Source organism: Megasphaera hutchinsoni, assembly GCF_001553405.1.
In the GTDB taxonomy this organism is placed as follows: domain Bacteria; phylum Bacillota; class Negativicutes; order Veillonellales; family Megasphaeraceae; genus Megasphaera; species Megasphaera hutchinsoni.
Map to the genome: position 1 here is coordinate 1 of NZ_KQ960926.1, position 57,671 is coordinate 57,671.

General features: G+C 38.6%; 48 protein-coding genes, 2 tRNA genes and 1 riboswitch (1 of these 51 running past the window's edge). Of the genes, 10 read left to right on the forward strand and 40 right to left on the reverse strand.

The window, feature by feature from the left end:
* Window positions 1–59: 59 nt before the first annotated feature.
* From HMPREF3182_RS00600 to speE, 3 genes are all read right to left on the reverse strand, one after another.
* A tRNA-Gln gene (locus HMPREF3182_RS00600) sits at window positions 60–134 on the reverse strand.
* A gap of 1 nt (window position 135) precedes the next feature.
* Window positions 136–211, reverse strand: a tRNA-His gene (locus HMPREF3182_RS00605).
* Between the two features lie 134 nt (window positions 212–345).
* Window positions 346–1,194, reverse strand: coding sequence for a polyamine aminopropyltransferase (gene speE, locus HMPREF3182_RS00610; protein ID WP_062484909.1), 849 nt, complete (start codon window positions 1,192–1,194; stop codon window positions 346–348).
* A 256-nt stretch (window positions 1,195–1,450) separates the two neighbouring features.
* On the opposite strand from speE, the gene HMPREF3182_RS00615 reads away from it, so the two are divergent.
* The 4 genes from HMPREF3182_RS00615 (at window position 1,451) to HMPREF3182_RS00630 (ending at window position 8,335) form a co-directional block, all read left to right on the forward strand.
* Window positions 1,451–5,758, forward strand: a complete 4,308-nt coding sequence (locus HMPREF3182_RS00615) for a 2-hydroxyacyl-CoA dehydratase (RefSeq protein WP_062484911.1) — start codon at window positions 1,451–1,453, stop codon at window positions 5,756–5,758.
* A gap of 249 nt (window positions 5,759–6,007) precedes the next feature.
* Window positions 6,008–6,769 (forward strand): hypothetical protein, encoded by a 762-nt coding sequence (locus HMPREF3182_RS00620; RefSeq protein ID WP_062484913.1) that lies wholly within the window; start codon window positions 6,008–6,010, stop codon window positions 6,767–6,769.
* On the forward strand, window positions 6,769–7,497 hold the full coding sequence (locus HMPREF3182_RS00625; protein WP_007391991.1) for an OmpA family protein: 729 nt from the start codon (window positions 6,769–6,771) through the stop codon (window positions 7,495–7,497). Before HMPREF3182_RS00620 ends, HMPREF3182_RS00625 begins: the two co-directional genes overlap by 1 nt.
* The gene (locus HMPREF3182_RS00630; protein WP_062484915.1) at window positions 7,487–8,335 is read left to right on the forward strand and encodes a hypothetical protein; all 849 of its coding nucleotides are present in this window, start codon (window positions 7,487–7,489) and stop codon (window positions 8,333–8,335) included. Before HMPREF3182_RS00625 ends, HMPREF3182_RS00630 begins: the two co-directional genes overlap by 11 nt.
* Window positions 8,336–8,348: 13 nt before the next feature.
* On the opposite strand, the gene HMPREF3182_RS00635 is transcribed toward HMPREF3182_RS00630, so the two are convergent.
* The 12 genes from HMPREF3182_RS00635 to HMPREF3182_RS00690 all read right to left on the reverse strand — a co-directional run bounded on the left by HMPREF3182_RS00635 (window position 8,349) and on the right by HMPREF3182_RS00690 (window position 18,650).
* On the reverse strand, window positions 8,349–9,515 hold the full coding sequence (locus HMPREF3182_RS00635; protein WP_062484917.1) for a type II secretion system protein GspD: 1,167 nt from the start codon (window positions 9,513–9,515) through the stop codon (window positions 8,349–8,351).
* Window positions 9,516–9,524: 9 nt separating this feature from the next.
* A complete protein-coding gene (locus HMPREF3182_RS00640; protein ID WP_007391977.1) occupies window positions 9,525–10,079 on the reverse strand; it encodes a pepsin/retropepsin-like aspartic protease family protein in 555 nt (184 codons plus the stop codon).
* 126 nt (window positions 10,080–10,205) lie between these two features.
* Entirely contained in the window at window positions 10,206–10,973 is a 768-nt protein-coding gene (locus tag HMPREF3182_RS00645) for an amino acid ABC transporter ATP-binding protein (RefSeq protein ID WP_007391995.1), read from the reverse strand.
* Between the two features lie 8 nt (window positions 10,974–10,981).
* A complete protein-coding gene (locus HMPREF3182_RS00650; protein ID WP_007392005.1) occupies window positions 10,982–11,632 on the reverse strand; it encodes an amino acid ABC transporter permease in 651 nt (216 codons plus the stop codon).
* A gap of 24 nt (window positions 11,633–11,656) precedes the next feature.
* On the reverse strand, window positions 11,657–12,454 hold the full coding sequence (locus tag HMPREF3182_RS00655) for an amino acid ABC transporter substrate-binding protein (RefSeq protein WP_007391978.1): 798 nt from the start codon (window positions 12,452–12,454) through the stop codon (window positions 11,657–11,659).
* Between the two features lie 140 nt (window positions 12,455–12,594).
* The gene (locus HMPREF3182_RS00660) at window positions 12,595–13,092 is read right to left on the reverse strand and encodes a hypothetical protein (RefSeq protein ID WP_062484919.1); all 498 of its coding nucleotides are present in this window, start codon (window positions 13,090–13,092) and stop codon (window positions 12,595–12,597) included.
* A 38-nt stretch (window positions 13,093–13,130) separates the two neighbouring features.
* Entirely contained in the window at window positions 13,131–13,421 is a 291-nt protein-coding gene (locus HMPREF3182_RS00665) for a hypothetical protein (RefSeq protein WP_180977868.1), read from the reverse strand.
* Window positions 13,422–13,437: 16 nt separating this feature from the next.
* Window positions 13,438–14,346 carry a hypothetical protein gene (locus HMPREF3182_RS00670; protein ID WP_007392008.1) on the reverse strand — a complete coding sequence of 303 codons (909 nt, stop codon included), beginning with the start codon at window positions 14,344–14,346 and terminating at the stop codon, window positions 13,438–13,440.
* An 8-nt stretch (window positions 14,347–14,354) separates the two neighbouring features.
* Window positions 14,355–15,299: a phosphodiester glycosidase family protein gene (locus HMPREF3182_RS00675; RefSeq protein ID WP_007391982.1), complete on the reverse strand. Its 945-nt coding sequence runs from the start codon at window positions 15,297–15,299 to the stop codon at window positions 14,355–14,357.
* A 106-nt stretch (window positions 15,300–15,405) separates the two neighbouring features.
* Entirely contained in the window at window positions 15,406–16,365 is a 960-nt protein-coding gene (locus HMPREF3182_RS00680; protein WP_007391985.1) for a C-terminal binding protein, read from the reverse strand.
* 139 nt (window positions 16,366–16,504) lie between these two features.
* The gene (eno, locus tag HMPREF3182_RS00685; protein ID WP_062484923.1) at window positions 16,505–17,800 is read right to left on the reverse strand and encodes a phosphopyruvate hydratase; all 1,296 of its coding nucleotides are present in this window, start codon (window positions 17,798–17,800) and stop codon (window positions 16,505–16,507) included.
* 73 nt (window positions 17,801–17,873) lie between these two features.
* Window positions 17,874–18,650 (reverse strand): CpXC domain-containing protein, encoded by a 777-nt coding sequence (locus tag HMPREF3182_RS00690; protein WP_062484924.1) that lies wholly within the window; start codon window positions 18,648–18,650, stop codon window positions 17,874–17,876.
* A gap of 209 nt (window positions 18,651–18,859) precedes the next feature.
* Here HMPREF3182_RS00690 and HMPREF3182_RS00695 point away from each other — a divergent pair, with 209 nt between their 5' ends.
* From HMPREF3182_RS00695 to trxA, 4 genes are all read left to right on the forward strand, one after another.
* On the forward strand, window positions 18,860–20,197 hold the full coding sequence (locus HMPREF3182_RS00695; protein ID WP_007391996.1) for an MFS transporter: 1,338 nt from the start codon (window positions 18,860–18,862) through the stop codon (window positions 20,195–20,197).
* 64 nt (window positions 20,198–20,261) lie between these two features.
* Window positions 20,262–20,690, forward strand: coding sequence for a hypothetical protein (locus tag HMPREF3182_RS00700; protein WP_007391988.1), 429 nt, complete (start codon window positions 20,262–20,264; stop codon window positions 20,688–20,690).
* A 75-nt stretch (window positions 20,691–20,765) separates the two neighbouring features.
* Window positions 20,766–20,869: riboswitch (SAM riboswitch) on the forward strand.
* Between the two features lie 68 nt (window positions 20,870–20,937).
* Window positions 20,938–21,744 carry a MetQ/NlpA family ABC transporter substrate-binding protein gene (locus tag HMPREF3182_RS00705; protein ID WP_036257200.1) on the forward strand — a complete coding sequence of 269 codons (807 nt, stop codon included), beginning with the start codon at window positions 20,938–20,940 and terminating at the stop codon, window positions 21,742–21,744.
* 120 nt (window positions 21,745–21,864) lie between these two features.
* Window positions 21,865–22,170, forward strand: a complete 306-nt coding sequence (trxA, locus tag HMPREF3182_RS00710; RefSeq protein WP_007391979.1) for a thioredoxin — start codon at window positions 21,865–21,867, stop codon at window positions 22,168–22,170.
* A 98-nt stretch (window positions 22,171–22,268) separates the two neighbouring features.
* On the opposite strand, the gene HMPREF3182_RS00715 is transcribed toward trxA, so the two are convergent.
* A complete protein-coding gene (locus tag HMPREF3182_RS00715) occupies window positions 22,269–22,682 on the reverse strand; it encodes a flavodoxin (protein WP_007392000.1) in 414 nt (137 codons plus the stop codon).
* Window positions 22,683–22,696: 14 nt separating this feature from the next.
* Complete coding sequence (locus tag HMPREF3182_RS00720; protein WP_007391981.1) at window positions 22,697–23,254, reverse strand: DUF3793 family protein; 558 nt, start codon at window positions 23,252–23,254, stop codon at window positions 22,697–22,699.
* A 320-nt stretch (window positions 23,255–23,574) separates the two neighbouring features.
* On the opposite strand from HMPREF3182_RS00720, the gene HMPREF3182_RS00725 reads away from it, so the two are divergent.
* Complete coding sequence (locus tag HMPREF3182_RS00725; RefSeq protein WP_062484926.1) at window positions 23,575–23,961, forward strand: NusG domain II-containing protein; 387 nt, start codon at window positions 23,575–23,577, stop codon at window positions 23,959–23,961.
* Between the two features lie 12 nt (window positions 23,962–23,973).
* On the forward strand, window positions 23,974–24,498 hold the full coding sequence (locus HMPREF3182_RS00730; RefSeq protein WP_007392001.1) for a Gx transporter family protein: 525 nt from the start codon (window positions 23,974–23,976) through the stop codon (window positions 24,496–24,498).
* Window positions 24,499–24,613: 115 nt separating this feature from the next.
* On the opposite strand, the gene HMPREF3182_RS00735 is transcribed toward HMPREF3182_RS00730, so the two are convergent.
* The 23 genes from HMPREF3182_RS00735 to HMPREF3182_RS00845 form a co-directional block, all read right to left on the reverse strand.
* On the reverse strand, window positions 24,614–29,344 hold the full coding sequence (locus HMPREF3182_RS00735; RefSeq protein ID WP_062484928.1) for a TonB-dependent receptor plug domain-containing protein: 4,731 nt from the start codon (window positions 29,342–29,344) through the stop codon (window positions 24,614–24,616).
* Between the two features lie 200 nt (window positions 29,345–29,544).
* On the reverse strand, window positions 29,545–30,114 hold the full coding sequence (locus tag HMPREF3182_RS00740) for a D-sedoheptulose-7-phosphate isomerase (protein WP_062484929.1): 570 nt from the start codon (window positions 30,112–30,114) through the stop codon (window positions 29,545–29,547).
* Window positions 30,115–30,129: 15 nt separating this feature from the next.
* Window positions 30,130–30,684, reverse strand: coding sequence for a beta-class carbonic anhydrase (locus HMPREF3182_RS00745; protein ID WP_062484931.1), 555 nt, complete (start codon window positions 30,682–30,684; stop codon window positions 30,130–30,132).
* A gap of 9 nt (window positions 30,685–30,693) precedes the next feature.
* Window positions 30,694–32,040: an FAD-dependent oxidoreductase gene (locus HMPREF3182_RS00750; RefSeq protein WP_062484933.1), complete on the reverse strand. Its 1,347-nt coding sequence runs from the start codon at window positions 32,038–32,040 to the stop codon at window positions 30,694–30,696.
* 172 nt (window positions 32,041–32,212) lie between these two features.
* Window positions 32,213–33,244 (reverse strand): phosphate acetyltransferase, encoded by a 1,032-nt coding sequence (pta, locus tag HMPREF3182_RS00755; RefSeq protein ID WP_007392810.1) that lies wholly within the window; start codon window positions 33,242–33,244, stop codon window positions 32,213–32,215.
* A gap of 208 nt (window positions 33,245–33,452) precedes the next feature.
* Window positions 33,453–33,992 carry a 2-oxoacid:acceptor oxidoreductase family protein gene (locus tag HMPREF3182_RS00760; RefSeq protein ID WP_007392812.1) on the reverse strand — a complete coding sequence of 180 codons (540 nt, stop codon included), beginning with the start codon at window positions 33,990–33,992 and terminating at the stop codon, window positions 33,453–33,455.
* 1 nt (window position 33,993) lies between these two features.
* A complete protein-coding gene (locus tag HMPREF3182_RS00765; protein ID WP_007392813.1) occupies window positions 33,994–34,737 on the reverse strand; it encodes a thiamine pyrophosphate-dependent enzyme in 744 nt (247 codons plus the stop codon).
* 1 nt (window position 34,738) lies between these two features.
* Window positions 34,739–35,806, reverse strand: a complete 1,068-nt coding sequence (locus HMPREF3182_RS00770; RefSeq protein ID WP_007392809.1) for a 3-methyl-2-oxobutanoate dehydrogenase subunit VorB — start codon at window positions 35,804–35,806, stop codon at window positions 34,739–34,741.
* Between the two features lie 14 nt (window positions 35,807–35,820).
* Window positions 35,821–36,030 (reverse strand): indolepyruvate ferredoxin oxidoreductase subunit alpha, encoded by a 210-nt coding sequence (locus tag HMPREF3182_RS00775; protein WP_062484935.1) that lies wholly within the window; start codon window positions 36,028–36,030, stop codon window positions 35,821–35,823.
* A 30-nt stretch (window positions 36,031–36,060) separates the two neighbouring features.
* Entirely contained in the window at window positions 36,061–36,738 is a 678-nt protein-coding gene (locus HMPREF3182_RS00780; protein ID WP_062484937.1) for a nucleotide-binding protein, read from the reverse strand.
* 408 nt (window positions 36,739–37,146) lie between these two features.
* Entirely contained in the window at window positions 37,147–38,334 is a 1,188-nt protein-coding gene (gene tuf, locus HMPREF3182_RS00785) for an elongation factor Tu (protein WP_062484939.1), read from the reverse strand.
* A gap of 37 nt (window positions 38,335–38,371) precedes the next feature.
* Entirely contained in the window at window positions 38,372–40,444 is a 2,073-nt protein-coding gene (fusA, locus tag HMPREF3182_RS00790) for an elongation factor G (protein ID WP_007392634.1), read from the reverse strand.
* 32 nt (window positions 40,445–40,476) lie between these two features.
* On the reverse strand, window positions 40,477–40,947 hold the full coding sequence (gene rpsG / locus HMPREF3182_RS00795; protein WP_007392627.1) for a 30S ribosomal protein S7: 471 nt from the start codon (window positions 40,945–40,947) through the stop codon (window positions 40,477–40,479).
* 45 nt (window positions 40,948–40,992) lie between these two features.
* Window positions 40,993–41,364: a 30S ribosomal protein S12 gene (rpsL, locus tag HMPREF3182_RS00800; protein WP_007392632.1), complete on the reverse strand. Its 372-nt coding sequence runs from the start codon at window positions 41,362–41,364 to the stop codon at window positions 40,993–40,995.
* 69 nt (window positions 41,365–41,433) lie between these two features.
* The gene (locus tag HMPREF3182_RS00805; RefSeq protein WP_007392635.1) at window positions 41,434–41,688 is read right to left on the reverse strand and encodes a ribosomal L7Ae/L30e/S12e/Gadd45 family protein; all 255 of its coding nucleotides are present in this window, start codon (window positions 41,686–41,688) and stop codon (window positions 41,434–41,436) included.
* Between the two features lie 225 nt (window positions 41,689–41,913).
* Window positions 41,914–46,149, reverse strand: a complete 4,236-nt coding sequence (gene rpoC, locus HMPREF3182_RS00810; protein WP_062484941.1) for a DNA-directed RNA polymerase subunit beta' — start codon at window positions 46,147–46,149, stop codon at window positions 41,914–41,916.
* Between the two features lie 24 nt (window positions 46,150–46,173).
* The gene (rpoB, locus tag HMPREF3182_RS00815) at window positions 46,174–49,857 is read right to left on the reverse strand and encodes a DNA-directed RNA polymerase subunit beta (protein ID WP_007392628.1); all 3,684 of its coding nucleotides are present in this window, start codon (window positions 49,855–49,857) and stop codon (window positions 46,174–46,176) included.
* A 208-nt stretch (window positions 49,858–50,065) separates the two neighbouring features.
* Entirely contained in the window at window positions 50,066–51,322 is a 1,257-nt protein-coding gene (gene tyrS, locus HMPREF3182_RS00820) for a tyrosine--tRNA ligase (RefSeq protein ID WP_062484943.1), read from the reverse strand.
* Between the two features lie 82 nt (window positions 51,323–51,404).
* Window positions 51,405–53,312 (reverse strand): fructose-1,6-bisphosphatase, encoded by a 1,908-nt coding sequence (locus tag HMPREF3182_RS00825; RefSeq protein ID WP_062484945.1) that lies wholly within the window; start codon window positions 53,310–53,312, stop codon window positions 51,405–51,407.
* Between the two features lie 153 nt (window positions 53,313–53,465).
* Window positions 53,466–54,704, reverse strand: coding sequence for an FprA family A-type flavoprotein (locus tag HMPREF3182_RS00830; protein ID WP_007392631.1), 1,239 nt, complete (start codon window positions 54,702–54,704; stop codon window positions 53,466–53,468).
* Window positions 54,705–54,801: 97 nt separating this feature from the next.
* Window positions 54,802–56,073 (reverse strand): OmpH/Skp family outer membrane protein, encoded by a 1,272-nt coding sequence (locus HMPREF3182_RS00835; protein WP_235808614.1) that lies wholly within the window; start codon window positions 56,071–56,073, stop codon window positions 54,802–54,804.
* A 22-nt stretch (window positions 56,074–56,095) separates the two neighbouring features.
* Window positions 56,096–56,749, reverse strand: a complete 654-nt coding sequence (locus HMPREF3182_RS00840; protein WP_050791359.1) for a hypothetical protein — start codon at window positions 56,747–56,749, stop codon at window positions 56,096–56,098.
* On the reverse strand, window positions 56,746–57,671 hold the 3' portion of the coding sequence (locus tag HMPREF3182_RS00845; protein WP_062484949.1) for a DUF2157 domain-containing protein. Its footprint extends 670 nt past the window's final position; only the last 926 of its 1,596 coding nucleotides appear in the window; its start codon lies off the right edge, out of view; it ends in the stop codon at window positions 56,746–56,748. The genes HMPREF3182_RS00840 and HMPREF3182_RS00845 overlap by 4 nt, the downstream gene beginning before the upstream one ends.

Sequence of the window (57,671 nt, forward strand, 5' to 3'; positions counted from 1 at the left end):
ACTCGGGACACCCTGATTAAAAGTCAGGTGCTCTACCAACTGAGCTAATGAATCATAATTGGCAGGGGTAGCTGGATTTGAACCAGCGCATGACGGAGTCAAAGTCCGTTGCCTTACCACTTGGCTATACCCCTATGGGGCGAGTATAGGGAATCGAACCCTAGAATAACGGAGCCACAATCCGTCGTGTTAACCACTTCACCATACCCGCCATATAATCCACATCACCATCACCCCTACATGGGGTGTCGGTAACGTAGATTATTCTATCATTATTCAAATGTAGTGTCAATACCCAATCAAAATATATTTCTCTAAATATACTATGAACTTTATATTATGTAGTTAGCGGTCTTTTTCTCCATACAATATATCTTTAACAAAATTAGGCAATACAAATGCACTACGCTGAATACCTTCATTATAATATTTAGTCGGGAATGTGCGTTTACGATTAGCCGTCCATATTAAGGGATCATACTTTTTAGTTCCCATCGTGAAACAATGCATACCCGTTGGATAAATAGGAATAAACGCCGTATACAGCCGTGCTATCGGAAAAATATCTTGTACATTCACAAAAATATCATGTACCACTTTTCTATGCATAAACGGAGATTCTGTTTGTTGTACAAATAAGCCATCTTCTTTTAATGCATTATATGTATCTTGATAAAATTCATGTGTAAATAACCCTTCACCAGGGCCAACAGGATCAGAGCAATCCACAATAATAACATCATATGCATTTTTAGCTTCTCTCATAAAAGCAATCCCATCTCCCACACGAACGGTTAATTTAGGATGTTGTTCCCGTATTGCCTTCGATATTTGTGGAAAATACTGTTTAGATAATTCAATCACTTGACCATCAATATCTACCATCGTAACCGATTCTACTGCTTCATGTCTTACGGCTTCTCGAGCAGAACCACCATCGCCGCCGCCAATAATCAACACATGTTTAGGCGATGGATGTAAGAAAAGAGGTATATGGACAATACTTTCATGATACATAAATTCTTCTTTATCAGATGTTTGAAACACACCATCTAATACCAAAAGTCGACCAAACTCTGGCGTATCAGCTATAACAATATCTTGAAATTCTGATTTCCCTTCATATATGATACTTGTCGCTTCCGCGGTTAAATCCAAATGTGGCGACTGATGTTCTGTAACAGATTGTTTCATATGAGCCTCCTCAAATTAAGTATTTTAATTATTATAGCATACTACCACCTATATTTCCTACCTATAAAAGGAATTATATCATTGTCTATACTTTCGTTATAATAAATCAACATGTAATATTCCTCTTTTCGTTTTAGCAAGATGTGGTACAATATAAAGTAGACTATTTTAGTTGAAACAGTCTCTCATTCGTTATGGTATATCCATAACAAATATGTTGAAGAAAGTTCGGTGTAATACCGATAAGGTGATTCTCATGGAAAAATTATTACATATAGGCATTGATATTGGTTCTACAACTGTAAAAATTTCCGTATTAAATGAAAACAAACAATGTCTCCATGCTTGTTATGTCAGACATTATACAGATATTCGTCAAAAAGTATGGGCATTATTACAAAATGCCTTTGAAATATTTGGTGATCGACAAGTAACCTTAGCGATCACTGGTTCTGGTGGTATGGCCTTAGCAGATTACTTACACATTCTCTTCGTTCAAGAAGTTATTGCAGGTACAAAGGCCGTACGCACGTATCATCCGCAAGCAGATGTTATCATTGAATTAGGTGGTGAAGATGCTAAAATCACATACCTCACTGGCGGAAGTGAACATCGTATGAATGGAGCTTGTGCTGGTGGTACAGGTGCTTTTATTGATCAAATGGGTTCACTCCTACATACAGATGCATCTGGTCTCAATGAATTAGCCAAACACGCTGATACATTATATCCCATAGCAGCTCGTTGTGGCGTATTTGCCAAAACCGATGTCCAAGCACTATTAAACGAAGGTGCCAGCAAAGAAAACATCGCTGCCTCCGTCTTTCAATCGATCATCTTTCAAACGATTACCGGCTTAGCATGTGGCAGACCGATTAAAGGAACCGTCTGCTTTTTAGGCGGTCCCCTCACCTACTTATCACAATTACGAAAACAATTTGCTAAAACACTCCACTTAACAGATGATGAAATTATCGCTCCAGAAAACGCACAAGTATATGTTGCCATAGGTGCAGCGTTAGGTAGTTTTCAAGAAAAACCCGTTTCTTTTATGGACTTAATCCATCGCTTAAAAGATGTGGACGAAGCCACCTTAGCACAATCTGACCGCATGGATCCCCTCTTTCAAAACGAAGAAGAACTCCATGCCTTTCAACATCGTCATAATACTCATACGATTCCACAACGCGATTTAACAACCTATACAGGTCCTTGTTTTTTAGGGTTAGATGCTGGCTCAACAACCATTAAAGCTGCCTTATTAAGTGAGAAAAACGAATTACTGTATTCCCATTACCAAACCAACGAAGGTAGTCCATTGGCAGCAGCACAACAAATTATAACGGATATTTACCGAAAACTTCCACCACAAGCATTTATTGCCAAAACAGGCATTACTGGATATGGTGAAGCCTTGCTAAAAGAGGCCTTGCATATAGATCTAGGCGAAGTTGAAACAATCGCCCATTATCAAGCTGCTGCTCATTTTTGCCCAGATGTAGATTTTATTTTAGACATTGGTGGACAAGATATGAAATGCACCCGTCTAAAAGATGGACATATCGAAGACATTCTATTGAATGAAGCATGTTCATCTGGTTGCGGATCATTTTTAGATACCTTTGCTAAATCATTACAATTTTCAATTGAAGATTTTGCTAAGGCTGCATTATTAGCCAAAAATCCAATTGATCTAGGTTCCCGTTGTACCGTATTTATGAACTCTAAAGTAAAACAAGCCCAAAAAGAAGGGGCAACATTAGCCGATATTTCTGCCGGCTTATCCTACTCCGTTATAAAAAACGCCTTATATAAAGTTATTAAAGTAAAAGATCCGGAAAAATTAGGTAAACATATTGTAGTACAAGGTGGTACCTTTTATAACGATGCCGTATTACGAGCACTCGAAAAACTATTAGGTCGTCAAGTCATTCGCCCCGTCATATCTGGCTTAATGGGTGCATTTGGCATGGCTTTAATTAGTCATGATTCCTATCTGCAAGATAATCAACCTAGCCAATTATTAGATCAACAAGGTATCGCTTCCTTGCAAGTATCTACCTCTATACGCCACTGTGGCTTATGTACTAACAATTGCCTCTTAACCGTCAATTCATTTAATGACGGTCGGTCCTTCATCACAGGCAATCGCTGTGAACGTGGTGCATCGAATTCCGTCGGTAAAAAAAAGAAAAAACTGCCTAACTTGTATAGAACAAAATATGATCTATTATTCCATTACAAACCCTTAAAAAATGCACCTAAGGGAACTGTCGGAATTCCTCGCGTATTAAACATGTATGAAGACTATCCATTTTGGTTTACTTTCTTTACTCAGCTAGGTTATCAAGTAGTTCTTTCCGACCGCTCTTCCAAAAGATTGTTCGAAAAAGCAATGGATACCATTCCTTCTGACTCAGCTTGTTATCCTGCAAAAATGGTGCATGGTCATATTGCCAACTTATTAGAGAAAAAAGTAGATCGAATATTCTATCCATGTATTCAAAATGGGCCTACCGAAGGAAGCCGCGATAACTCCTTTAATTGTCCAATGGTAATGAGTTACCCCGAAGTAATACGTAATAATATGGGAGAACAACTAGCTGATAGCAACACTCCCATTTTAAGTCCATTCTTACCCATTCACGACAAAAAACGTATTATTCCACGGTTGCAAGAAGAACTGCGTGTATGGGGGTTATCGAAACAAGAAATTAAAAAAGCCGCTTTAGCCGCATGGAACGAAGAAGAATCATATAAACAAAAATATTATGCATTAACCAAGAAAACGTTAAAACGATTAACCCAAGACGGAGATCGTGCGATTGTCCTTTGTGGTCGTCCTTACCACGTAGATCCTGAAATCAATCATGGTATTGCCGATCTCATTTCCAGCTTAGGACTTGCTGTACTAACCGAAGATGGCATCGCTCCTTTAGGACATCTCCCCGAACATCTTCGAGTCGTTGATCAATGGTCTTACCACTCGCGCTTGTATCGAGCCGCTCAATATATTGTCACTCAACCTAATTTAGAATGCGTAGAACTAAGCTCTTTTGGTTGTGGTTTAGATGCTATCGTTGCCGATCAAGTACAAGAAATATTGACTAAAGGGCATAAAATTCATACGTTATTAAAAATTGACGAAGGTTCTAATTTAGGAGCAATTCGTATTCGCCTCCGTTCCCTTTTATTTGTCATGAACCATCGTGCAGCCTTATCTCCTACCCCAGTCGAAGAATACACCTATAAAAAGGCTATTTTTACCAAAGAAAACAAAAAAACAAATGTTATCTTAGCTCCTTCCATGACACCAATTCATTTTCCCATGTTCCAATCCGCCTTTGTGCATGAAGGATTTCATTTGGAACTGTTACCGCATCAAGGAGCCGAAGCTATCGATAATGGATTAGCCTATATTCATAACGATGCTTGCTATCCTGCCATTATGTCGTTAGGTCAAATTATTACCGCTTTAAAATCAGGAAAATACGATATCAATCATACGGCTGTTATGGTTTCTCAAACAGGCGGATGTTGTCGGGCCACCAATTATATCGGTATGATTCGCAAAGCCTTAGCTGATGCCAATTTAGGACAAGTTCCTATTCTTTCGCTAAATGCAAAAGGACTAAATGCCCATCCCGGCTTTAGTCCAGGCTTCGGTTTCTGGCATCGCTTAGCCATGGCAGTTATATACGGAGATGCACTACAACAAATACTATATCGAATCCGTCCTTATGAAAAAATAAAAGGTACGGCCGAAGGATTATTTAAAAAATGGCAAGCAAAATGCACTCATGACTTACTTCGTGCAGATATCAAAACATACAAAAAGAATATCCGTAATATGATTGCCGAATTTGATGCCGTTGAAATAGATGAAACAGTAAAACCGCGAATAGGTCTAGTAGGCGAAATTTACGTGAAATTTCACCCTATTGCCAATAATCACATCGTCCGCATGATTGAAGAAGAAGGAGGCGAAATTATCGTTTCTGGCTTAGCAGATTTTATTTTATATGGATTGTTGGATAATCAATTCCGCTATAAATACCTATCAGGAACTTGGCTCTCCTATTTTCTCAGTAAAAGTGCAGTAAAACTGATTGAATGGTACCGCAAACCATATCGTAACGCCGTAGAAAAGAGTCGCCATTTTGATCCCATTACGTCTATTTACGATATTGCCAAAGAAGCAAAAAAATATCTCTCCCTAGGACATGAAGCTGGAGAAGGCTGGTTCCTCACCGGCGATATGATTGATCTTATGCACCGCGGTGCCAAAAATATAGTCTGCCTGCAACCTTGGGCTTGCCTGCCCAACCATGTAACGGGAAAAGGCATGATCAAAACCTTAAAAGCCTCCTTCCCCGATACCAACATTGTTGCAATTGATTATGATCCTGGTTCCAGTGCAGTAAATCAAACAAACCGTTTAAAATTAATGCTAACAACCACATTTGATAATATTAGAAAAGAAGCGTCACCCCAACAAAAACCCATGCGTCCCTTCTTACCGGGCGTGCACTTAAACAGTTCCATTCCGGGAGAAAAACAATAACCCTATACCACTACCGAAAAAGCTTATATGAAAATAGTTTTTCAAAACAAAGCATGCAGGTTGTAGAGTATCACTCTACAACCTGCATGCTTTGTTTATAACTAACACAATTAAATCTCATTTTTTTTACAAATTAATAGTGTTCTTCACAATATATATAGGAGGAATCATAATAATGAATATTGTTAAAGACTACTTTTTAAATTATTTTGTCCCTACACAACACCTAAATGAATATTCCGCCATATTATGGCCAATATTGGCATTCATTCACAAACCAATAACTTAACTGCCCTTTTCAGAGATTCACAAAATGAAATTTTATCTACAGAAAAAGATACTGTACAAAATATTACTCGGACAATTCAAGAGTTACAAAGCACCTCTACAAAATCTACCGCAACGATGATTGCACAACTCTCCGATCATATGAGCGGCTATATGGAAGCACTCAAAAATCAAAGTAACGATTTGGCCGAATACACACAAAACTTAAAAAATGTATCCGCCGAAATAAATTCACAACCTGCAATTATCCATCGCGGTCAGGAAGGAATTGTAAAAGCATTCGATATTTTAAGCGCCAATTTAACGCAAAAAAATATGACCTATAATGATCAACTGTTAGAATCACAAAAACGCTACCATGAAATGATGGAAACCAGTCTGAGTGAAATAATGACTGCAATCGGCGAAATTATTACAGTTGCCAAAGAAAAATATATGACCGATATACAAACTATTTATAAAAATATTGATAGTTTATCTTCCTCAAAAGAAACCGCTACAACTTCTACAGTCACAACAAATTCGGAAAACCCGTTACCATCCGCTACTGCCACTATAAATTCCCCCGTCGACACCGCCTGCAATCCGGACTTACCCAATACTGCGGCTCTTACTTCCGATACACCGCACGCCGCCGCTCTTTCCGGGACCCAAGCAGAAGATGAATCGGAAATCATGGAACACATCTTCAATGACTTATATGAAAAAGGTGGCGACAACTAATGTTCAATAAACAAAAAGACGATGAAACTTCTGTTTGGATTTCCAATACCGATTTAATGTCCGGCTTATTAGTACTATTTTTATTTATTTCTATTATTATGACACAAAATTTATCCGCTGCTAATCAACGATTTAAAAATGTCACCCAAAAATCCATTCAATTTAAACAAGAGTTAAAAAATAATATTGATAAAAATTTTTCCTCCCAAGAAATACACCAATATCATCTTGACCAAGCAGACGGATCCGCCTCTTTTGATCAGGCCGGTTGTCGCTTTGCCGCCGGCTCTTCCGAACTGACCCCGGAATTTAAAGAAACATTGAGACATTTTTTACCCAAATATTTAAAAGCTATCAATACCGTATATCAAAAAAATCATAACAGTATTAAAGAAATCCGTATTGAAGGACATACGTCCTCAGAATGGACATACACAAATGCTACCGATGCGGCCTTATCCGATGACGAAAAATACATAAAAAATATGGAATTATCGCAAAGTCGCACAAGAGAAATTATTAATTATGCTTTATCGCTTCCTGAATTAAAACCCTATCACGGATTAATAAAAGACAAACTAACTGCAAACGGCTTGTCCTCCAGTAAATTAAAAAAAATAAATGGTGTCGAAGATAAAAATGCCTCTCGACGAATAGCGTTCAGAGTAATCGCCAATGATGAAGCTACTGTAAAAAAATTAAATATGGAGATAAACAATGACTACTAATCTAAACAATAAAATCCATGACCTTTATACCATCGCCGGAATAAATCATCCTACCGCTCCGCCGAAATCTGAATTTTCTTTTACTCTTCCTGACTATATTTTCCCCCCTACATCTGAAATTTATATAGGTAACATTCCGCTTACGGATATTCCTTCCGTCATGTATGAAAATATAGAACAAATGAACCAAGAATTACTTTATACAAACTATAATCAGCTCATATTGGTACATAAAAAAATACAATATACCCAAAACGGAAAAATTCCTTATCCCTTTTATCATACATGTGCTTGCGCTGCATTAAAAAAAGCATTAGATACCGACATAAATAATAAATTTGCCATAAGTACTCGTTATGACGGCTCTTTTCTGGTTGTTTTAAGGGAAAACGGGAAAGAAACACAGGAAATTCGTCCCCATGTTTTATGTCATTACTACTATAAAATACTGGATTCAAAACTTAACTTAACAAAAAAGGGCTACAATGAACATAATTTTGACATTTTCCGTTTTTACAAAGAAGAATGCCATCACGCATTCTTTTCTCCCAAACGTTTTTCACAACTTTCTACCATGGCTTCCAGTGGAAACCTAACTTCCAAATATCCAATAGCATGGGCACAGACATCTTTAAAACTAAAAGAACTGAGAAATTGGACCTATGAACGTTGCAATTTTCACGCAACGACACAAGAAGAAAAAACCTTTATTGAAGTACATCACAAAAATAAAAATTGTCTGGATATTCGTCCAGACAATTTAGAAGTATTATGTTATATTTGCCACAACCAGGAACATCCGCATCGTCCCAAAAGAAAACACCAATTTACTAAATAAGACCTCTATTCATTTATATGCCTTTGTCTTTATCCCCTCCTTCTATAGACGGAAACAGCTCTGTAGCCACCGTATTTTGTTCCTCATCCTGTATCGGACGGGCTTGTAACATAATTACCACTTCCGTTTCTTTAGACGTCTTATAGCGACTTTGGAATAATTTCCCCACTAAGGGAATATCTCCCAGTAACGGTACTTTGCGAAAATGTTCCATCTCTTCTTTGCCGATTAAACCGCCGATAACCAATGTTTTATCCGGTTTCATTCGTACAACCGTCTTGGCTCTACGCGTTGAAATTCGATACGCTTTCATTTCAGGCACTAATACGGGAGTACTTACCTCAGCTTCAATAGCTGCCGTCACACTTCCATCCGCATGAATAATGGGCGTGTAATTTAATTTTACCCCGGCTTCTTCATACGATACAGACGTTGTTTTTTCACCTTGTTTTGTATGTTCTTTTGCTACCGGAACTCTATCTCCAATTAAAATATGTGCCGCTTGTCCATTCATTGCCATAATATGAGGATTAGCTAAAATTTCTGCATCTCCCTTTTCTTCTAATGCTTGAATATGCCCAACCCATGAAAATAAACTTCCTCCTTCATTACTCCATGTCGACCAATCCCATTCAATACCTTGTTTTTTTAATGCTTTACGATCTATTGACATAATGCGAACAGATACATCGACTTGTAATGGTTTCTTGTCTAATTGGGCAACTAATTTATTTATCAATTGAGCTTCTCGTTTGGTCGCACCTACAACTAATGTATTCGATAGCGAATGATGCTTAATTTTAGCAGCTGGTATCATCGCTTGAACCGCCTCTGCTACATATTCAGGCGTGGTATATTGTAACTGCCATGTATAATATTTTATTTCTCTTTCATGATTGCGACCTGCGGTGATATAACGAACCGTGCCACTTTTATCATAAAATAAATTTTGACTTTCCGTAATAACATCTACTACTTCCTCTGGTGTAACATGTTCTATATGTAATGTCATATTTCCTTGCACTGAATCATCAATTAATACGTTCATATTTCCTGCCTTAATCACGCCCTCTAAAATAGAACGAATCGGTGCATCACTCACATTAATAGTCATCGCAGATACATATGTACAACTTAGACAGCATAACGTCAAAAATATACTACTAACCTTTTTTTTCATATACTCACCTCATCCTTTTATTTCCCATACTTGTCCTTTATCCCCTATACCCACACAATTTTCATGTATATATAATACCGTATATGAACCAATAACATCTCCTACTTGACATGCCTGAACCTTATTTTGATATTGTAATAATACAATTGGCATGTTTTTTTGTTTCATGAATCCTCGAATCGTTGGTAAGGCTATTGCTTGTACATCTCTTTCTGTGCCTTCCCCCTCTGTTGGTTCCATATCAGAATTATTTTCTATAGCCGTTAAGGATGCTGTAGTAGCTAATAAATCTGGTATATCCTTGTACCGAACTGCCTTTTCCGTACTATACACTAATTGAATATTCGACTCTGCGGATGCCATATCTTGATCTTCGTTTTGATCAATATCTCGCATTTCTTCCTCTACATTAGATGCAACAGATACAGTCTTATTTTCCCATAAAGAATTTCCATCCCAAAATAAATAAATACTGAGCAATGCGAAAAAAATCAAGCCATAAGGGAACAAACGCTTTCCATATTGATGCCACAAGTTTAAAAAATACTCTTTCCCTTTCTCCATGGATAACCACCTCATTCTATGGCTCTAGTATAACAAAAAATATATATTTTTCAATTAAATTATACTTAAAAAACAAGGTTAATGGCATTGAATTTTTAATAACCATTAACCTTGTTTTTATTTTTCTTATATTCGCAACATGGATTGCAAAAACATTTTCGTTCGTTCTTGTTTTGGTTGCTCAAATATTTCCGTTGGTGTGCCTTCTTCTTGTATACATCCATCCGCCATAAAAATCACATGATCTGCTACTTCTTTTGCAAATGCCATTTCATGTGTCACAATTATCATCGTCATTTCATCTTCTGTCAATTGTTGAATTGTACGAAGCACTTCCCCCGTTAATTCTGGATCTAAAGCAGATGTAGGTTCATCAAAAAGCATGATATCCGGTTCCATTGCTAACGCTCGAGCAATAGCTACGCGCTGTTGTTGCCCGCCCGATAACCGTGACGGGTACAAATCCTTTTTCTGCCATAACCCTACCTTGCGTAAAAGTTCTTCTGCTAAAGGCAATACTTCTTCTTTTTTCATTCCTTTCACAATACGCGGAGCTTCCAATAAATTATCCAATACGGTCATATGAGGAAACAAATTAAATTGCTGAAAACACATACCCATACGGCGGCAAATATTCCGTGCCTCATTAGTATCCGCATATATAGCCTGAGTGCTTCCTTCAGGTGTATGTACTAAGATATCTCCTTGCACGACAATATCCCCCGTATCAATCTGTTCCAATTGACATAAGCATCGCAAAAGTGTACTTTTACCGCTTCCTGACGGGCCTATGATAGAAACAACGTCTCCCTCATTCACATGTACGGTAACATCTTTCAATACATCTATATCTTTAAATTTTTTTCTAATATGGTTCATCTCAATAAAACTCATACTAACTCCTATTCATCATACATAGCATATCGTTTTTCCAAATAATTAAAAATCGTTGTTAAAATAAATGTAAACACTAAATAAAAAATAGCAGCTACCAAGAATGCCGTCGTATCAAAATCTCGTTGTACAATGGATCTCGTAATACGCAAGATATCATTCATCGCTAAAATATACACTAACGACGTGTCTTTCAATAAATTAATCGTTTCATTCGCGACTGGTGGCAATACACATTTAACTACCTGTGGCAATATAATGTGTCGCATCGTCTGACCATAAGTCATTCCCAATACCTTTGCCCCTTCATATTGACCTCGATCAATAGATTGAATTCCACCTCGAAAAATCTCAGCAAAATACGCAGCATAATTGAATACAAAGGCAATAATAGCCGCGCCAAAAGGTGGTAAACGCAAGCCTTCCACTAAAAAAGGTAACCCATAATAAATAAATAATATTTGTAACATAAGCGGCGTCCCACGCATGATATAAATATATATACTAATAACCTTACGAAACGCCATAAGTTGTGATGTACGTATTACCGAAAAAAGGATTCCTAACGGTAAACTCAAGATAATCGTAATAAAAAAGATTTTTAATGTTACCTGTATGCCTTCTGCAATAGCAGGCACAATAGCACTGATATACTCCATGAATTTCCTTCTCTTTCTATCCTATTATTTTACTTTTAACGTAATATCTTCTCCCAGCCATTTTTGCGATAACGCAGCCATAGTACCGTCGTCGCTTAATTCTTTTAATACTTGATTGATTTTATTACATAACGCAGTATCTTCCTTTCTCATCCCAATGCCAAAGGTTTCTTCACCTAACGATGTATCAACCACACGAAATTGTCCCGCTTTTTTTTCCATATAATAACGCCCTACTACACTATCCACTAATACCCCATCAATTCTTCCCAACTGTAAATCCATAAACGCATTTACGAAATCACCATATTTTTTTACTTCTCCTAATGATTGTTGAAACGCTGTATGCCGATTTAAAGCATCAATGGAACTACTTCCTTCTTGTGTTCCTATAACTTTCCCCTTAAACCCGTCTTTATTCTGAATGTTCGACGAAGCACGTACAATAAGCAATTGATCATTCTTCATATAAGGTTTAGAAAAAGCGATTACTTTTTCCCGTTCTGGTGTGATCGTAAGCCCATTCCAAAGCATATCTACTTGTCCACTTTTCAATGCTGCTTCTTTACTATCCCAATCAATCGTTTGAAATGAAACAGGAATGCCGATCCGTTTTTCAACTTCCCTCGCTAAATCAATATCAAATCCAACAAGATCACCATTATTATCTCGAAAGCCCATAGGTGGAAAATTATCATCCAGACCAATAATAATTTTATCAGGTAATGCATTCTGCACATCCGACTTATGTCCACACCCAGCCATCAGTAAACACCCTATCGCTAATCCTATTGCTATACCCTTTTTCCATATCCCTTTCATATTTCTTGCTCCTTCCTTTTCTATACTCATCTGTAATATACATATATAATACTTCATTACGTTAAATTAGTAAAGGGATAAAGCAAAAAATATCATGACCTCTTTTAAAGAGATCCATCTTCCTGTTTTTCGTTCCTGTATTACGATATATCTTGATTTTCTTGCCGCCGATTAATATGTTGCTTAAGAAGCTGTCTATCCTTTTTATTCAAAAATTGCAATGCAACAGGTATCGTTACTACATTACCTGTTGCAGGATTTCCCATATGAATCACTTTCCCATCCGCAGACAGAAAAAAATTCTGATTATACGCTAAAAAAATCAGTCGTTTTGATGGCGATAACTGTTCTTCCCAAAAACTCTTCCACGTAAGATATCGTTGACGAACCACAATTCCCTTTTCTGCAACGACACACATCACTTCATCTTGTCTAACTAATCGCCAAAGGCAAAATAGTACCCCCAATAGATATTCCACTCGATGATCCCAATAAAAGCTTTGCATTACCATCCACAAGAAATAAATTCCCGCCACTAAATACAATGCTTTCATCCGTCGCATAAACGTCTTACTGTTATAAAAAACGGCTTCAACCTTACCACAAAAAAAACGCTTTTCAATCTCTTTTATATCCATAGGTCAACCTCAAAAATAACTGCACTTTCGTCTATACTTTATCTATTTTTACCACTTATTTTAGGATGAGTCTTAATGATAATATCTCTCCCTTGTTTCACTACTTCTAGCGAAATATCCCCCACACCCTCTTTATAATAAGCCATCTTAATATCTAATATAAATGCACCTACTTTTTCTTGTAATGCATCATCAAAAAATTGTTGCCGCAAATTTGATTTGCGTTGCATACGTGTATTTTTAGACATACGGGTCTCTACGGCTTCCTCATCACTGCCTAAAAACATCTCTTCAATATCTCTATTTTTAGGGATCTTATCCTTTTTCAAAACCATTCACCTCTCTTTATAGGTCCTCACTCGCTTCATCTATTTTATCTGATGCTTCGTGCATACTATTTAAGGTTATTTTAGAAAATTTTTGTGGAGTCTTATACGTAGCAATTTTGGTGAATCCTTTCTTTAATCGCCCTCGATATGCCGCGATAACATTACCTTTATCATTTAATTCGCCGATATATATTTCTTGCCCATCAATCCCAATTAAACGAAATTTAGCCCCCACAGGAGAAATTTCCCGCCAACTGCACGTAATACCATCCAGCATATATACAATGCCCGTTTTTAAATTATCATAGAAAAACGTATCAGAATCATAAAAAACAGCAATCCTACCAATACGCTCAGCCTGCACCGAAACCCGTCGTGTTGCATAATTAGCATCCGTACGATAAATACGATACCGATTTTTAGCAACTTCTAGTTTCATATAAATAACATTAGTTGCCGTAGAATATGCCACATCTACAATCTTACTATCACGAGGTGCATCTTTAATTGGTGTATCTAACTCTCTATCTGGATATATAGGGTTGTATTGAGCTAAATATACACCAAATCGCTTATCTTTATTTCCTACTCCATACGTTGCTAAAATCGCTAAGTTTCTATCTGGAAGCCATTCAAAAAACGATACCTTGCGACCGTGTAACCGAATTCGTTTCGGCTCCTCTTGTTTCCCTGCTTCATAAATAGAAATCGTATCATCTACAATAGTAGCCATAAATCGTTTATCATATGAATAATATGACTGCCCATTGGGTTCTATTCCAAATCCCAAGGCCTCTTGTTGATTCGTGCTCCCAATTTGAAATTCTGAAGTAGGTGCAAATAAAACTTGATCCAAATAAATATATGCAGCGGCTTGACATGAAATGCCTACAAAAAAAGCTGCCAATACATTACGAAGTTTCATAGCCCCTCCTATTTAACAATAAATGCCGTTGGAATCATCCGTTCTCCCAATAAATCAGCTGGCTTATTAATAACCTTCCCATTAAAAAATAACGTTGAACTAGAGCCACCGTCCAAATTCGCTGCAATCACCGCGCCTTCTTTATATAAGATGTTCTGAACATCTCGTAGCGTCGCACCGACAGAATAACCTGGTTGTCTTCCATCAATCACTAAAAATAAAACCGTTCCATCTGCTCTTTGGCCAATCGCAGTTCGTGGTCCTACGCCCCAACCTCCATCTCCACTTGTAATCATTTTTCTCCCATTGACAATCAATGCCGGGCCAAAGGTAATTCCCTCTTGTACATTCATATCGATCAATTCACCTTTACTATAATTTCCCGCAATTAAATTGCCCTCTTGATTAAACCCTACAAATTCATTAACCTCTTTAGAAGATACATTTCCACCTAATAAAAAATGACCATCATGCAAAATAAATCCATACGGACTTCTACCAGTGCCTGTTCCATTCGCATCATAAAAACCGCCCGCATTAATAGCTGCAACAGCACCACTACGCGTAGCAATACCACTGACGGTTTCGCCTTTTTCATTCATATGTTCAGCCGTTGCAACTTGCACTCGTTTCGGATCTGAAATTTCCAATAAAAATCCTTTAAATCGTTTGGCATTAATATATTTTAAACGCAATGAGGTATCGTTATTTTCCTTAAATTTAAACAATTTTTGTTTGGGGACATGACTAATTCCACCCAAAATTTGTTCAATTTGCTGTTGCGAAAACAACCATGTAATATATTGGGGATGTCTACTTTTTAACACCGCACCAACAACAGTACGTTTAATATTATCAAAAGGTCCAAACAGTACTACAAATGGTGATGTAACACCAAAAAAAACGATTAAAACAATCAAAAATTTAATCCATGCTTTTATGTATTGTTTCATTAGCACCCTCTAGTTTCTGCTCTCTACGCTCTACCATTGTCTATACATGAAAGATAAAAGCCGTACTGTACCAGTTACGGCTTTTTTATGCATACCACATTTCTTTTTAAGGCGTGACAATAGGTAATCTATCTCTCCGTCCTACTAAAAAATCACGTATATATTGTTCCGCTTCACACCGCACCTGTTCATCTGCTTCCACCGAATGATATCCTACATTAGGAGTTAATAAAAACTCTGGTCGAGCAATCATCTTTAGTAACATCGGACTTGGATTTTCCATGGATAACACATCTAATGCAGCACTTCGAATATGTCCATCATCAACAGCATGATACAACGCCGCTTCATCCGCTAATCCTCCCCGACAGCAATTAACAAACATCGCGCCTTTTTTCATTTGTTCAAACTGCTCATCTTGAAATATATATTGTGTCGTTTCATCCAACGGCAAATGTAACGAAATCATATCACTTGTTTTTAGTAATTTATCAAAATCTAATGGACGAACATTATCCTTCTGCATAATTTGTTCATCCACAAAAGGATCATAGGCTTGAATAGAACAACCAAATACTTGCATACGCTTAGCAACCGCTCTCCCCACATGTCCATATCCTACTAACCCAATAAGAGTATCCCCTACGCGATGTAACGGCCACGTAACAGAGCCAAATTGCCACCTACTATGTTTGCGAATATCACTTTGGTATTCTGGTAACTGACGAATCAGTGCAAGCATCATTGCACACGTATGATCAGCTATATCCGTAACACAATAGGATTGATTATTTAATACGGTAATTCCCAATTCATGAGCGGCTTGGATATCTACACTATCGCTTCGTGTTGATAAAATAACAATTAATTTTAAATCTGTTAATCGTTGTAATAACGATTTCTGTAACCGCTCATTTTTACAAATAATGACCTCTGCATCTTCTAATGCATCTGCCATATTATCTTCATCAGATAAAGCACAATACGTTACGCGCGCAATATCGCGCAACCTCTCTCCAAAATCGTCTTCATCTTGACGACCCGTTAAAACACTTATGTGATACATATCACTGCCCCTTTTCCTAAAATTATAAGAGATAAAGATATACTTAATTATATACCATATATCAACTTAATTAGCAAGTATAGACCCATAACAAAGACAGAAAAAAAGAGAAGTAGCTAGGCTCTTCTCTTTTTCTATCTTATTTACTTCTATTAAAAATTTCTTTTCCCAAATATCTACTTGCTTCATCTAATTCTTCTTCAATTTGCAATAAACGATTATACTTAGCCACTCGTTCACTTCGATTAGGAGCCCCTGTTTTAATTTGTCCTGCATTTAATGCTACAGCTAAATCAGCAATAAAAGTATCTTCCGTTTCCCCTGAACGATGTGAAACAATCGTACGATATCCATACCGATGTGCTAACTTCATGGTTTCTAACGTTTCTGTGACCGTACCAATTTGATTCAACTTAATCAAAATAGCATTACCACAACCACCATGAATTCCTTTTTCTAAGCGTTTCGCATTCGTAACAAATAAATCATCACCTACTAACTGAATTCGATGACCTAATTCTTGGGTCAACAATTTCCATCCATCCCAATCTTCCTCATCTAACCCATCTTCAATAGAATAAATAGGATACTTCTCTACTAACATTTTCCAATGATCAATCAATGTTTTAGATGTAAATGTCTGTCCACTTTTAGGTAAGCGATACGAACCAATTTCTGTTCCTTTCCATTCACTAGCGGCCGCATCCAATGCCAACACAAAATCCCGCCCAGGATAATATCCAGCCATTTCAATCGCATGTAAAATATACTGAATGGCTATTTCATCCGTCGACAAATCTGGTGCAAATCCGCCTTCATCCCCTACGGCCGTAGACAGTCCTTCTGCTTTTAATATTTTCGCTAATGCATGATATACTTCAGCACACCATCTTAGTCCTTCTTTAAAAGATGTGGCCCCTACAGGCATAATCATAAATTCTTGTACATCAACCGTATTTGCTGCATGTACACCACCGTTCAAAATATTCATCATCGGCACAGGCAATGTATTCCCATTAACGCCACCTAAATAACGATATAAAGGCAACCCTACACTATCAGCAGCTGCTACTGTGCTCGCCAAAGAAACAGCTAACATAGCATTCGCTCCTAACCGAGATTTATCTGCGGTGCCATCCGCTTGAATCATGGCTTGATCCAATTCATATTGATGCAATAGTGACTTACCTGTTAACAACTGTGCGATCGCTTTATTTACATGTTTAGTAGCTACGCGAACGCCTTTACCAGCAAATCTAGCACGATCACCATCACGCAATTCTAATGCTTCAAACTGCCCTGTTGAAGCCCCACTGGGAGAAGAGCCTCTGCCTAACACCCCATTATCACCTAAAACATCTGCTTGTACCGTAGGATTGCCTCGAGAATCTAATATTTCCCGTCCTTTTATAGACTTAATATGTACCTCTTTCATGTATAATCCTCCTTTTACATTTACACTTTTCTTTATTATACAATGGAATATACTCAACTCCTACCATTATATACTACTTTTCTGCGACTGTAATGTCACATTGAAATATCTCCTGACCTATACAATGTATCCAATACCCAAGCAACTGAGCATATATTCCCTTTGATCTTTCCGCCATCTGAATAGCACCTTCCAACATCTGATTAGCCCATGCAGTATCAAACCTCAAAAAGTGCCCTTTTTCTTGTTTCGTCTGTACGGTAATCCAAATGGGTTCAAATAAGTCTTGCGTCATTTGTTCTATCCGCTTACTAATCTTATAGACACAACCCGTATGCTTAGCTTGCTTATCTAAAAATACCAACAACCGTTGATCCGTATCTCGCGAAATATGACATGCCGATAACGGATATTGTTCTTGCCTCCTAGGCGTTAATAAACGATATGCTCCCATTTTTAATAATTCATACGTTCTATCATCATACGGGGACTCCATTTCAATAATTTTTTCTCTTAACTCTCCCGCATTTTTCACTATACGACAAGTATAATCCGTCCATTTTCTTTCTCCCAAAAATTGTTTCGTCTGTTCGTCAATATTAGGTACCGCTGAAGTTAACCAAATCATACTTTTTCGTGTATCATCGATATATAAGCAAGGTATATCTAAATACAACTCACCATGACAAAACGGACAAATATGAAAAAAGAATGATTCGTCATTCAACACCTTATCATATATCTGCAAAGCCCCCTCCCGATGAATATGAGAAAAGCCAATAACCCCACTTTTATGCTGACAAGTAGGACACGTTATGACTACTTCTTGAATAATATACCCCATTTGCATCTATACCATATCCTCCCTATGTACGAATATGTTTGCCCAACAAGCTATTTTATATAATCTCTGACCATTATTATAGCATACAAATGAACGTCATAAAAAAACAGCTATTTTATATATATTTTTTTTGTTTATTTTATTACAATTTTATTTTATTTGTAACGGTAAATTTGTTATACTAAAAAAAAGATATATAGTGGAGGTGGGGTACCATGAGTGAAGAAAAACGTATATTTTTATCCATACGAATGATTAGTTTTTCTGGTTCATTAGTAACTACTGCATTAACAGTTGTCGCCCCCATTATAGGCATTTGTTTACACATTGAGACCGAACAAGTAAGCTGGATTTTAGCAGCAATTTTAATCCCTTCTGCTGCCCTTTTACTCCCCTTAGGTCGATTATCCGATCTATATGGTAGACAACGGCTCTATACGCATTCCCTGCTGATGTATGCATTAACATCAGCCCTTGCTGCATTTACCCCTAACCTAGCGTTTTTGCTATGTTGTTGTATTGGTCAAGGAATTGCCTTAGCTGGAATTTTTGTATCCTACATTCCCTTATTATTAGCCAATATTCCTTTCCGTGAACACGGAAAATATTTAGGGGCATGTGTATCCATGACCTATTTAGGACTAGCCCTAGGCCCTGTTATCGGTGGATTAATTGCCGATACTATTGGTTGGAGATATGTATTTATCTTTGCTGCCTTATTTTCATTAGGTGCTTATATTGTCATGTTACCCGTTCATCGTGAATGGTATTCTCCCACAGCACCTTTTGTAAATGCCATAAGTACACTCCTTGTCGTTCTAGGATTATTGTTCTTTTTAGGCGGTTTATCTCTATATGCGTCCCATCCCTATTATCTTCCTCTGGGATTTTTTCTCCTTATTGCTTTTATTCTACACGAATATCGATCCAAACATCCCCTATTACCACTCTTTCTATTTAAAAACAAACAATTTTCTTTTGCCAATATTACCGCCTTTATCCAATATAGTGCTACTTATGGCTTAACGTTTCTCCTCTCCTTGTATTTACAACTGATACACGATATTTCCCCCTCAACAACTGGACTAATTTTACTTATTCAACCTTTATTAATGAGCCTCTTCTCTACGCCAGCAGGAATCGCTTCTGATAAATACGGATGCCTTATCATATCAACATTAGGTATGATATTATCAACACTAGGATTACTTGGTTTCGCCTTTATTCCTCAATGCTCTATCCCTTTAATTATTATTTTTCTCTGCTTTACAGGTGCTGGCTCCGCCCTTTTTGGGGCTCCTAATAACAAAGCGATTATGCAAGCCGTATCACATGAACACCACAGTCTAGCTGCTAGTACCTTAGCATTATCAAGAACCGTAGGGCAATCGCTCAGTCTCGCTCTCGTAACGTATATATTAGCAGGTTTTGCCTTACAGACCACTAATAACGCCCTTGTCTTATCCGCAGCACTACATCTCTTATATATCCTATTTGCAGGATTATCACTATTGGGAACCATTATCTCCATGTACGTATTAGTTAAAAGATAACACTTACTTTTTTCTCTTTTTTTGATATACTATTACTATATATTCATCAGAAAGGAGATCTCCAATGAAAAAACAATTAATAACTGGAGCAATTGCATTATCCGTTATCACTTGTAGTGGTATCGCTACTACACAAGCTTTTAATTTTGGTTCCCTTTTAAAATTAGGCGGTGTTTCCGTTCTGGTAAATCGCTACGGCGAACAAATAAATACCGTCCTAAATAATGTATTAATTAAAACCGGTGCTGGCACCAATTATGCCACCAAAGTAGTTCCTGTCCTCAGTGTCGGTACGGGCAACTATATTGGTGCAGTTCAAGTAATTGGTCCCCAAAAGCAAGTACAAAAAGTAAAGGCCGTAGGTCAACTAGAGGCTAGCATAAATGGAATTGCTCGTGCTAATACCTATATTCCATTAGCTAGTACTAATATAACGAATCTCAGCCGTGTTGATGGCGTTGGAGTTTCTGCTGTCGTTGACTTGAAATTGTAACTAATTTGTATAAATTTATAAATTGACCTTATCACAAACCTATGATAAGATACAAAACAACAAAAGCATACCGTCTTTTCATCAAGAGCAGTTGAGGGATTGGCCCGATGAAACTGCAGCAACCCCCCTTTCCAACGGGATAGGTGCTAATTCCTACGGTGTATACCGGCAGATGAACGAATAACAAAAAACCGTCATCTGTATGACGGTTTTTTGTTATTCATTTTATGCGAAAGGATTTGATTTTATGAACAAACTTATTCAAAAAATTGCCTCTACTATTTTAATTGCCGCTTGCTTATTAGCAGCTGGTTGTGGATCTCAAACCACCTCAACCAACGAAGTAAGTATTGGCGTTACGGCCGGTCCGCAAGCAGAAGTAATGGACGAAGTCGTAAAAGAAGCTGCAAAGCAAGGCATTAAAATCAAAGTCGTAGAATTTAATGACTATGTACAACCGAATAAAGCTTTAGCCGAAAAAGATATTAATATGAACTCTATGCAACATCAACCATATTTAAATAATGTCATCAAAAAAGAAGGACTTCCCCTTGTTTCTATTGGCAAGACCATCATTTTACCCATGGCCGTCTATTCTCACACTTATAAAAAGATAGCCGATATAGCTCCTGGAACAAAAGTTGCTATACCTAATGATCCAACAAACGGTGCACGTGCTTTATTACTATTACAAAAAGCAGGCTTAATTACCTTAAAAAATGGGAATGATATATCCGCTTCTGTACGGGATGTTGTGAAAAATCCGAAAAATTTAAAATTTATTGAATTAGACGCAGCACAAATTCCTCGTTCCCTCGATGACACAGGTATTGCTTGCATTAATACAAACTATGCTATTCCAGCTGGATTAAATCCACAAAAAGATTCACTCCTCATAGAAAGTAAAGATTCTCCCTATGCAAATGTATTTGCCGTTCATACGGGCGATGAAACAAACGAAACCTATAAAAAGATTGTTTCAATTTATCAATCTGAACCAATTCGTAAATTTATCAACAATCAGTTCAAAGGTGCTGTTCTCCCCGCTTTTTAATCAATCTATACAAGTATAATCAATGCCATTCAAAAAAAGACAAACGTTCACTTTTATGATATACTAATTACATTAACAACATAATAGCTGTTAATGATCGATAGATAAGGAGTGAATAGGATGAACATTATAAATGCTACAACAGAAAATTTTGATCAACTTGTTTTACAAAGCAAAGGCTCCGTGATTGTTGACTTTTGGGCTACCTGGTGTGGTCATTGTACCACCATGCTCCCCATTGTAGAATCTATCATAGCGGATCATCCTGAAGTTACGCTAGTAAAAGTAAATGTAGATGAGCAACCCGCCTTGGCAATGCGATATGAAGTGAATGTAATTCCCACGTTATTATTTGTAAAAGATGGGTCTATACAACATACCACAATCGGAGATCAAACAAAAGAATACTTAGAATCACTATTATAAAAAAGAAATAAAAAAAAGAAACAGTATCGAAAAGATACTGTTTCTTTTTATATATATGTGTTAGAGAGGTATGAATCAACCATTTTCAACGCTATTTATTATGCTTGTGCAGCAGCTTTGCCCAATGCTTCGCATTCTTCTGAATTATTCGGTGTTTCATTAACAATAGCTGTACCGATAACCGTAGCACCTGCATCTTTTACACGTTGTTCCCATGCATCCATCCATTCGCCAGTACCCCAGCCATAAGAGCCAAATAAGCCTACTTTTTTACCGCTTAATTTAGGTAATAAATCAGCAACAAACGGTTCTACTACAGTTTCTTCTAATTCTTCTGCTCCCATTGCAGGGCAGCCTAATAAGATAACATCTTTAGATGCTACGGTATCAACATCCGTGTCATCAAACAAAACTGATTCAACTTCTGCACCTGCTGCTTTTGCTGCTGCTTCAATTTCTTGGGCCATTGCTTCCGTGTTACCAGTGCCACTCCAATATACGATTTCTACCATAACAAAATTCCTCCTTACGCTACAATGAGCGATTCTAATGATGTCCCCACAGCAAGCTGCCTACTATAGGTTCGACGACAACATTCAAACTTACGGAACAGTTGCATTGCCTTTTCCGTATCACCATAAACTTTCCATTCTCCACATAATTTAGCATGACAACCTCTGTGTTGAATAAAACCACAAACATCATCTAAAGGATAGCCTAGAAACAAGCCTAATTCATGAGGAAAACAATCACCTACAGCAAACCGTTCTGACAAATGCTCCAACATATCTGCTAAGGGAATACCTGGAGTATACCCATAAGCTTGCAAAAAACATTGAACTGCGTTTTCTTGCAAATGCTGCTGTACCATACATGGTCTATATACATATAACAACGTGCGTTGTGGACAACCAAACAAAATCTTAAAATGAAGTTGTTTTTCATTGAATTTTAGATTATACTGCTCAATGATAGCGGTATAATCCTTTTCTTTAGGACAACAGGGGAGACACAATAAAGTACCCATTTTTAATCCTGCTAAGGTCGCAGAACAATAAGAAATGAAGAAATTATCTAATTCCATATACTTTCTCTCCTCTCATGACCTAAAGATAATATACCAATAATGTAAATCATTGTCAATACATGGTATCTTGCAAAAAAAATATTCCCTCTAATTCAGTCAATCACGCTAAATAAAATAAGTTTTATTTCTCTATATTAAAAATATTTTACATATAATACCTTTGTTTACATGCTTATTTTTTCTTCTCCCTTCCTAATAAGGGTAGATTTTCCAAAATGGAATCAAGTATAATAAAAACATATAATGCTATTATTGATTATATATCTTATTTAAAAGTACACCTATACGCTGTATCTACCTACTAAAAGGAGTTTGTTATGCCAAAAAAATGGGATGTTATTCTAATTATTACCTTACTTTTGTTATCACTCATTCCGGAAGGAATATTCGTATTACAAAAAACGACCCATCCTGTACGCACGCATGCGGTCATCCATGTAGATGGAGCCATTTATAAAACCATTCCCCTAACGGGTCATAAAGGAACCTTTCTATTTACTATCCATACATCCAAAGGCTATAATACGGTTGTCGTAAAAAATGAATCAATCGGCATTACCAATGCTAATTGCCCTGATAAATTATGTGTCCATCAAGGCTTTATTTCTCAAGTAGGCTCAACCACTGTTTGCTTACCTCATCGGGTATTAATTGAAATCAAATCAGATCAAGCCACCACTCCCGATATTATTCCTGCACATTAGAGGTGATTATCTATGAACAATACCTTTCGCATTATTTTACTAGGAATATTTGTCGCACAATCATTAGTTTTATACATCATTGAAGGTTTTATCCCTATCCCCTTTATCGCACCTGGTGCAAAATTAGGCTTAGCCAACTTAATTACAATCATCGCTTTATATTCCTTACCTCGAAAAAAAGATGTCTTTTTTATCGTCCTATTACGAATTATTTTATCCGCAGCTTTTGCGGGTGGAATAAACACCTTATTATATAGTATTGCCGGTGGCGTATGTAGTCTTCTCAGTATGCTACTCTTACAAAAAACTCGCCTTTTTTCACTATTCGGTATTAGTGCAGCTGGAGGAATATTTCATAACGTGGGTCAAGTCATTGTAGCGGCTTGTATCGTAGAAAACATTCATATTTTTCTCTATTTACCCGTTTTATCACTTGCTGGTGCTGGTACCGGCATTCTCCTCGGTATCATCGCAACTTTTACCCTACAACATATAAAAAAATTGCCCTTAATAAAGCGCCTTCATACCTTATCTTAACTATTTGTTATATATAATAAAAAGAATGCTAACCCATATGGGTCAGCATTCTTTTTATTACAAACACAAAATCAATATACACCTAATACCTAAGAAACCTGCACACCGTATTCATCTACAATCGATAGGTTACAGATAATCGCACATAATCTCCTAAAGAGAAATTTTCCGGCGTATACAGCGTATCCCGTTGTTGCAACCCTTTGGCGCCAAACGTATAGAACCCTTGCAACAACATCTTCTTTCTCGGCACATAACTGAAACCGAAAGTAAACGAACGAATACCATCTAAATAACGATCCGGTACATCTGCTCCCGTGCCACCAAAGAAAGCACCATGAGCAAACGCCTTATAATCAAGATAAGCCTGCCAACTGCCCCGGCGTTCCGTATCCGCCCGGCCTATATCCAGCCGTACTACGCCGAAAGCGGGAGCCGTTCCCGTGTCGGTAGGCACACCGTACGTATGACCGCCGTGGAAATATTTACCCAACGAAGAGAAATTCACCCCATATTCGGCGGAAAGTTGCGCATACTTGCCCACCTTAGCCTGTATGCCCGCAGCAACCACATTCGCCACTTTCATATCGGTTCCATGAATGGACTTCTTATCCCCTAACGAGCGTACATGCCATACTTCCAACCCTACTGTCGGCGTGACCTGCTTCTTCAATTGAATATACCCAGCTCTTTCCATGGCGGGAATCTTATCCTGCGCTAACAAATACCCTTCTTGCGTAATTGATTTAGGAGCACCGTACAAAGGCACCGGGGTTCCATGATTAGGATCATACATATCACCAAGCATATTATAAAACACGCTACTTACAAAATCCCCGACATTAGGTTCGGCATGTCCCGGCGACGTATCGTCATAAACAAACATATGATTACCTACAAACCCGGCAAAAAATTTATCTATTTGCTGTTCTCGTGTTAATACTTTTCCTGTGCGGGCATTTATAAACTGAAAGCCCGTTTGTTTCTCATTTTTATAGTGATCAACGATACGATCATAATAATCACTCATCATGAGGCGAATATTTTTTTCTTCTAACCGCTCTTCCGGACTAAAATTCCGATCCGGAACTTTAAGTACTTCCTTCCTCACGGCATCGCGTACCACTGCATTCCCATATCGTTGTACCCACCACGCATCTTTTTCATTTCTTTTTTTCTCTCTGTTCTCTTCATGCGCATACCAATCTTCAATGGTACCGTCCGGAAGTCGTACTTGTGCATCTCCATAATAAATGTCCAACTCTTTCCGCTGCGTCATCTTGTCAATAATTTCGTCATACGCCGAACGATACATTTTTCCTTCACTTTTCGCTTTCTGCCTCAATGTATCCGCATCCGGATAATCCACTTTCTTCACAATTTGCAACCATTCTTGTGCCACCTGCAGTTTTCTGCGGGCAATTTCCACATCCGAAAGCTTGGGATCTCGTATCCATTCCCCTTTTTCATTTTGTATTTCTCCGGCATGATTAAATTTTTCCCGATAATTATATTTACCGTTAGGATCATATTTCATAGGATAAATCATCGGTACCGAATGAATACCATCATCAGCGGCATAAACCCCGAATAATTCATTTATCGTCGGCGCCCGATGAATAACTCCATGTTCTTTATGATTGTACGCACTGTCTACGTGCCCCGTTGTACGGCTGAAATCACCGTAGCCCAGGCGGGTCTGCCACCCATGTGCGGCATCCGTATACACCAGCCGCACACCGTCGTACTCTTTATTAAACCAATAGCCGGTGACGCCCATCTTTTCGTGTATCCGTCCGATCGTATAGTCCCAAGCGGGATGTTTTATATTCACTTCCGCCGTTTCCAAACGGGCCGGCGTCAGTCCCCGCGATCCCGCTTCCCGCGACGTATCCTCTGCACCCATACGTCCTACGGCCTTCACTTCCACGTGCTTAGTAAGCGCATACGCCAGTCCCAACCGCAACCGTTGCCGGCTGCCATGGAACGAAGCGTCCGCATTATTGCGAGCCGCGTCCGCCGTCGCCGCCGTTTCTTTCGTCAGCCGCATATTCGCCTTGTTTTCCCCGGTAAACGATTCGCTGCGAACATCGTATTCCCCCCAAAGCGAGAGATGCCGCGGCGCGGACGAGGCAAAAGCATACCGGGAAATAAACGGCTGCGGTTCCCCGGACCATTGCCCCCAAGACTGAGCACCGTCAGTAAACGGCGCCGCTATATCCGCCAATTTCATATGCATCCCCAAGCGGTACGAACGTTCCTGATAGGCCCGTTCATCATCGTGATGATTAAAGAGATTATCAATGCCCAAGTATACGGCAGTATCCTTGTTGATTTGTTTTTCTACCAACATATTCCAAAGGCCGAACGTCTTTTCTTTATATTTCGCTTGCTGCTTAATATAATTGCCGTTCTTATCTTTTTTATAGGGATCCTGCACATAGCCGGAATTACTGTCCAACATGCGAATATAATAATCGCTCCATACGGTCGCCCGAATCCCCTTCTTGCGGTTGTTATACGTCACCGAAAGGTCCACCTTATGGACGGGTCTGTCCGTCAACCGCTTCGGCAAATCGCTTTCCGAATTATTAACGGCATGTAAATACGTATACCCCGCTTTTATGCTCCAGGCCGGCGTAAATTGATGACGTACTTCCGCTTCCACGCCGGTAATATCGGCGCTGCCGATGTTGCGGAAACGATAAATGCGATCGATAGAAATGGGGCGACGGTCGGCAGCCGCAATAAAGTCAAAGTCAATATATTGTCCCGTAAAATACGGTGCCAAATAATCCCGAATATGATTGTGGAAAATGCCGATCCGCGCATACGTGTTTTTATTTTCCCCTTCCAACGATACATCGATATTAAATGATTTTTCCGGCTGTAACTGCGGGTTTCCCAACCAATACCAGCCGGGATGGGCTTCGCCCGCACCGCCGAACATTTGCCAGCTGTAATACAGCTCAGCCAATCCCGGTTCGGCATAGCCCGTACCGACATTCATTTTAAGGCGTCGGTTGTTGCCGACGGTATAAACGCCGCCTAAATTAAACGTCACATGATTTCCGAACAAGTTGCTGTGATCCAAACGAAGAATGGGGCTTACGCGCAGCCGATCCGATATCTGCCACGTATCCTGCAAGTACGCATATTTCTTATTAATAGACGCTTTTCCTATAAGAAGTTGATTTTGTCGTTCCTTAAACTCTTCTCCGTAAAGCTTTCCTTTATATCGTAAATCTTGCGGAAAATCCGGAGGCACCATACCGGGGAACTCCTTTAAAGTACCGAAATACACCAAAGGAGACATGGCGGAATGATACATATCTTTCCCGATAAGCGCCGGCGAATTCTCTTTTTCCAATATTGTTTTAAACTTCGCATACCGAGCGGCAAGATCCGGAGATGCAGGTGCTCCCATCAATAAAGAAAGGGCCATTGTTTTTGCCTCTTCATACGTAATTGGCGGCAATTCCGATGTCCCGTAATATTCTCTATTCTTATCCCAAATGAACCCGTTTGCGGTTTCTTTCAACGCATAATTATGAACATGTGAATGGGGCTTATCATCTTTCATCGCTGTATTATCCGCTACCCAAAGCGATTTATCATAATCCCAGGGATCAATGGTTTCTACGCGGGTATGCGGTGCCCTTTTCAGGCGCGAACCTTCTCCCGTTTCGCGACTGTACCCCAAACCGTAAGAAAGGATATGCCGATCATTGAGCGCCGTATTCGCCGTAACATCGACGGCCCAACGGTTCTGTTTGAGCCAATCGACACCGCCCAAATCATTACAACCGCCGTATTCGTCACTCCCTTTGTCGTAATAGGTGAGCAAAGTAATATCCTGTTCCTTTACCTTCCCGTACGACGTCTGCAAGCGCCAATCCGTGCGGCCGTTCCGGCCTTCCCACATAATCCGGTTCGTATCGCCTTGTCGTACGCGTTTAAAAATCTGCATCGGTTCCAAAAAAGACCCTAACGCAGCCCGCGGATCGACCGATTTATTCCGCCGTTCCAGGTATTCCCGTTCCGTCATGGTTTGAAAGGATAGTTTCTGCCGATTATTGACGGCATATTCTCCTTGTATACCGGCATTTTTTATTTCGCCGTAATAACGTAACGACGGTTGAAAATCATTATACCAGTTGACGCCTTTTGTATATACCCGGTCCTGCGAATTAATCGGGTCGATATCCCGTTTGGATGCGGTAACGGCCACCTTCAGTTTACCGACCCGACCCGTATCGCCGCGAAAATAGTAATTCATCGGCAAAGAGGTGCCGCGAAAATCCTTGCGATAGCGAAATTCCATGCCCAATTCCGCACCCGCCTTGGACGACGGCTGTTTCGTATGGACATCAATCACGCCGCCGATGGCATCGGCGCCATATTTTGCCGACGAAGCGCCGCGCACGATTTCCATATGATCAATATTTTCCGCGCCCATACGCAGCAACGCATCCCCGGCGCCTCTGTATTTTGATAAATATCCCATTACCGGTTGTCCGTCCACGACGATCAACGTATGCCGCGGTTCCGCGCCGCGAATGGATACGCCCACATTCCCCATGGCATCTACCGTTCGCAGCACCCCGGTTTGTCGGAATACCACATCTTCCGCCGATTTAGCGCGAATTTCATTGATATCCGCTTTCGTAATGACACTGATACTTTGTGAATCATTCTTAGCATTTTCTTGTACCGCATTTGCCCGTACATGGACATTCCCGGTCGTCACGGCTGCCGTGGCGCCGACTGCCCCCGGAATTGTCAACCATGTTAAAATGGCACTAGACAATAGTATTGTACGCGATATATCACATTTTTTCTTCATACAATCCTCCTCTTTCATTACAATCTATTTATATTAAAAAATATATTATAAATTAATTTACTTTATCAATATTTATATTATCACAAATGATATTATATATTAAAATTATGTGTAATATTTTATACATACCTCCCATAAAACAAACAATAACCCCCTTCTTAGAAACTTCTAAGAAGGGGGTTATCCCTTTTCACGATACATTAATTATTTTCTATCAGCGACTGCTCTACTATTTCACATAAAATATGACCAATCATAATATGCATTTCTTGTATACGTGCCGTAACAGTGGCTGGTACGCTGATACATACATCACAAAAAGGAGCCATCTTACCACTGTTTTCACCAGTAAACCCAATCACTTTCATGCCCATTTTCTTTGCTACAGCTAATGCAGCCACTACATTTTTACTCGATCCAGAAGTCGAAAATCCAATTGCAACATCACCTTCATTGCCAATCCCTCTAACTTGTCGAGCAAATACCACATCATAGCCATAATCATTGCCAATTGCAGTTAATACGGAAGTATCTACTGTCAATGCTAATGCTGGATACGGTTCTCGTTCTTTCTGAAACCGTCCCATAAGTTCTGCTGCTAAATGTTGTGCATCCGCCGCACTTCCGCCGTTACCAAAAAAGACAATTTTTTTTCTTTGCGAAACGGCATCACACATAATCTTACTCGCTTGTTCAATTTGTGGTATGACAGAAAAGGTTTTCTCTAATACGGCCTTATGTTCAGCCATACGTTCCTCTATAATTGACATGATAATCTCCTTTTATTATTTATTTTCAAGAAAATGGATTTTACCATTATTCGGATTCATCGTACATCCATGAATGGTAAGTGTCTTTGGTAAATAAGGATTCTGTTTCAATCGTTCAACTATATCGTTAAGTGCTACCGTAGCATCTGACTCAGGCAACGTCCATCCTTCTAACTGCGGTTTTATCGCATCAATGTCTTGTTGTGCAACTCCCGCTTGTTTCATTTTTTCACATAACGAAGAAGCCGTGGTATGTGCCATTCCACAATCTTCATGCGTAATGACAATGATTTCTGTTACACCTAATTCATATACAGCGACTAATAAGCTACCGATAGCACTATCAAAAGATTCCGTAATCCGGCTGCCCGCAATTTTAATCATCACTGCCGAACCTCGCATAAGCCCCAATGCAGGTTCTAATATATATAACAAACGCGTATCCATACAAGAAATAATTGCCACATGTTTGGATGGTTGTTTATCAATTTGAGGAAGTCCCCCTTGTGATCTCATCACTTTTAAAAATTCTGTATTTGCTTCTTTTATTGAGTCTAATACGGTCGCCATTTGCCCCTCCTATTTTTTATTTTTTTCCCGAATATACGCATCTATGCCACGTGCTACTTTTCGTCCTTCTCGCATAGCTAATACTACCGTTGCTGGTTTATGTACAATGTCACCCGCGGCAAACACTCCTTCGCAACTAGTCATCCCGTACGGTTTCTTACTAGTAACAATATATCCATCTGGGTTAATAGCTAAAGAAAATGAACGTATTACGTCCAATTCAGGTTTATTGCCAATAGCACCAATAATTTTATCAACTTCAATGGTTACCATATCTCCTGTTGGCACCATTGTCGCATCTTCTAAGATCTGCTGTTTCTCATATTGTAATCCCGTTACTTTATCAGTTCCAATAACCGCTTTAGGTGCTGCATAAAAAGTAAATTGTACACCATCTAATTTCGCTTCTTCATACTCAGAAGGTAAACATTTCATGTTTTTCTCTGCTCGTCGATATACAATCGTAACGTCTGCCCCCAAGCGAATCGCTGTACGAGCCGCATCAATAGCAACATTACCTGCACCAATAACAGCCACTCGATCCCCTTTATATACAGGCACTGACGATAATGGAACTTTTCCTAGTTGTACATCTTCCACTTGTTTTAAAAAAGCCGCCGCACCAAGTACTCCTTGACATTGTTCATTCGTAATACCTAAATTCCACTCATCAGCAGTACCAAAGCCAATAAACACGGCTTCAAACCCATCTTCCCATAAGGATTGCAACGATTTATCTACCCCTATCTTAACGCCGTATTGCCAATGAGCCCCCATACGAGTTAACGCATCCGCTTCTCGTTGTACCACATCTTTATGTAACCGAAAAGTAGGAATGCCATAAGTCAACATCCCCCCCGGACAGTCTTTTGCCTCAAAAATAATCACCTCATAATCAAGAAGCAATAAATTACGTGCTACAGCTAAGCCTGAGGGACCACTGCCTAAAATAGCAACTTTACCAGCACTTCCCTTACTAACATGGAAAGGAGTAACACCCATTTCAAATGCTCGATCAGCAATAAACCGTTCTAATTTACCAATTTCAATTGGTTTTCCCTTCCGACTCCACACACATGAGCCTTCACATTGATTTTCACGCGGACACACACGCCCACAAATAGCTGGTAAATCACTATGATTATAAATATACCCTATCGCTTGCGGAATATCTCCACTAGCTAATGCCTGAATAAATTTAGGAATATCATTGCCAATAGGGCAACCACGCCGGCATAATGGTACTTTACAGTGAAGACATCGTGTTGCTTCAACCGCTGCCTCTTCTGGTGTAAAATCCCTATCGCGTATCGGTTCTTGATAAAATGAAGTTAACCGATTGTTTTCTTCAGACATGCTTTACTCCGCCTTTCTTATATCGTTAGCCACCATTTTATTAGCTTACATCTATACGAACATCATATCCTTTATTATATATATTCCTACTATGTGGGTCAAATAAATCTCTTCAATATATACTAATAAAATAAAAAAAGCTTTCTGTTGCCAGAAAGCTTTTTTTATTTTATTAGTTTCCTTCTTCTTCTTTATAACGATCATTCGTAATTGCATCCGAGCAGCATACAGCAACAACATCAGCTACATCTTCGGAAGAGCATCCACGAGAAAGATCCAAAACAGGTTTAGCTAATCCCTGAACCAATGGTCCTAAAGCCGTTGCATTAGCAAACCGCTGTACCATTTTATACCCAATATTAGCAGCATCCAGTGTTGGGAAGATGAGAACATTCGCATGTCCTGCTACTTTAGAACCAGGTGCTTTGTGTTCTCCTACATCTGGAACTAATGCTGCATCAGCTTGCAATTCACCATCAAAATCAAAATCTACATTACGCTGTTTCAAAATTTCCACGGCTTCACGAACTGTATCCACCGTTCCACCTGAACCTGAGCCTTTCGTAGAATATGAAAGTAAGGCTACTTTTGGATTTAACATTTGTACGGTACGGCGTGCACGTTGTACGCAAATGCAAGCAATATCGGCTAACTGTTCAGCCGTTGGATTTGGAATAACACCACAATCACCCAATACAAGAATACCATTATCACCATATTGTGGTGTATTCGTCAACAAAATAAAAGCCGAAGATACGGTTTTATTACCAGGACGAGGACCAATAACCTGCAAGCCTGCTCGAATAACATCAGCAGATGTAGTTGCTGCCCCAGATACAACACCATCTGCATCGCCCAATGCAACTAAGCCAGCAGCAAAAAAGGTGTAATTATTTACCATAATTTCCCGAGCTTGTTCCGTTGTCATGCCCTTTGATTTACGGCGTTCTGCAAAATATTCACACAATTCATCCATACGATAATACGTTTCCGGATCAATAACTTCCACACCAGTTAAATCAATCTGAAATTTAGAAGCATCTTTTTTAATTTTGTCTAATTTCCCAATTAAAACAATTTTAGCAAAGCCATCAGCCAACACACGTTCTGCCGCTTTTAATACACGACGACTATTGGTTTCTGGTAAAACAATCTTTTTTTGAGCCTTTGCTACACGGGCTTTTAAATCTTCAGTAAATCTCATTTTTTTATCACTCCTTAGATCGGATTATACTAAAAAAGAATTTTAATATATCTTAAATCTCTATACATTATAATACAAACATTACTCAAATAAAAGCTATATTCTATCTAATTATTTTTCATGATAAGCATACCTTAATATTATAGTCACCTTTGTTTTAACAAAAAAAAGGAACGCATATTCCATACGTTCCTTTTTTTTCTATTTGTTATGATTCTACACAAGCCAATCCTCGTTTTAACGCTTCCATATTTAATCCTATTAATTTTGCCTTTGGTCCTTTAAACATGTCATGAATCATATTTTCAATCGTTTGTACTTCTAATACCTTCGTTGCACCTACATAAGCACCTAACATAACCATATTACTAACTTTGGAATTTCCCAATTCTCTTGCAATATCATCACAAGGTACATAATACACTTTCACGTCTGTACGTTCTACTTTATCTGGTACAATACTACTATTAATAAAGATAGAGCCTTCAGATTTAACCTGTGGACCAAATTTAGCTAATGCAGCCCGATTCATAACCACTATTTCTGATGGATTTTCTACCAACGGCGATCCAATTCGTTCGTCACTGATAATAACCGTACAATTGGCTGTCCCTCCACGCATTTCCGGTCCGTATGAGGGAACCCAAGACACTTGTAAATCTTCTTCTAAACCTGCTTCAACGAGATTTTTACCAATCGACATTACGCCTTGGCCACCAAATCCAGAAAGAATGACTTCATGTTTCATATTATTGCACCTCCACATCTTTTATCACGCCAAGCGGATAATAAGGTACCATATTATCTTTTAACCATTGATTCGACTCTTGAATATCCATTCCCCAGTTAGTCGGACAAGAGCAAAGCACTTCAATAAAAGTAAATCCTTCATTATTCATTTGCCGTTTGAAAGCTTTTTGTATCGCTTTTTTCGCTTTCATTAAATTAGGAATATCCGTTACGCAAACACGTTCTGCATACACCAATCCATCTAACGTAGCAAGCATTTCAGAAACTCGCATCGGCTTTCCCGCTTGTTTTTCAGTACGTCCCGAAGGAGCTGTCGTTGCACGCTGTCCTAACAAGGTAGTAGGTGCCATCTGTCCACCAGTCATCCCATAAATCGCATTATTAATGAAAATAGTCGTAAATTTTTCACCACGCATCGCTGCATGTACAATTTCAGCAGCACCGATAGAAGCCAAATCACCATCACCTTGATAGGTAAAAACAGGTACATTCGGATGTGTTCTCTTAACTGCTGTTGCCACAGCAGGAGCCCGTCCATGTGCAGCTTCAATCATATCACAAGCAAAATAATTTCCCGCAAATACGGAGCATCCTACGGGACAAACCCCAATAGCTGTTTCAATCGCATTCATTTCTTCCAATGTTTCTGCCACTAATTTATGAACAATCCCATGACTACATCCTGGGCAATAATGCATTTCTGTATCTTGTAATCCTTTTGATTTTGCATAAATCGTTTTCATCTTATTTCACCTCCTGAACAATTCGTTCTACCGCTTGGGCAATTTCCGAAACAGTAGGAATGACACCGCCATAACGACCATAAAAATGAACTGGCTTTTGTTCTCCTACGGCAATTTTCACGTCATCTAACATTTGGCCCGTACTCATTTCTACAACTAAAACTTGTTTTACCGAATCATTTGAAACGGCATCTCTAATTTGTTTATATGGGAATGGCCATAATGTAATTGGACGAATAACGCCAGCTTTGATCCCTTTTGCACGTAGTTGTTCTGCTGCGGTAATAGAAATACGAGCAGGTGTCCCATAAGCAACAATCACAACTTCCGCATCTTCTAACTGGATTTCTTCCCAACGCAATTCATTTTCTTCAATTTTTTTATAAATATCTAACATTTTTTGGTTATGATTTTCACAATCTTGGGCATCAATTAACAAAGAGCTTAAGAAATTGTTATGATCCCGTTTTCCTCTACCACTAGCAGCCCAGTCTTTTGGGGGTAATTCTCTTTTTTTCGGTTCCTTCCAAATGATGGGTTCCATCATTTGGCCGATAAGTCCATCTGCCAAAATCATAACAGGAATTCTATATTGATCTGCTATATCAAATGCATCTTGTACTAAATCAACCGTTTCCTGTAAGTTTGAAGGTGCTAAAACGGGTGTCCGATAATCGCCATTACCACCGCCACGCGTAGCTTGAAAATAATCCGCTTGCGAAGGTTGAATAGATCCCAATCCAGGGCCTCCACGCATAACATTTACAATAACAGCGGGAAGCATCGCACCTGCCATATAGCTAATACCTTCTTGCTTTAAACTAATTCCCGGTGAAGAGGAAGAAGTCATGCAACGAACGCCAGTTGCCGCAGCTCCATATACCATATTAATAGCAGCGACTTCTGATTCCGCCTGCACAAATACGCCTCCCGATTCTTCCATTCTAAAAGACATATATTCAGGAATTTCATTTTGCGGTGTTATGGGATAGCCAAAAAAACCTTTACAGCCAGCTCTAATCGCTGCTTCTGCAATTGCTTCACTACCCTTCCAAATTTCTCTTTTCATAAATGATACCTCCCTTAATCTTTAGCAATCGTAATAATCGAATCTGGACAAATTTTTGCACAGCTCGCACAACCAATACAACTTTCTACATCTGTACATGATGCTGGCCGATATCCTTTGATATTCGTTCCTTCTTCTAACGCTAATATTTTTTTAGGACATACCGTAATACACAATCCACACCCTTTACACTTTTCTTGGTGAAACGTTAAATACATTGCCATAGCCAAACTGCTCCTTTCTACTGAAAGATTTTATTCCCATGGTTTTTTCATATATATATCCATCGGAAAGACTGGATTTACAAAATCGGTAACCGCTTCTGCCAAATTGCGTGAAACTGCATGACATACAATCGGTATATCCGTTAATGCCGAAACTTTTTCAGCCATCTCTGCGCCATTTCGAATATCATCAATTTCAGTTAATTGACAACAATGCGAATTATGCACAATACCATTAATTTTTAATCCTGCCGCTTTTTCAATTTCTCGAATATAATATACGGCTTTTTCTGGCGTATCAGATAATGGGCGATTCGCATTTACTACACAAAGAACCCTGGCATGACACCGTTTTAAATCATGACGATAACGTGCTAATACACGTGCCCCTGCAGGATTTCCGCCAATATCCATCACGCCATACCATTCAGGTTGAGCAAAGAAAGAAAATATATCAGGCGGCAACGCGGGTAAGTCTGCATCCATGTGTTGTTGCGAACTAGTAATTACCCTGCCTCCTCGTGCCTCCAATAATTCATGACATTCACGAGAACGAAAATATGGATCAACAATATCTAAATCCGCCAAAGCAAATCGATGACCCCTATCGGCTAAAGAAAATGCCAAGTTCAACGATACTTCTGTTTTTCCACTCCCAAAATGTCCTACAATAATATTTAATCGTGCTGCATCTATCCAATCTTGCATAATGATCCCCCCTACCCCCATCTCAATTTAAGCATATTTTATCATTTATTTGCTTTAATATTCACAAATATATTATATTATGTTATATTTATTATGTTCTTTTGTCATCTTAATTATAATGAAAAAATCGTCAATTATCAATATATTTTCTTTATATATTCGCAATTAATGTGTTTCATAGGAAGTCTTTACTAAAGGTAATAATTTACTACCCCTGTCTTATTTTAATATATGCATATCCTATATTCTTATTTGAAAAATTTATAAATTTACAACTTATTCATTTTATATAATATTTAAATTATCGAAAAAAAACTTTAAATGACTTAATTTATCATTATTTATATATATCGATAAAAAGCATAAAAAAATCCCTTATCTCATATGAGATAAGGGATTTTTTTATCTTTATGCTTCAATTTCTGAAACAACACCAGCGCCTACCGTACGGCCACCTTCACGAATAGCGAAACGTAAGCCTACTTCAATAGCAATCGGTGTAATCAATTCTACATCCATTTTTACATTATCACCAGGCATGCACATTTCTGTTCCTTCTGGTAACTGGATAACTCCCGTTACGTCCGTTGTTCTGAAATAAAACTGTGGGCGATAACCATTAAAGAACGGCGTATGACGACCACCTTCATCTTTTGTCAACACGTATACTTGTGCTTTAAATTTAGTGTGTGGATGAATGGATCCTGGTTTTGCCAATACTTGTCCACGTTCAATTTCTTTACGATCTACACCACGCAACAATGCACCGATATTGTCACCAGCTTCTGCCAAATCCAACAATTTACGGAACATTTCAACACCCGTAACAACGGTCTGTTTTGGTTCTTCTGCTAACCCTACGATTTCTACCGTATCGCCTACTTTAACCGTTCCGCGTTCTACACGTCCCGTAGCAACAGTACCACGACCAGTAATCGTAAATACATCTTCAACTGGCATCAAGAACGGTTTGTCCGTCGGACGATCTGGTGTCGGAATATATTCGTCAACCTTAGCCATCAATTCCAAAATGCTCTTTTCTGCTTCTGCGTCCCCTTCTAATGCTTTCAATGCAGAACCTACAACGATAGGGATATCGTCTCCTGGGAAGTCATAAGAGCTGAGCAATTCACGTACTTCCATTTCGACCAATTCTATTAATTCCGGGTCATCTACCTGATCCGCTTTATTGAGGTATACGACAATAGCAGGAACCCCTACCTGACGAGCTAACAAAATATGTTCACGGGTCTGTGGCATAGGACCATCTGCTGCGGATACAACCAAAATAGCTCCGTCCATCTGAGCTGCACCGGTGATCATATTTTTTACATAATCGGCATGCCCCGGGCAATCCACATGTGCATAATGACGTGCGTCTGTTTCATATTCTACGTGTGCCGTGTTGATTGTAATACCACGTTCACGTTCTTCTGGTGCCTTATCAATATCTGCATAATCTTCAAATTTTGCATATCCTTTTTGAGATAATACTTTTGTAATAGCAGCTGTCAATGTTGTTTTACCATGGTCAACGTGACCAATGGTTCCGATATTAACATGCGGTTTCGTTCTTTCAAAATGTTCTTTTGCCATTTTTCTCGATTCCTCCAATATTTAAATTTATTAGCTATTAGCCTTTTTCACTGATGATCTTTTCCGCTACATTTTTAGGTACTTCTTCGTAGTGATCAAAAGTCATCGTATATACACCACGTCCTTGCGTCTTAGAGCGCAAATCCGTTGCATAACCAAACATTTCTGCCAATGGCACAAATGCATTGATATGTTCCGCACCGCCACGCATTTCCATACCGTCAACGCGTCCACGCCGCGAATTCAAATCCCCAATAACATCCCCCATATATTCTTCAGGAACTACTACTTCTACCTTTGTATATGGTTCTAACAAAACAGCCTGTGCTTTTCTTGCCCCTTCTTTAAAGCCCATCGAACCAGCAATTTTAAATGCCATTTCTGATGAGTCAACTTCATGATAAGAACCATCATATACAATAACTTTAATGTCTACCATGGGGAATCCTGCTAACACGCCACTTTCCATGGCTTCTTTAACGCCAGCTTCCACTGAACCAATATATTCTTTTGGAATAGCTCCACCAACGACTTTATTTTCAAATTCATATCCTTGACCTTGTTCTTGTGGAATTAATTCCAACCAGCAATCACCATATTGACCACGACCACCAGATTGACGTTTAAAGAATCCACGTGCCTTCACACTTTGACGAATGGTTTCACGATAAGCAACTTGTGGTTTACCTACATTACAATCCACCTTAAATTCCCGCGACATACGATCAACGATAATGTCCAAATGCAATTCGCCCATACCAGAAATAATAGTCTGCCCCGTTTCAGCGTCGGTCTTAACACGGAATGTCGGATCTTCTTCAGCCAATCGAGCTAATGCAGTTCCCATTTTTTCTTGGTCTGCCTTAGTTTTTGGCTCTACTGCAACAGAAATAACTGGTTCAGGAAATTCCATTTTTTCCAAAATAATAGGATTTTTTTCATCACAAAGCGTATCGCCTGTAGTCGTATCTTTTAAGCCAACAATAGCTCCTATATCACCACTGTACGCTTCCTGTACTTCTTCTCGATGATTAGCGTGCATCCGTAAAATACGTCCTACCCGTTCTTTTTTCCCTTTGGTGGAATTATATACATACGTTCCAGCTTGCAATGTACCAGAATACACACGGAAAAAAGCTAATTTACCGACAAATTGATCCGCCATAATCTTAAATGCCAATGCGGAAAACGGTTCTTTATCATCGGCTTTCCGAAAATCTTCTTCGCCTGTGTCAGGTTTTGTTCCTGCCACCGGTGGAATGTCCAATGGCGACGGCATATAGTCAACTACTGCATCTAAGAGCATCTGAATACCTTTGTTTTTGTATGCAGATCCGCAAAGTACAGGAAACATCTTATTATGCACAACAGCACTACGTATAGCTGTTTTTATTTCTTCTACGGAAAGTTCTTCACCATCCAAATATTTCATCATGAGTTCATCATTTGTTTCACAAACCGCTTCAATCATAATCTGATGATATTCTTCCGCTTGTTCCTTCATATCTTCAGGGATATCAACAATTTCAAATTCTTTCCCCAACGTATCTTCATATACTTCAGCCTTCATGGTTATTAAGTCAATAATACCGCTAAAGGTTGTTTCAGCACCAATTGGCAGCTGAATGGCTACGGCATTTGCTTGTAACCGATCTTTCATCATTTGAACACAATTCAAGAAATTAGCCCCAGTTGTATCCATCTTATTGATAAATGCAATACGAGGTACTTGATAGTGTTCAGCTTGACGCCATACTGTTTCTGATTGCGGTTCTACCCCGCCTTTAGCAGAAAATACAGCAACAGAACCGTCAAGAACACGCAGCGAACGTTCTACTTCTACTGTAAAATCAACATGCCCAGGAGTATCAATAATATTGATGCGATGTTCTTTCCATTGTGCCGTAGTAGCGGCAGAGGTGATAGTAATACCACGCTCTTGTTCTTGTGCCATCCAGTCCATTGTAGCAGCACCTTCATGCACTTCACCAATTTTATGTACTCGTCCTGTATAGAAAAGTATACGTTCCGTTGTCGTGGTTTTACCAGCATCAATATGAGCCATGATACCGATATTTCTCGTTTTTTCCAAAGAAAACTCTCTTGCCACGATAGTCCACTCCTCTAATAATATACAAAAACCTACCAGCGATAATGAGCAAACGCTTTATTGGCTTCTGCCATTTTATGTGTATCTTCTTTCTTCTTAACAGCTGCACCTGTATTATTAAAAGCATCCATCAATTCAGCTGCTAATTTTTCTTTCATCGTACGTTCGCCTCTTTTACGAGCATACACTACAGTCCATCGAATTCCCAACGATAACCGCCGATCTGCACGAACTTCTACAGGGACTTGATAATTCGCACCCCCAACACGACGAGCACGTACTTCAAGTACCGGCATAACATTATTTAATGCTTGTTCAAATACTTCCATCGGTTCTTTATTCATTTTAGAACGGATAATATCAAATGCATCGTATACAATCGATTCAGCGATACCTTTTTTCCCGTCCAACATTACTTTATTAATAAAACGTGTTACCAATTTAGAATGATATACGGGATCTGGTAACACATCACGTTTTGGCACGGCGCCTTTTCTTGGCATATCAATTTCCTCCTTTTATGTAAGTCATCTAGTTGTACCAGCTAATTATTTAGCCTTTTTAGTGCCATACTTAGAACGCGATTGCTGACGTTCAGAAACGCCTGCTGTGTCTAAAGCACCACGAACAATATGATAACGTACACCAGGAAGGTCTTTGACACGACCGCCCCTAATTAAAACTACACTATGTTCCTGTAAATTGTGACCAATGCCAGGAATATAAGCAGTTACTTCGATAGAATTCGTCAAGCGAACACGAGCTACTTTACGCAAAGCAGAGTTAGGTTTTTTTGGTGTAGCTGTATACACACGCGTGCACACTCCCCGTTTCTGCGGGCAATTTTTTAAAGCCGGTGCTGTTGATTTGTAAATAGAATCTTGACGACCTTTTCTAACCAATTGGCTAATGGTTGGCATATGGGCACCTCCTCTCTAAACAATTAGATTTATAATGTAATCATCACCAAGTAATACTCAGCCATGATATTACCGAATTTCTTTGAGTAGTCCTACTGCAGCAGCTCGCACTTTTATACGACAAGCTCGGCCTAATTCTTCCATTGTATAAGCCATTTCTACGGGAATATGAGCTGTCTTAGCATATTCTAATAACGGGGATGACACCGCGTTATCGCAGTCCTTGGCAATATATAATTGCGCCACTTCGTTTCGTTTCATCGCTTTCAATGTTTGCTTTGCTCCTACTGTTCTGGCAATAGCATGTTCAAATACTAAGCTCACGAAACCTCACTCCTCATATGATAAATATTGTATTGACCATCCAATTAACACAATACTAAAATATTGTATCATTCCTATAAAGAAGATGTCAATTATTTTTTTCATAAACACGCATTGACTCATTACTTATGAAAACACATATCCGTGTGTTTCATTTTTATAGATGAAAATCATAAAACGAGATTTCCTATACAAGAAATCTCGTTTTATCTTCCCCAAATCCTGTTATTCTTCAGTATCCTCCAAAGATATTTGAGGTTCTTGCTCTTGCTCTTCTTCTATAATAGCCGGTGGAACCGTACTAATTACTTTTACTTTTCGATAACGACTCATACCTGTTCCTGCTGGAATGAGTTTACCAATAATAACATTTTCTTTCAATCCCAACAACGGATCCACTTTTCCTTTAATTGCGGCATCCGTTAAAACACGAGTGGTTTCTTGGAATGATGCCGCTGAAAGGAAGGACTCTGTAGCTAACGCTGCCTTGGTAATCCCTAACAACATGGGTTTACCTGAAATAGGTTGGCCTCCACTAAGTTGTATACGACGGTTCATATCTTCAAAAACATTAACATCTACATATTCACCTGGCAATACATCTCCATCCCCAGATTCTTCAATCTTCATCTTACGTAGCATCTGACGCACAATAACCTCAATATGTTTATCATTAATTCCTACACCTTGAGATTTATATACTTTTTGCACTTCATATACTAAATATCGTTGCGTTGCTTCTACACCCAATATTTGTAAAATATCATGGGGATTAATAGATCCAGCCGTCAATCGATCGCCTTTCTTTACTTGTTTACCTTCATGCACAACGAGATGTGCCCCATAAGGAATTGTATAATTTCGTTCTTCCCCATCTGCACTAATAACATGAACAACATTAATATCTCGATGATCTTCTTTTTCTCTAATCTCTACGACACCATCAATTTCCGTTACAATCGCATTTCCCTTTGGTTTACGTGCTTCAAATAATTCTTCAACACGCGGTAACCCTTGAGTAATGTCACCAGCAGAAGCAACACCACCCGTATGAAAAGTACGCATAGTTAACTGTGTGCCTGGTTCCCCAATGGACTGAGCAGCAATCGTGCCTACTGATTCCCCGACATTGACTTTACCACCCGTTCCTAAATCGCGTCCATAGCACTTCGCACAAACACCATATCTACTTCTACAAGTCAAAACGGAACGAATCCGAATGGATTTATAATACTTAGCAATTTCTTTCGCTTGTTCTGCCATAATTTCTTCATTCACGGTCACTATAACTTCACCCGTATCAGGATTTACTAGTGTTTCCGCCGCCGTTCTTCCTTCAATCCGTTCTTCAAGAGATTCAATGACCCCACTACCTTCAACTATAGCCGTAACTTCAACGCCGCGAATATCATTATTACGCACTTTTACTTCTTCTACATCACTTTGTAAAATCCGTTCAATTGCATCTTCTGTCAACAAAGTATGTGCTGCACAAATTTCAATGCCATTAGAGTCATATATGGAATTTTCAACCATTTTTCCCAACATATTTTCTATCATTGACTTCCGAATAACTTCTCTAAACCCTTCTTCTGGTGCCCCTAAAGAAACAGTTTCAATATTATTCGTATGATTCAAATCATCATTAATATCCATCTGACTGCCTCGCAAAGACAGTTTCGGTAATTGATGTTCAATAATAACATCCATATCGTCATTGGTTAATACATATTCAGATGCAAAAACCTCTTCACCCGTATTGGGATCCGCCACAGAATTTGCTAACACCCGCCCAATGAGTTTATCTCGAAGTAATTGCACCGCTTGACGGCAAGATGTAGCCAAACGAGCACGTTCACGAACCAAATCGATACCAAATACATCGCAATCATCTTCACGAACAATAACATCTTGCGATACATCGACCAAACGCCGAGTTAAATATCCCGAATCGGCCGTACGCAACGCAGTATCAGCAAGTCCTTTTCTTGCACCATGAGAAGACGTAAAATAATCCAATACAGAAAGACCTTCACGGAAATTAGCTTTTATCGGTAAGTCAATAATACGCCCCGATGGATCGGCCATCAAGCCACGCATACCCGCAACCTGACGAATTTGTTGCTTATTACCACGAGCTCCTGAATCAGCCATCATGAAGATCGAGTTAAAAGGATCCATATTATCCATCATAACTTCTGTTACATCATCCGTAGCCTTTTCCCAAATGGAGCATGTTTTACGATACCGTTCATCCTCCGTAATAAGCCCACGCTGAAATAGTTTAGAAACATTTTGTACTTGTTTATCTGCTGCATTTAAAATGTCCCATTTGCCTTCAGGAATTTGAATGTCCGAAATAGCAATAGACATACCCGCCTGACGAGCATAATAATAGCCAATATTTTTAATTCTGTCTAATAATTCAGCTGTCTTCGTATTACCAACTAAATGGAAGCAAGCATCAACAAGCTTACCAATTTCTTTTTTGCTCATCAATACACCCAAACAAGGTACATCAACAAATAATTTTCCTCGTTTAAATTCATCTACCGCTTGTTTATCAACCTTGTGCGAAGGCAATGGATGTACAGATAATAAATCTACATCAAAATTTTCTTTTAGCTGCGAAAATCCATAATCTAAAATACGTCCTTCTGCATCACGTATCTTAACCAAATGGGTAGAATCAATCACACCGTGTTCATATGCAAAGACCGTATCTTCTGGATCATCAAAGACCATAACCGAATCCGTATGATACATCCGCAATTCTTCATATAACTGATCGTTATATAACAATTTACCGGCCGTAGTTTCAATAATACCATGACCAGGAATGCGAACCTTTATAATCGCACCAATATCAATAACTTTAGCATCATACGCCAACATCACTTCATCATAACTAGAGAACCATTTTCCTTCCCCTTTGGCACCTGGTTTTGCCAACGTTAAATAATAAGCACCTAAAACCATATCCTGTGTAGGTACAGCAACAGGTTTCCCATCTTTGGGTGCCAAAATATTATGAGAAGATAACATCAACGTCCGTGCTTCTGATTGAGCTTCTACCGAAAGCGGTAAATGGCACGCCATTTGGTCACCATCAAAATCCGCATTAAACGCTGTGCATACTAATGGATGTAATTTAATAGCTCGCCCTTCCCAAAGAATCGGTTCAAATGCCTGGATACCCAAACGATGAAGTGTCGGGGCTCGGTTTAACAAAACAGGATGTTCTTGAATCACATTTTCTAATACATCCCAAACTTCACTATTGACGCGTTCAACTTTCTTCTTCGCATTTTTTATATTAGTAGCAATTCCTTTTTCCACTAATTTTTTCATAACAAATGGTTTAAATAACTCTAACGCCATTTCTTTTGGTAAGCCGCACTGATGCATTTTCAATTCTGGTCCGACAACAATAACGGAACGACCAGAATAGTCAACCCGTTTGCCCAGCAAGTTTTGACGAAAACGCCCCTGTTTCCCTTTTAACATATCAGATAATGACTTTAATGGGCGATTACCTGCACCTGATACAGGTCTTCCCCGACGACCATTATCCAATAATGCATCCACCGCTTCTTGCAACATTCTTTTTTCATTACGAATAATAATATTAGGTGCACCTAAATGTAACAATCGAGTCAACCTGTTATTTCGATTAATAACACGTCGATAAAGATCGTTTAAATCGGATGTAGCAAATCTCCCCCCGTCAAGTTGTACCATTGGCCGCAATTCCGGTGGAATAACGGGAATAACATCCAAAATCATCCATTCTGGCTTATTACCAGAATGACGAAATGATTCGACAACTTCCAAGCGCCTAATAGCACGTACACGCCGTTGTCCGGTCGCATCCCGCAGCTCTTCACGCAAGGATTTGTTTAATTCTTCTAAATCCAACTCTTGTAATAATTCCTTTACAGCAGCAGCCCCCATACCGACACGGAATTTATCGCCATACATATCCAAATACTGCCAATATTCCATTTCTGTTAACAATTGACGCTTAACCAATGGGGTGTCACCTGGATCCAAAACTAAATATGCCGCAAAATATAACACTCGTTCCAACGCCCGCGGCGAAATATCCAAAATCAGGCCCATACGACTAGGAATACCTTTAAAATACCAAATGTGCGATACCGGAGTAGCCAGTTTAATATGCCCCATCCGTTCCCGTCGCACCTTTGCCCGAGTTATTTCTACGCCGCAACGATCACAAATAACCCCTTTATAACGAATACGTTTATATTTACCACAATGGCATTCCCAATCTTTAGTAGGCCCAAAAATACGTTCGCAAAACAATCCATCCCGTTCAGGTTTCAACGTTCTATAATTGATAGTTTCTGGCTTTTTTACTTCGCCATGGGACCATTCTATAATTTTTTCTGGAGAAGCCAACCCGATTTTCATCGAATCAAAATCGTTCACATCTAGCACGAATACCGCTCCCTTCTCATTTCTTTATTCATTATCTTCCACGTCTACATCAACAACTGCATCTAATCCCATGCCACTCATGATATCGTCTTCCTCTCCATTAGAAATCAACGATCCATCACTATCCATTATTATTTCCGAGGTCATAGGTGCATCTTCTCGTTCTTCCATTACGCTTCTTATTTCTGCTGTTTTTTCAGATGAAATATCTTCTTCGTCGTCTAATTCTTTTACAACGACTTCATCTCCATCTTCACTCAAAATTTGCACATCCAAACCAATTGCTTGTAATTCTTTTAGCAATACTTTGAACGATTCTGGTACTCCTGGTTCTGGTATATTTTCACCTTTTACAATTTTTTCATAAGCCTTAACACGTCCAACCACATCATCCGATTTAATGGTCAACATTTCTTGTAATGTATATGCCGCGCCATACGCTTCCAACGCCCATACTTCCATTTCCCCAAAACGTTGTCCCCCGAACTGAGCTTTACCGCCCAAAGGCTGTTGTGTAACCAACGAATATGGACCCGTAGAACGAGCATGAATTTTATCATCTACTAAATGATGCAATTTCAAGAAGTAAGTATATCCAACCGTAACGCGCCGATCCATCGGTTCGCCTGTTCGTCCATCATACAATACAGTCTTACCGTCTTCGGGCAATCCCGCAAGTTTCAAGGCCTGAAATACATCTTCTGCTTGAGCACCGTCAAATACAGGTGTAGCAATATGAATTCCTGCTTTATCTGGTTTTGGCATGCCATACGTATCCAAATCATAACCAACAGCACGCAATTTTTCTTCCAGTCGTTCATCCATATTCATGATTTCTAAGCCCAATTCATGCATAGCCCAGCCTAAATGCGTTTCCAGAATCTGCCCAATATTCATACGTGATGGAACCCCTAATGGATTTAAGACAATTTGTACAGGTGTACCATCTGGCAAGAAGGGCATATCTTCTTGCCGCATAACGCGCGATACAACCCCCTTATTGCCATGACGCCCAGACATCTTATCGCCTTCATGAATTTTACGTTTTTGAGCAATATAAACACGCACCAACCGATTAACTCCTGGTGGTAATTCATCGTTATTTTCGCGTGAAAATTCACGTACTTTAACTACTTTGCCCGATTCACCATGAGGAACACGCAAAGAAGTGTCTCTTACTTCCCGTTCTTTATCGCCAAAAATAGCACGCAACAATCGTTCTTCCGGCGTCAATTCCGTTTCTCCTTTAGGCGTTACTTTTCCGACTAATACATCGCCCGGAACCACATCTGCGCCAACCATAATCACGCCTTTTTCATCCAAATTTTTTGTGCTATCTTCACTTACATTAGGAATTTCACGCGTAATTTCTTCTGCACCTAACTTGGTATCCCGTGCATCGCATTCATATTCTTCAATATGAATAGATGTGTATAAATCATTTTTCGGTAAATCTTCGCTAAGCAAGACCGCATCTTCATAGTTATACCCTTCCCAAGGCATATAAGCGACCAAAATATTATATCCTAATGCCAATTCACCACCATCAGTAGCCATGCCATCAGCTAATACCTGACCTTCCGCAACGCGATCATTTTTATACACTAACGGTCTTTGATTGATACAAGTACTTTGATTAGAACGAACAAATTTAACCAATTTATATGTGTCAATAGTCCCCGAATCAGTTTTTACTTGAATTTCATCACCTGTAACACGAATAACTACACCATTATGCTTAGCTAATACGCACACACCCGAGTCACAAGCTGCTTTATATTCCATTCCTGTGCCTACCAATGGAGCCTGAGTTCGCAACAAAGGCACAGCTTGACGCTGCATGTTCGCACCCATCAACGCTCGGTTGGCATCATCGTTTTCCAAGAAAGGAATCATCGAAGTGCCTACGGAAATCACTTCTTTAGGTGAAACGTCCATATAATCCACTCGATCAGCCTTAAATTCACGAGTATCTTCTCCATGTCGGCAAGCAACCCGTTCATGAACAAAATAACCATCTTCCGTCAACGGTTCATTTGCCTGTGCAATGACATATTGTTCTTCTTCATCCGCCGTAATATACCGAACATCATTCGTAACGATACCCGTTTCTTTATCCACACGACGATATGGTGCTTCTATAAAGCCAAACTCATTTACCTTGCCAAAGCACGCCAAAGACGAAATCAACCCAATATTGGGGCCTTCTGGTGTTTCAACTGGGCACATACGGCCATAATGCGAATGATGCACATCACGAACTTCAAAGCCTGCTCTTTCTCTTGATAAACCACCTGGTCCTAATGCACTTAACCGTCTTTTATGAGTCAATTCAGCAAGTGGGTTCGTTTGGTCCATAAATTGAGATAATTGACTCGATCCAAAGAACTCTTTAATAGATGCAACAACCGGACGAATATTAATTAAGCTTTGGGCCTCTATCGCTTCTGAATCTTGTGTTGTCATTCTTTCCCGAACTACTCGTTCCATTCGAGTTAAGCCAATACGAAATTGATTTTGCAACAATTCGCCCACACACCGCAAGCGCCTATTACCCAAATGGTCAATATCATCCACCGTACCAAATCCATCCATTAAATTTAACAGATAATCTATATGAGCAATAATATCTTCACGCGTAATCGTTCGATGCTCATAAGGCAAATTGCTATTATTACAAATAATTTTATATACAGAACCATCTACTTTTTCAACAAAAACTTCTACCAATCCATCTCCTGAAAAAACACCACTTTCGCGGATGATTTGCACTTCATCCGAACCTATTTCCGTATGGGCAGGAAGAATAATTTCACCCGTTTCAGGATAAACAATCGGTTCATGCAAAGTAAGTCCAAATAAACGGCGTTCCCACCCCAATTTTTTTCCTGCTTTATAACGACCTACTCGTGCCAAATCATATCGCCGCGAGTCAAAAAAGAGTCCTTCAAATAAATTACGTGCACTTTCTACCGTTGGCGGCTCAGCGGGGCGCAATTTTTTATAAATTTCTACTAACGCCTCTTCTTGTGACTCCGTCGCGTCTTTTTCCAACGTTGCCTTTAACCTCTTATCATCAAAGAAAAGATCCATAATATCAGCATCTGTTGACCAACCTAACGCTCGAATTAACACAGTCACTGGTATTTTTCTATTGCGATCAATCCGTGCATAAACAATATCATTTGTATCAGTTTCTAACTCAATCCATGCCCCACGATTAGGAATAACCGTAGAATTATATAGACGAATTCCCATCGGGTCAATTTCGCGACCATAGTATACCCCTGGGGAACGAACTAACTGACTAACAATAACACGTTCCGCCCCATTAATGATAAAGGTACCTGTATCTGTAATTAAAGGAAAATCACCCATAAAAATATCTTTATCGTTAACTTCCCCTGTTTCATGATTCACGAGTCGAACTTGGACACGAAGTGGTGCGGCATATGTCGTATCACGTTCTTTACATTCTCGAAGATCATACTTCGGTTCACCTAATTTAAAATTTTCAAAAGATAAAGATAAATTACCCGCTGCATCTTCAATCGGAGAGATATCTTTAAATATATCCTTTAATCCTTTTTCCAAAAACCATTCATAAGATTTGATTTGTAAATCTAATAAATGGGGCATTTTTAGAACCTCATTGATTTTTGCATATGTGTATCGAGTCCGTTTCCCTACTTGTACAGGTTTGAACATGCTAATCTTTCACCCCTTATAATAAAGTAACTCAAGAATACGCATCCGTGTCATTCACAAAAAGCGACAAAAAAGCAAGGCTCTATGGGTAAAATTGAACCTTGCTTAAATTTTATTATCCGGAAGCGTGTCCTCCATGTATCTAACAATATCAAACAAACATTTGCAATGAGTTATTATAGCATATGTTTTTTTATATGTCAAATTATTATTTTGTAATTTTTGCTAACGTATATTTCTTTTTTCCCTTTCGAACAACCACAAATTTACCTTGTGAATTTTTATGTGGTTGTACCAGTGCAGCAAGATCCGTTACCTTTTCACCATTAATCGTAATCGCTCCATTGGTAACATCCTCACGAGCCTGTCTTTTTGAATTACAAATCCCTGCATCTACTAACCAATTAACCACATCTTTAGGCTCAGAGGTAACTTCTACTGTAGGCATATGACCAAATCCTTGAAGTAATTCATGCTCCGTGAGATCCGAAATACTCCCATGAAATAACGCATCCGTAATTCGTTGTGCTTCGATTAACGCATCTTTACTATGAACAAAAGTGGTCACTTCTTCTGCTAACCGTTTTTGAGCAAGCCGCTTTTCCGGTTCTTTAGTAATCGCTTGTTCCAATGCTTCAATTTCTTCACGTGATAAAAAGGTAAAATATTTTAAGTACTTAATGACATCTGCATCATCCTGATTAAGCCAAAATTGATAAAATTCAAAAGGTGACGTTTTCTCTGGATCCAACCAAACCGCACCACCTGCAGTTTTACCAAACTTTGTTCCATCTGCTTTTAACATCAACGGTATCGTCAATCCATATACGGGAGCATCACTGCCATGAATTTTATGAATCATATCCGTGCCAGCCGTGATATTTCCCCATTGATCAGCACCACCAATTTGTAATTGCACATTATATTGCGAAAAAAGATGTTCAAAATCCATAGACTGTAAAATTTGATAAGAAAATTCCGTAAACGAAATTCCTTCAGCCAAACGACTTGCTACCACTTCTTTCCCTAGCATAACATTAACGCTAAACAATTTTCCATAATCTCGCAAAAAGCTTAATAAATCAATTTTACTTAACCAATCATTATTGTTTACAAATAAAATGTCGACATCATCACCAAATAAGTGAGTAAATTGCTTTCTTAATTTTTCAGCATTACTTCTAACTTTTTCCATTGTCTGCAATTGTCGTTCTGATTTTCTACCACTAGGATCGCCAATAGCACCTGTACCCCCACCAATAAGTACAACTGGATGATGTCCTGCCAAGGCAAATCGTTTTAACATCATAAAAGGAATTAAGTGTCCAATATGCATGCTATCCCCTGTTGGATCCACACCACAATACAAAGCGATCTTTTTTTCTTCTGTCAACTTTCGCAAACCTTCTTCATTGGTCATTTGATTAACAGCACCACGCCATATCAATTCATCAATAATATTCACGCCACTCGCTCCTCTTATATTAAATATCTGAATGTGATTATTATACGTCAGAGAGATACCTATGTCAAAAAAGCCTTTTATTTTACAATATTTCTTGCACTACACCCTGTCGATACGCTTGTAATAATCTTTTTAAATCTTCAATACGTTGACATATTTTTTTCCCTTCATCTGTATCTGCAATCATAACACGCTTGGGTTCTAATTCTATTTGTTCCGATTCTGATTCAATATCAGCATTCTGAGTTAATACATGTGCAATATCTTGAAAAGGATAATGCGATTTGATACGAATCCCATGAGAATTAAATATAAGCGTATATCCCGCAATACCAGTTGATCCTTGATAAGCTTTGCAAAAGCCTCCATCAATACAAATTTCTTTGCCCTCTGCCCGAATAGGACGTTCTCCTTTTTTTACTTTAACTGGCGTATGTCCATTAATAATATGCCCTTGCAGCGAATAAATGCCAAATTCATTGAGAATTTTAACACATTCTTCTTTATTTCGATTTAATCGATAATAATCATTTTGGGGCTCCTTCCACGTTTTTTCATCACGAATATAACTACGTTCAAATGTTTTTACTATTCGTCCTGATACAGGTGAATTAATCCCTACCCATAAATACCACATATAATCTAAGCTATCCCTATCTTTACATTGATAAGCTTGACGAACTACCCAATCCACTTTATCCATCAATGGTTTTCCTGCATACCACCCGTCCTGTATCCACACCTTTTTAAAACTCCCATCAGAATTTAAAGGAATTCCTCCGTGAAATAAAAGATTGTTATTATAACTGCGATAAAGAGCTCCATGACTATATAAAAACTTAACGTGCCTTTGTAAGCGTTCACTTTCGATGAATCCAATTTTTATTTGCTGCAGCAATTCCTTTTCTTCTATCGACAAGGAATAGGGATTATAAGGATCTACTGTCGGAAACTCCTTCGTTGTCAATTCATACGTCTTTCCCTCTATCTGGATCGTCCCACGTTGCCAATCAATCGTATGAAATAATAATCGATTCTCCATATCATATTCAGGATGCCGCTTTATGGTTTGCCCTTCTATTTTGGTTAAAATAACATTAATCGCCTTAACCATAGGATCGATACCTTCTTCTTTGGTATACGTTTGTAACGCAAACAACGCAAAAGCACGCAAACTAATACCATATCCACTTTCCAAAATTTCTAAATTATGGTAACGAATATTATTGCGCAACACATTAGCGATGCACGCTTCATTACCAGCAGCAGCCCCCATCCATAAAATATCATGATTTCCCCATTGAATATCTAAAGAATGATGCCCCATTAACGTATCCATGATCTTATCTGCATGTGCACCACGATCATAAATATCTCCTATAATATGCAAATGATCTACGGCTAATCGTTTTATTAAAGCAGCTAAAGCCATAATAAATTCGCGCGTACTTCCTGTTTCCAATATAGAATCAATAATTTTTTCATGATAAACATGCCTATTATCATCTTCATCAGGCTGTGCATGCAATAATTCATCAATAACAAATCGGAAAACGGGTTCCATCGCTTTACGCACTTTTGACCGAGAATACTTTGAAGATAATAAATTAGCAACTTGTAATAATAACGTCAAATTATTACGAGCCCACGTAACATTTAATGCTTCCTGTCGGACCAATAAATCCATCTTTTCTTTGGGATAATAAATTAGCGTTAATAAATCCGCCCTTTCTTGTTCATCCAATGTTTCGGCAAATAACAACTCTACTTTTTCTCGAATAACGCCAGAACAATTATTGAGTATATGATAAAACGCTTCATATTCTCCATGCAAATCACTCATAAAATGCTCTGTTCCCTTAGGTAAATTAACAATGGCCTGCAAATTAATAATTTCTGTAAACGTTGCCGCCTGCGTCGGATAGGCTTTTGCCAATAATTCTAAATAACGTACCTGTTCTTCCGAATATGATGCGACTCCTTCTTCCATAAAAATCCCTCTTTTCTCCACTCACCAGTCCCCCAAATTACTTATCCTGTTAAAGATTAGACTCCCCTTCAAGTGACACTCCTCCTATATCAAATGCCCTCGTTTCCCAAAATAAAAACGAGGGCATTTGACAATACATATCCATTATAACCTTTATTTAATTAATGTTTCTGGATCTGGCAAAGCTGCAATATCTGTAGAAATATGCTTTGCAATATCATCCAAAAGCAATTCTTGATCAGGCGTTAATGATGACTTCATATCAAAAGATGGTTCTATTAATTCACAATTTTTAAATTTATTTTCTACATAATCTACCATCGTTTTATATGCTACCGATGCCCAACTATGACAACCAATTACGGCAATCTTTCGTTTTTGAAACAACAATGATTCTAAATCATGCAAGCATTCTTCCATTGGTAAGAATAAATTCAAATTATACGTAGGTGCTGCCAACACAAGGTGGCTATATTCCCACGCTTTTGCCGTAATATAGGATGAATGTGTTTTAGATACATCATACATACGAATATCATGCACCCCTGCCATACTCAACTTATGGGCTAATTTACAAGCCATACGTTGTGTATCCCCATAGATAGAAGCAAACGCAATAACAACCCCATTTTTTTCAGGAATATGTTGGGCCCAATGCATATATTTTTTCAAAATATATTGAATGTCTTCAGGTGTACGGAAAACAACCCCATGCAATGGACAGATAATGTCAATAGGCAAATTAGCTGCTTTTTTCAATACATTCATAACTTGTGGACCATATTTACCTACAATATTAACATAATAGCGCCGTGCTTTATCTAAATAATTTTCTGCAAAATCAACCTGATCAGCAAAAACGTTACCAACTACACCAAACATACCAAAAGCATCCGCACTAAACAGCACCTTATCAGTTACATCATATGTCATAATGACTTCTGGCCAATGTACCATGGGTGCTTTTATAAATTGCAATGTATGTTTTCCTAATACTAACTGTTCTCCTTCATTTACCGCTACATACCGATCTTTTAAAGGATGTTGGAAAAATTGTTCAAACAATTTAAACGTTTGTGCTTGACCTATAATTTTAGCTTCTGGATATTTTTCTAACAACGCTACGGCAGAACTTGCATGATCTGGTTCCATGTGTTGCAAAATAAAATAATCCAATTTTCGTCCATGAAGCAAGTCTTCTACATTTTCCAAAAATTCATCACGAACAGACTTATCCATCGCATCTAACACACAAGTCTTTTCATCATCAATGAAATAAGAATTATATGTCATTCCTTCTGGGATTGGAAAAATGCGTTCAAACATTTGGGATTGAAAATCATTGCACCCCATCCAATATACCCCATTTTTTATTTCTTCCACGCAATACATAATACCTGCCTCCTTATAATTAAAGATGTAATAGAATCGTGCTGGTATAATAATACCACGTTTTGACGCATTGTAAATAAATATGAGTCATTTTATCCTATATTTTTTTATTACTTGTATCTACCTTAACAGAATCATCTTCTTGATCCGCATCTATTCGATTAGTCTGTTGCTGATTTTGCTTACCTTTTCTATTTTTCACTGGATATTTATGATTATCAATAACATCGTAATCATCCGTTTCTACAGCAGGAAGTGCAGTTTGTTCTCGCTTATCTTGTTTTATTTTATCTATCACTTTCATTATATGTATTTGAATTTGATGTAACTCCTCTTGATTAGCCTGTGTCAAATCCACTCGCTTGTCTATTAAATCGGCCACTTGTGCACGCAAGTTTTGTGCTTTTCCCTGTGCTTCCTCTAGCGATACCGCATCATTAGCATAAGCATCGTTTAATTGTCGTAATTGGCGCGATATTTCCATAATTTGTTCTTTAATATCCGCATTTTGTTCATCCTGTAAATTTTTATCCACCGACACATCGTCTTTTACTTGCTGATCTTCTTCGTGCCGTTCCCATTCTTCTTGCTGCTGTTGTTCTGCTACATGTACCAATGAACGTTCCGTAATATGCGTACCTACATAATATTCATAACACATATACCCTAATATAAAAATAGGAATACATAACAATAACAATTCTATTTTCCGTAAATGAGCTGCTTGCATCCAACTCATCACACGTTTCCGCCGGCGTTCAAGAACGATTACAATAAAGACCATAAGAACAATAATAGCCAAAAACAGATAAATAAATAACTTATGCCATACCGTAGCTTGTAATTCAATGTTTACGGGTTTTTCATTACGTAACCGCCACATATACGTACTTCCAGGGATATCTGTATTAGTACTATTAGACGTAACATTTGTTCCCGCAGGAAAAGAAACAATATACTCTAAATCGACCCCATTTTCGGGCATCAATTTTCCCCAACGTAATTCTTCTATACTTTTAGGCGTATATGCATATTTAATATAATAAGTCGTACATAATATTCCATCATACGTTTTATGTATAATGCGATCGACCGAACTCTTATTAGCTCCTTCGTTCGTAATCGTTTTAAGTGCTCTAAAGCCACTGCCATTATTATTACTATAATCCATGATTACATAATTTCGTTTTTGAAATTCTTCGGCGTCTGCTTTAAGCAAGGTCTGTCCCTGCATGGTAGAGGAAACTTTTAAAATATCTTGTGTTTCACTCCCATCATCATGGATAATCGTTTGTGCTCTAAAGCCAGACAAAAGAATAAACGAAACCATCAACATTATTGTCAGTCCTACTTGTCTAAACTGATTCATATAGCTTTCCCTTCTCTGCGATTTAATGTTTTCCTATTGGTACCATACCAGATTCAACTAAGCGTTTTTCTGGCATGTTTTTTTGTTGTGCTTGTTTTCTCGCTTCAATAATAGCACCGTTACTAATATTCTCTAAAGGAATGCCATTAACAAAAATGCCTTCTATAACGCCTACACCTTTTTTCATTCGAATTTGTGCAATCACACTGTCCGCAGACGATATTTGATAAATGCCATCCGTCATTTGTGGGGCCATACGATATCTATCAAACGGTACTTTAAACTGAATTTTCCCCTTATGACGAATAGATACAATCTTCGCTTTAATATAATCAACCCCTCGTGCAGGCTTATTATACGCTGCTCCTTGAATGGTGAGCATTCCCTTATTATCTGATTTAATATAAATATACACAGTATTTCCATCATGAGGCGGCTTATTATCCAACCAAACCGTCGTATCTTCAGGAAAAATAACGCGTATATAATCTGTCCCAAACATAGCGGTTTCCAATCTAGGCATACACCGCCATTGATACGGGATCCCATCAACTCCAGCATTATGCCATCGCCAACCGACGTATGCCAATGTCCCTAATTGCATCACAATGACACCTATCAATACAATCCATTTGTACGTATTTAATCTGCGAATATTTATCCGCAATAGCTTCATTTTATTTTTCCTCCCTCCTGTGACCAGGGGGAAACACTTTTCGTTTCCTTTTTGACTGGAGCGGATTCTTTTTGCCACGGAGATGTAGTTATTCTCTCCATTTTCTTTTCTTTTTCTATAACCGGTACTTCGCTTAAAGAAATTTGATCGGGCTGATGAAAAACCGGCGCAACAAATTTTGTTTTCGTTTTCATCGTCATATCCTCAGCAATCACCGATTGCTTGACCACTTTTTTATCTTTGTCCTTCTCCTCCATCTTAACGACATTCGTTTTTCGTTTTTTTCGTCTATCTATACGTACCTTCTTTTGTTCTTTCGTATGGCGATACCGTTTCCACTGTACAATAACTCCACCAATAACCACCATGCTAACTATATCTAACCAAGGTGAAAATACATTACCATAAAAAATATTTACCAATAAGCTTACCCAAATAGCCACTCCAAACAACCAACGTTTTCCCTGTTTTGTATATATTATTTGAATTACTTCAAATAGCCCTATCCCAAATAAATATACTGCCGAAGCCAATAGCGGGATCGTCGAATATAAACCGCAGCGTACCAAAATAGTTTCACCTATAATTAAAAAGGGGATTATACCATATAATAAAAGTGCTCCAAACTGTTTTTTTACACCATTAAGAAATAGAATCACAATACCTACCAATAAAAATCCTATAAATAACAATGTACTCCAATGAAATCCCTGAATAGCTGCAATTCCATGCCAAGGTTCAGGCAAACAAGATATCCATAAGGCACCTATAGCGGCAATTTTTCCAAGCCAACGCAAAGGTGTCCCCCATGCTCGTCTAACATCAATCGTCTGCCCTACAAATAAGCTAAAAATCCCCAATGTAGCCAATGTCAAAAAGGGTATATACACACTTTGCATTGCAACAAGAAAAAAGATTAACA

Excerpts from the sequence above, each read along its gene's own strand:
- speE (WP_062484909.1), bottom strand. The coding sequence starts at position 1,194 with ATGAAACAATCTGTTACAGAACATCAGTCGCCACATTTGGATTTAACC.
- HMPREF3182_RS00615 (WP_062484911.1), top strand. The coding sequence starts at position 1,451 with ATGGAAAAATTATTACATATAGGCATTGATATTGGTTCTACAACTGTA.
- HMPREF3182_RS00620 (WP_062484913.1), top strand. The coding sequence starts at position 6,008 with ATGGCCAATATTGGCATTCATTCACAAACCAATAACTTAACTGCCCTT.
- HMPREF3182_RS00625 (WP_007391991.1), top strand. The coding sequence starts at position 6,769 with ATGTTCAATAAACAAAAAGACGATGAAACTTCTGTTTGGATTTCCAAT.
- HMPREF3182_RS00630 (WP_062484915.1), top strand. The coding sequence starts at position 7,487 with ATGACTACTAATCTAAACAATAAAATCCATGACCTTTATACCATCGCC.
- HMPREF3182_RS00635 (WP_062484917.1), bottom strand. The coding sequence starts at position 9,515 with ATGAAAAAAAAGGTTAGTAGTATATTTTTGACGTTATGCTGTCTAAGT.
- HMPREF3182_RS00640 (WP_007391977.1), bottom strand. The coding sequence starts at position 10,079 with ATGGAGAAAGGGAAAGAGTATTTTTTAAACTTGTGGCATCAATATGGA.
- HMPREF3182_RS00645 (WP_007391995.1), bottom strand. The coding sequence starts at position 10,973 with ATGAGTTTTATTGAGATGAACCATATTAGAAAAAAATTTAAAGATATA.
- HMPREF3182_RS00650 (WP_007392005.1), bottom strand. The coding sequence starts at position 11,632 with ATGGAGTATATCAGTGCTATTGTGCCTGCTATTGCAGAAGGCATACAG.
- HMPREF3182_RS00655 (WP_007391978.1), bottom strand. The coding sequence starts at position 12,454 with ATGAAAGGGATATGGAAAAAGGGTATAGCAATAGGATTAGCGATAGGG.
- HMPREF3182_RS00660 (WP_062484919.1), bottom strand. The coding sequence starts at position 13,092 with ATGGATATAAAAGAGATTGAAAAGCGTTTTTTTTGTGGTAAGGTTGAA.
- HMPREF3182_RS00670 (WP_007392008.1), bottom strand. The coding sequence starts at position 14,346 with ATGAAACTTCGTAATGTATTGGCAGCTTTTTTTGTAGGCATTTCATGT.
- HMPREF3182_RS00675 (WP_007391982.1), bottom strand. The coding sequence starts at position 15,299 with ATGAAACAATACATAAAAGCATGGATTAAATTTTTGATTGTTTTAATC.
- HMPREF3182_RS00680 (WP_007391985.1), bottom strand. The coding sequence starts at position 16,365 with ATGTATCACATAAGTGTTTTAACGGGTCGTCAAGATGAAGACGATTTT.
- eno (WP_062484923.1), bottom strand. The coding sequence starts at position 17,800 with ATGAAAGAGGTACATATTAAGTCTATAAAAGGACGGGAAATATTAGAT.
- HMPREF3182_RS00690 (WP_062484924.1), bottom strand. The coding sequence starts at position 18,650 with ATGCAAATGGGGTATATTATTCAAGAAGTAGTCATAACGTGTCCTACT.
- HMPREF3182_RS00695 (WP_007391996.1), top strand. The coding sequence starts at position 18,860 with ATGAGTGAAGAAAAACGTATATTTTTATCCATACGAATGATTAGTTTT.
- HMPREF3182_RS00700 (WP_007391988.1), top strand. The coding sequence starts at position 20,262 with ATGAAAAAACAATTAATAACTGGAGCAATTGCATTATCCGTTATCACT.
- HMPREF3182_RS00705 (WP_036257200.1), top strand. The coding sequence starts at position 20,938 with ATGAACAAACTTATTCAAAAAATTGCCTCTACTATTTTAATTGCCGCT.
- trxA (WP_007391979.1), top strand. The coding sequence starts at position 21,865 with ATGAACATTATAAATGCTACAACAGAAAATTTTGATCAACTTGTTTTA.
- HMPREF3182_RS00715 (WP_007392000.1), bottom strand. The coding sequence starts at position 22,682 with ATGGTAGAAATCGTATATTGGAGTGGCACTGGTAACACGGAAGCAATG.
- HMPREF3182_RS00720 (WP_007391981.1), bottom strand. The coding sequence starts at position 23,254 with ATGGAATTAGATAATTTCTTCATTTCTTATTGTTCTGCGACCTTAGCA.
- HMPREF3182_RS00725 (WP_062484926.1), top strand. The coding sequence starts at position 23,575 with ATGCCAAAAAAATGGGATGTTATTCTAATTATTACCTTACTTTTGTTA.
- HMPREF3182_RS00730 (WP_007392001.1), top strand. The coding sequence starts at position 23,974 with ATGAACAATACCTTTCGCATTATTTTACTAGGAATATTTGTCGCACAA.
- HMPREF3182_RS00735 (WP_062484928.1), bottom strand. The coding sequence starts at position 29,344 with ATGAAGAAAAAATGTGATATATCGCGTACAATACTATTGTCTAGTGCC.
- HMPREF3182_RS00740 (WP_062484929.1), bottom strand. The coding sequence starts at position 30,114 with ATGTCAATTATAGAGGAACGTATGGCTGAACATAAGGCCGTATTAGAG.
- HMPREF3182_RS00745 (WP_062484931.1), bottom strand. The coding sequence starts at position 30,684 with ATGGCGACCGTATTAGACTCAATAAAAGAAGCAAATACAGAATTTTTA.
- HMPREF3182_RS00750 (WP_062484933.1), bottom strand. The coding sequence starts at position 32,040 with ATGTCTGAAGAAAACAATCGGTTAACTTCATTTTATCAAGAACCGATA.
- pta (WP_007392810.1), bottom strand. The coding sequence starts at position 33,244 with ATGAGATTTACTGAAGATTTAAAAGCCCGTGTAGCAAAGGCTCAAAAA.
- HMPREF3182_RS00760 (WP_007392812.1), bottom strand. The coding sequence starts at position 33,992 with ATGAAACATGAAGTCATTCTTTCTGGATTTGGTGGCCAAGGCGTAATG.
- HMPREF3182_RS00765 (WP_007392813.1), bottom strand. The coding sequence starts at position 34,737 with ATGAAAACGATTTATGCAAAATCAAAAGGATTACAAGATACAGAAATG.
- HMPREF3182_RS00770 (WP_007392809.1), bottom strand. The coding sequence starts at position 35,806 with ATGAAAAGAGAAATTTGGAAGGGTAGTGAAGCAATTGCAGAAGCAGCG.
- HMPREF3182_RS00775 (WP_062484935.1), bottom strand. The coding sequence starts at position 36,030 with ATGGCAATGTATTTAACGTTTCACCAAGAAAAGTGTAAAGGGTGTGGA.
- HMPREF3182_RS00780 (WP_062484937.1), bottom strand. The coding sequence starts at position 36,738 with ATGCAAGATTGGATAGATGCAGCACGATTAAATATTATTGTAGGACAT.
- tuf (WP_062484939.1), bottom strand. The coding sequence starts at position 38,334 with ATGGCAAAAGAACATTTTGAAAGAACGAAACCGCATGTTAATATCGGA.
- rpsG (WP_007392627.1), bottom strand. The coding sequence starts at position 40,947 with ATGCCAAGAAAAGGCGCCGTGCCAAAACGTGATGTGTTACCAGATCCC.
- rpsL (WP_007392632.1), bottom strand. The coding sequence starts at position 41,364 with ATGCCAACCATTAGCCAATTGGTTAGAAAAGGTCGTCAAGATTCTATT.
- rpoB (WP_007392628.1), bottom strand. The coding sequence starts at position 49,857 with ATGTTCAAACCTGTACAAGTAGGGAAACGGACTCGATACACATATGCA.
- HMPREF3182_RS00825 (WP_062484945.1), bottom strand. The coding sequence starts at position 53,312 with ATGGAAGAAGGAGTCGCATCATATTCGGAAGAACAGGTACGTTATTTA.
- HMPREF3182_RS00830 (WP_007392631.1), bottom strand. The coding sequence starts at position 54,704 with ATGTATTGCGTGGAAGAAATAAAAAATGGGGTATATTGGATGGGGTGC.
- HMPREF3182_RS00835 (WP_235808614.1), bottom strand. The coding sequence starts at position 56,073 with ATGAATCAGTTTAGACAAGTAGGACTGACAATAATGTTGATGGTTTCG.
- HMPREF3182_RS00840 (WP_050791359.1), bottom strand. The coding sequence starts at position 56,749 with ATGAAGCTATTGCGGATAAATATTCGCAGATTAAATACGTACAAATGG.